Genomic DNA, 56622 nt, shown 5'->3' on the forward strand with positions numbered 1-56622 from the left:
TCCAGAGCGGTCAACGACTCGTGCGGAGCGGTCAACGACTCGTTCGGAGCGGTCAACGACTCGTCCAAAGCGATCAACGACTCGTCCAGAGCTATCAACGACTCGTTCGGAGCGATCAACGACTCGTTCGGAGCGATCAACGACTCGTCCAGAGCGGTCAACGACTCGTGCGGAGCGGTCAACGACTCGTTCGGAGCGATCAACGACTCGTCCAGAGCGGTCAACGACTCGTCCAGAGCGATCAACGACTCGTCCAGAGCTATCAACGACTCGTTCGGAGCGATCAACGACTCGTTCGGAGCGGTAAACGACTCGCCGAGCGCGGTAAGGGACTCGTCGGTAGCGATCAGTGACTTTCGGCCATCCCCCTCTCCCTCTGGGAGAGGGCGGGGTGAGGGCGTCGGCAGCAGCGATTCCCTTCGGGCAGCGCCCTCCCTCCCCTTCGCAGAGGATCCGCTAAGTGGCAGGCCCGGAATCTTCACATAGGTGGGGACGTAACGCCTCTCTTGGTCTGGGTTATAGATTCACTCGTTTACCCAAAATAGACAGGCTGTATTCCTTCCCGTCCATTTCCGCGATATTTGGCAGTTTACCCCACTCCTCAAAGCCGAATGACTTGAACAAGCGGATGCTGGGTTCGTTGTGTGAAAATATGAACCCGACAACGGTCTTGATCTGAAGTCCCTGCGTCATCTCCAATGCCTCTGCGAGCACCTGACGCCCGAGCCCTTTGCCTCTTTGTTCAGGCGAAATATAGATACTTATCTCGGCAGTGTGGTCATACGCTGGGCGGCCGTAGAAGGACTGAAAACTCACCCACGCAACTATTTGGCCGTCTCTTTCACAGACCAACAAGGGACGCTTGTGAGGCTCATGCCGCCGAAACCATTCCATTTTGGATGCGACACTAACCTCTGCGGTGTCGGCAGTGGATTGTCGCGTCGGTACCGTTGAGTTATAGATGGCTACGATTGCTTCAAGGTCATGCTCTGTTGCGATTCTCATGGCTGTGCTCTCCCCAAAGTCCTGTCATCGAGTCCCACAACCGGGCCAATGTTGCCCGCCCTCGGCATCGCGGAACCAAAGCATGAGTTCCTTGTGCTTGTCGTCCTCGGCGGAAGGCGACCAGGAGGCGAAGTCTTCCTCTTTGAAAGGAGCGTAAGGGCCGTGTTTGACTTCAAAGATGACACCACCGGTATCAAGAGAGAGGACCGCATGCCATGTCGCGGCCGGAATTTCAACCACGGAAGCACCTTCACCCAGTACTGCGCGATCGATGACGACGCCGTCATCATCAAAGGTCAAGACGACAAACCGGCCCCGCAGCGGGGTCAGAATCTCCCATGTCTTGAGATGGCGATGTGGGCGAATATAGGTATCCGGTTCCATTGCTATCGCTAAACGCTGGATAGGGTCGGACAGTTCGGAATGAAGGTTACGATTCATCCGCTTGCGTGGGGATTGTTCTGCTTGGCTGCTAAGGCTGGAGAGGTCGTCGATAGAGATGGTTTTCATAGAAGCTCCCGCAATGAGTTTTGCGGGCGAGCGTAGACCGAATCGTTTAACTTTGCAATTCCGATTTTAGTTACCGCGGCATCAGCGCGAATACGCCCCAGCCCAGGTATTCGCGCGTGTATGCGGCGTAGCGCTGCGGTTCCGAGGTCAGTTGCGCACGGACCTCTATCGCTAACTCATCGTCTGGATTTGTTTCAAGCCATCGGCGCATGGTGAGCCATTTGGCCGCCTCATATCTGTCCCAGCCGTCCTGATCGGCCAGCACCATTTCAACGACGTCATAGCCCAAGCGGCTAAAAGAAGCGAGCAGTTCCGGCAGCATGAGGAAATCGGAGATCAAATTGACCAGACACCCTTTGGCAACATCGTCCGTCAGAGGTAACTGTCTCCAGTAGGGCTCGCCGATGAGGATGATCCCTCCGGCACGCAGGCTCTGCGCCAAGAGCTCGATAGTGCCGGCGACTCCACCGCCGATCCAGGTGGCACCGACACACGCCGCCACACCGACCTTGTCGTCCGAGACATAGCCGGCAGCATCACCATGGATGAACTGGACTTGTTCGACGACGCCAAGTTCTTCGGCGCGGAGCTTTGCTTGCTCGCTGAATAATTGGCTCATGTCGATGCCGGTTCCGATGATTCCGTAATCGCGGGCCCAGGTGCACAGCATCTCCCCCGATCCGCTCCCTAGATCGAGCACCCGAGTCCCCTTTTCCATGCGCAGTGCCGCACCGAGAGTTGCGAGCTTTTCGGGAGTGAACGGGTTATGGATGCGGTGAGCACTTTCGGTGATGTTGAAGATCCGGGGTATGTCCATTTCGGAATTCCTTTATGGGTTACGAGTAGGTTCAGCCAATCACTGAAAGAGTGCTATTCCTACCACAAGTTGCCTAGTCTTCTCAAATAAACACATAATTCTGATGCATTACACCCGGTAATAAAGTATATCGTTCAAGCTATGAAAATTCACTTCTTGAAACCAATCGTTATCTGAAGAACCGGGTTGCCAGGAAAAAGGCGTTAGAGCGTAACATCGCTTCATCGTCTGCAATCGAAGGCATCCGAGTTACCCGTGATGCCAAAAGCGGTCGATTCGTGTCGCAGGAAAACCTGGAGTTACAGGCTAAGCAGCCTGTGACGGGGTCACTATAATACCTGCAAAAAGCTTCTGCATTGGTATGTAATCCCTGTCCAAACCGGCACGAACCGCTGCAAAATAAGGCTCCCGCGTTTCCCCATCCCAATCACTAAAATCCAGTATTGGCAATCCTGCCTGTAATGCCATGAGCGTCGCCAGCATGCGCCATAATCGTCCGCTCCCCTCCCTGAAAGGATGTATCAGCATCAATTCAACATGCACTTCTGCTGTTACAATGGTGGACGTCTGACGCAAACACCCTACAATTGGCAGAAGAGCCCTTGTGTCGGAGACCCTCTGAGGGCCGCCCCCTCTCTCTTTGAAAGAGCAGAAAACAACAAACACCAGTATCGGTCATGCCGGTCAGCCTGGTGGTGACCAGTTGGAACAAAAGCACGAAATCAACGGTTACCTTCGTTCTGTTTTAATCATGGTGTCCAATATGCGATTGCCAGTATCGTTAGTTTTGATCGTTTCCTTCGGATTAGCTTCCGGGTGCGCAACCCTGCCCAAAGCATCTGAAGTCATAGACAAGGTCCAGTCTGACGGTACCCCCCCGCGGATATCGTCGATTGCCGGAGTGTTGTCCCCAAAACAGAGCAGGAATATCATGGATCGTCTGAAAGCATCAGCCGGCCCGACGGAGGTTCTGGAGCGCCAGATCGCGGTAAACGAGGAGGTGAGCGGAAGCCCCCTCATCAAGGGGAACAGAGTAAGGCTCCTTGTCGACGGACCCGCCACGTTTGCTGCCATGTTCAAGGCGATAAAGAGCGCGAGGCACACGGTAAACATGGAAACGTTCATTTTTAAGGATGACGAAACGGGGCACAAGCTAGCGGATCTGCTCATCTGGAAACGGCAGGAAGGAGTCCGGGTGAATCTCATATACGACAGCGTTGGGAGTATGGCGACATCCGCTTCATTTTTCAAAAGGTTGCGGGACAAAGGCGTCAACGTCGTCGAATTTAATCCGATAAATCCGCTGAAAGCTTCGAAGAAGTGGCGGCTGGCTTTGCGGGATCACCGAAAGCTACTGGTCGTGGACGGCAAGATGGCGATAACCGGTGGGGTCAACATCAGCCAGGTCTATTCGAGCAAGTTCGTCGGTGAAGGAGAGGACACGACCAAAATTCCATGGCGCGATACGGACATCCTTATAGAAGGTCCGGCCGTGGCTGAATTACAGAAGGTATTTCTCCATGCATGGACGATGCAGAAGGGGCCGGTTCTGAATGACAGGGACTACTTCCCGGTACAGAAGGAGTACGGCAACAACCTGGTGCAGGTCGTAAAGAGCAGTCCCGGCGAAGCGGGCAGAACCACCTTCATCATGTATGTGTCCGCAGTCGCCTTCGCCGAGAAATCGATTCATTTGACGATCTCTTATTTCGTTCCTGACCGGCAGATGATAAAAGCTCTATGCGATGCCGCCCAAAACGGGGTGGACGTCAGGATCATCCTGCCGAAAACCAGCGATCAGAATCTGGCGCTATATGCAGGAAGGTACTATTATGACGAGCTGCTGGAGTCGGGTGTCAAACTTTATCAACGACGCAACGCCATCCTGCACGCCAAGACCGCAGTTATAGACGGCGTCTGGGCAACCGTCGGATCTACCAACCTTGACTTTTTAAGCTTTTCCCAAAATTTCGAGATAAATACGGTCATTTTAGGCGGAGATTTCGGCGCCAAAATGGAGAATATGTTCACTAAAGACCTCGCCGAATCCGATCCAATAAAGAATGAAGAATGGGAAAAGAGGCCATGGAGCTCAAGGATAAGGGAGTGGTTTTCGCACCTCTTCTCTCATATGCTGTAAAAAGCGGTCTCCTTTGCCATCGCTGAAAGAGTTGCTTTTCCGCTGACAAGACACTGCCGCCCGGCGTGTACTGCTAATCGCGAAGGACAGTATATTTACATTGATCTCGGCTAATCGCGCGTGCTAATAATCTGCGTCCCGTCCTGCTAGCGCCGGTCCGGACGAAGGGCTGGAATCTCAAAAGGTAGAGTTCAACGTTGGAGCAGGACCGTCTGAAGATCCTCGCCTACTTCGGGAGGGACTTCAAAAACGGCAGATAAGCGAAAGCCCCGGCCGCATGCGAAAGTTCATGCGAAAGCCGGGGCTTAAAGAGAAGAATCCGTAAGGATTACTTGTAGATAAATGGAGCGGGAAACGGGGTTCGAACCCGCGACTTCAACCTTGGCAAGGTTGCACTCTACCACTGAGTTATTCCCGCTCAGAAGAGATCCTGTTTATAGCAAACCGATGGCTCCCAGTCAACCCCTTTTTTTAATGACACGAAAAAATCCGGTACCCCCTCCTCCGCAAATGTCGTATCATATCGAGCGTCATCCGCTATACTCTCATCATGAGAAAGGACGACAAGATACGCAGCATGATCGCCAGCGAGGCGGCGCGGCTCATGTACGAGGACGGCGTCCGTGAGTATCGCGACGCGAAACGCAAGGCGGCGAAACGGTTCGGCCCCGAAAAGGCACTGTCGCTCGGCTCCCACCTCCCAACCAACGCGGAGATTCACGACGAACTCGCCAGTTTGATCGCGACCAGGGAAGAGAAAGTGCTTCCGGAACGGCTTTTGCGCCTGAGGCTCACCGCCCTCTCCTACCTGGAGTTCTTCGCCCCCTTTTCGCCGTACCTGGTAGGCTCGGTCCTCTCCGGGGCGGTCACCGAGCGCAGCGACATCGACATCCACCTATTTGCCGATGCTGTCGAGGATGTGGAGAAGATGCTTGCGGAGCACGGGATGGCCTTCCAGACCGAGACGGTCCCCATCAGGAAGGGGGGCGTGATCAGGGACTACACCCACATCTACCTCGAGAACGACGGAGTTGAGATCGAATGCTCCGTCTATCCGACCGAGGAGAGGCGCAACCGCACCATAAGCAGCATTACAGGTAAAGCGATGGAACGCGCCAACGCGGCACAACTGAAAAGAATCATCGCGGCCGGTATCAGGACGCAATGAAAAGGAGCTTTCATGGATAACAGGAAGGCGGAACTGATCGAGACCCTCCTCCCGAAGGATACGAACTCTTACGGCAACATCTTCGGCGGGGTCATCATGAGCATCATGGACAAGACAGCGGGGGTGGTCTGCTGGAGGTACGCGCGCAAGAGGGTCGTGACCGCCTGTGCGCAGCGCATCAACTTCCTCACCCCCATCAACGTTGGCGAGGTGATCTACTCGCGGGCCACCATCATCCACGTCGGGCGCTCGTCGATGGAGGTCGAGGTCGAGGTCGAGGCGGAGAACGTCACCGACGGCGAGAAGCGTCTCGCGGCGAGCGGCATATTCACCATGGTGGCGGTGGACGAGAACTGGCATCCATCTCCCGTCCCGCAGTGGCAACCGGTTACCGAGGCTGAGATTGAGAAGTGGCGCGCGGTGGAGAAAAGGAGAAAGGAAGCGTGAGGCCTTCAAGTTTCCTGCTGCTAGGCTTTCTCTTTCTCTCGGGATGCGAGACGCTGAACGAGGCGATGGTGCGGCACATGATGAAGGAACCGGGGATGAGCGGAGAGATGCTGGACCAAATCAGGGAAGGGTTGCAGAGACGGGAACAGGGTCCTCCGGAGAAGCGGGAATCGCTGCCGGCTTCACCATTTCTCGACCAGGGATGAATAAGGGTAGCACTGGGTTCAAAGGCAAATCCCCCCTATCCCCCCTTCGCGGAGCGCTACGGGGGGCAAGCTCCCCCTTCGCAAAGGGGGGGACACTTGGCCACGCTCACTATTTCGTGGCAACAACCCCTTTGCTCCCAGAATTTCCCGGGTTCGCAAAGGAGGGAACGTCAGGGCTCTTGCAGCGCTTCGTGGAGAGCTGTACGGAATTCTTCTGCTTTAAAGAAAGGGGGCCGGGGTGCGAGGAACGACGCCTGGCTCGAGGTGGGTGACTCCCCAGGCGAGCACTTCCGCGGGCGGGGCGTCCTGCAGTTCAGGCGGCGGGGCTTGGCCCAGAAAACGAAGTGCGGCACAGAGGAGCCTGCCGCCATCACGGTCGAGGTCGCGACCGGCAGCAAGAGAAACGGCGTTGTCGCGCTTGCTTAGTTTCGAGCCATCGGGCCCGGTGACCAGCGGCAGATGGTAGTAATCAGGCGTCGGGAATCCAAAGATGCGCTGCAGGTAGATCTGGCGCGGCGTGGAGGCCAGGAGGTCGCAACCGCGCACCACCTGATTCACCCCGGAGGCGGCATCGTCGACAACCACGGCGAGATGGTAGGCATAAGGGCCGTCGGCCCGGTGGATGACGAAATCGCCGCAGGACGCGGAGAGATGCTGGCTGTAGCGCCCCATGATGCCGTCCTCGAAGGAAATCACCTCATCGTAGACCTTAACCCGCAACGCCCTTTCCACCTTTTCCGGCGGCAATCCTTCCCTGCACACCCCGGGATAGACCAGCTCCCCTTCGTGCGGTGCGGAGGCGATCTCGGCGATTTCCTTTCTGGTACAGCCGCACGCGTAGGCAAGGCCCTTCTGCTGCAGCTCCCTCGCTGCGGCACGGTAATGCTCGGTCCGCCGGCTCTGGTAGAGCACCTCGCCGTCCCACTTAAAGCCCAGCTTCTCCAGCGTCGCCATCATGTCGTCAGCGATACCCGGGACCACGCGCGGCAGGTCCAGATCCTCCATGCGCAAAAGCCAGAGGCCTCCGGCGCGCTTCGCGAGCAGGTAACTCCCAAGCGCCGCCACCAGTGAACCGACGTGCAACGGTCCGGTAGGGGAAGGGGCGAAACGGCCTACGATGCTTTTTGTCTCGGATGGTTGGGAAATCAAGGTCACGCTCGTGCCCCTTGCCGGAGGATCAGCCTCGGCAAGGGGCGTCATGTCTTAGAGGTAGGAGCAGCAGTAGTCGGTGACGGCGGTTACCTTGAGCTCAAAGCTCGCATTCTCGGGGACCTCGAAGGCCTCCCCGCCCTTGATGGCGACCCAGTCAGGGGAACCGGGGAGCAGCACGGTCAGCTCACCCGCCATGATCTCCATCACCTCGGCGGAGCCGGTGTTGAAGCTGTACTCTCCCGGCATCATGATGCCCAGGGTCTTGCGGGACCCGTCAGGGAAGAATACGGTACGGCTGGTGACCGCCCCGTTGAAATAGACGTTGGCCTCTTTGACGACGGTTACATTGTTGAATTCAGACACGAAGAACCTCCAGTTTAGTTATGTTGATTACATTTAGTGACGGCGGTCCAGCGGGACCAGCCGTGGCTATTTTTCCCAGTCGCCGCTTTCCCAGCGCTCGAGCGCTGCCTGCGCCCTGAAACCTATCAACCCGGGCAGCGCCGCGATAGCGGTAAGGGCCACCACGCAGCGTCCTGGGGCCTCGCGCATGGCATAGACGGCTACCATCCCGACAACCGCCGGGTCTGGATGGCCGAGTCGAAGCAGAAGTTCATCAACTCCTCCCTCGCGCTTGAGTGCCGCATAGTAGCGATTAAGGTCCGCGACTTCAGCGGCAGCCGCCTCATCGTCCATGGCCTCCATGGCCGCGGCATGCCGCAACGCCCCTCTCACGAACCACTCGACCAGCTTTTTCACTTTTTCATGTTGCAGCAAAGGGTTCCCTCGGTGCGGCAGTAGGCAATATCGCAGCAGAAATTAGCAGCTTTTCCACCGTCCAGCAAGGAGAAAGACTCGTGACCGTAATACCTGCTGCGCCTTTTATAATGGTCTCGGTTCATCGAGTGATTGCGCCGGTTGCTGATTGTATTTGTTGACAGCTATTAACTCGAACTATATAGTGCCGACTAATTAGTCAACAAATATAAAAGGAGCACGGATAATGCTAAAGAAGGTAAGGACACAACTAGGAGCAGCACTGGCACTGTCTTTCGTCATGATGATGAATAGCGGATGCACTCACAACATGAGGCTGACAAATGCCGATGATTTCTTCACTCCTCCAGCAGCGGCACCTAAGCAGACCATAAAGCTCGGCGTCACATCCAGTAACATGAGCCAGCCGCAAAACAGCAGGTACATCGCCGCAGTTGTCGATGCCCTGCAGAGAAACAGCGCAGTGGAAAGGGTGATTTATCCCTACAACACCGCCAACAACAAGGACCAGGCCGACGCGGTCATCGACCTTTCGGTAAACCCGCGCTACGACGGCAAGGGGTCAAATTTCTTCGTAAACTGGCCCGGCTTCCTGATCTTCGCCCCCGCCATCTGGGGTTACGGATACACGGCTGACATCGGCACCGAGGCCACTATCACCAATCTGAAGAACGGGAAATCACAACAGTTGTCGATACCCGCGAAGTACGAGTTCAGGCAGGCGGAGATCGACAGGACCTGGACCGAGCTCGGCTGGTTCGAAGTCGGCATCATACCTCTCATCGGCGGCATCGCCTTCACCGGGTACGACGACGACCTGACCCCGGAGTTCATCAGAAACGTCGCGCCGAGCTACGGCCCCTATGTGGCGGCAAAGGCGACCCGCGCCGTGTTCGACAGCCTGGGCTACAACTAACCCGACAACCAAAGATCGAGATGCGAAAAAGGCGGGGGAAAAATCCCCCGCCTTTTTTGCTGCCCGTATGAGCAGATCTGCCTAGATGTCGAAGTACAGTGCGAACTCGAGCGGTACCGGACGCATACGGACCGGGTTGACTTCGGCTTCGGTTTTGTACTCGATCCACTTGTCGATGACGTCCGGGGTGAAGACGTCGCCTTTGTAGAGGAACTCGTTGTCTTCCTTGAGGGCGTTGAGAGCCTCCTCCAGGCTGCCCGGAGCGGACGGGATGGTGGAGAGCTCTTCCGGGGAAAGACCGTAGATGTCCTTGTCCAGCGGCTGGCCCGGATCGATCTTGTTCTCGATGCCATCAAGACCCGCCATCAACAGTGCCGCAAAGGCGAGGTAGCCGTTGCAGGACGGGTCCGGAGTACGGTACTCGATCCTCTTCGCCTTCGGATTGGAGGAGAACATCGGGATGCGCAGCGAAGCGGAACGGTTACGGCTGGAGTAAGCCATGTTCACCGGAGCCTCGAAGCCCGGCACCAGACGTTTGTAGGAGTTGGTGGTCGGGTTGGTGAAGGCGCAGAGGGCACGGGCGTGCTTGATGATGCCGCCGATATAGTACAGAGCCATCTGGGAAAGCCCGCCGTATTTGTCGCCGGCGAAAAGGTTGGTGCTGTCTTTCCAGAGGGACATGTGGCAGTGCATACCGGAGCCGTTGTCGCCGTAGAGCGGCTTCGGCATGAAGGTGACCGTCTTGCCGTTGCGGTTCGCGACGTTCTTGATGACGTACTTGAACCACTGGAGCTGGTCAGCCATGTCGACCAGCGAGGAGAAGCGCATGTCGATCTCGGCCTGGCCGCCGGTGGCGACCTCGTGGTGCTGACACTCAACGCGGATACCGACCTTCTGGAGTTCCATCACCATCTCGTTACGGAGGTCGTTCTGGGAGTCGGTCGGCGCTACCGGGAAGTAGCCTTCCTTGTGGCGCGGCTTGTAGCCGAGGTTCGGGAACTCTTCACGGCCGGTGTTCCAGGCGCCTTCGACAGAGTCAACGGCGTAGAAGGAGGAGTTGGAGGTGGAGTCGTAACGGACGTCGTCGAAGATGAAGAATTCGGCTTCCGGTCCGAAGTAAGCGGTGTCGGCGAGGCCGGTGGACTTCAGGTAGCTCTCAGCCTTTTTCGCGATGTTACGCGGGTCACGGGTGTAGCTCTCTTTGGTGATCGGATCGAAGATGTCGCAGATCAGGGAGAGTGTCGGAACAGCGGTGAACGGATCCATCTTTGCGGTGGTCGGATCCGGGAGGATGATCATATCGGAAGCGTGAATCGGCTGCCACCCACGGATGGAGGAGCCGTCGAAGCCCTGCCCTTCCTCGAAGGTGTCCTCGCCGAACTCGCTCATCGGCACGGTGAAGTGCTGCCAGATGCCGACGAAGTCCATGAATTTGAAATCGACCATCAGCACGCCGTTTTCTTTGGCAAACTCCACTACTTGTTTTGGTGTCATCTACTGTCTCCTTTCAAATTAAGTAAAGAATCAGCCGACTAGAGAGCGTCCTCGCCCCTCTCACCGGTCCTGATCCGGACTACTTCTTCTACGGGGGTGACAAAGATCTTGCCGTCGCCGATGCGACCTGTTTTCGCTGCCTGCTCGATGGCGTCTACCACCTTGCTTACCACTTCGTCGGACACGATGATTTCCATCTTGATCTTCGGGATGAAATCAACCACGTACTCGGCGCCGCGGTAAAGCTCGGTGTGCCCTTTTTGACGACCGAAACCTTTGACCTCACCGATGGTGATGCCCTGGATACCGATCTCATTGAGTGCTTCTTTCACTTCATCAAGCTTGAAAGGTTTTATGATTGCTTCGACTTTTTTCAAGGCAGTTATCCTCCGCTTGTTGTTCAGTGCGCCGCGAATTATAGATACCTTGCCATTGAATTGCAAGGTTTAATAAACCGCTGGCTGGTGCTTGGTGACCCTGCTGCAAGACTTTGGCCAATCGCCTGGAAGGTAAACACCCCTTCCTGATTCCGGGAACTTAGCCGGGGCGGCCCAGCCTCCGGCAATCAAGGCAACAAGACTGTTGCCTAAAACTTACGCAGGCCATTGTCTGCAATATGTCCAATCAGACAACGGTTTGATTAACTAGTTATTTATTAACACGTCCTAGCGGCAAAGCTGAAACAGGAGCCCCGTCAAGAGGCTCCTATTGTCAGGCAAGTAAAGATTCGGGGATTACAGAACGAAAAGCATTTCCCTGTAGGTCGGCAGCGGCCAGCACTTGGCAGAGATGATTTTCTCCAGCGCATCACCGGTGGAGCGCAGCTCGAGCATCTTGGTGAAGACGTTCGCCCTGAATGCGGCGGCCTGCTTGTCTGCATCGGCGATGCCGTTCGCCTCTTCAAGGGCCTTCTCAAGCGCCTTGGTGTTGGCGCTCATCGCGGCAAGCTTGTCGCTGAGCTCTTCCAGCAGTTCCTTCTGGGTGGAGACGTCCAGCTTGCTGGATACCGCGGTAACCGCATTGATGGACGCTGCCACCGTGGTCGCATACTCGATGGCGGTGGGGATGATGCTGTGGTTGGCCATGTCGATCATGGTCAGCGCTTCGATGTTCAGGGTCTTCACGTACTGCTCGACCATGATTTCGTAACGGGCATGCAGTTCCTTCTCGCTGAAGACGCTGTGAGCGGCAAACACTTCCTGCGCTTCCTTGGAGATCAGCTCCTTGAGTGCCTCGGGAGTGCTCGGGATGTTCGGCAGGCCGCGCTTGGCAGCTTCCTGGACCCACTCGTCGGAGTAGTTGTTGCCGTTGAAGATGACGCGCTGGTGTTTCTTCGCGGTTTCCTGCAGCAACCGGTCGAGGTCGGCGTCGAAGTTGGTGGATTTCTCCAGCACGTCGGCGAATTCCTTCAGGGCCTGGGCGATGATGGTGTTGATGATGATGTTCGGGCCCGAGATGGAGAAAGAGGAACCGAGCATCCTGAACTCGAACTTGTTGCCGGTGAAGGCGAACGGCGAGGTCCTGTTCCTGTCGGTGGCGTCTTTGGGCAGCGAAGGAAGGGTGCTGACGCCGATGTCCATGTGACCGCTCATCTCAGAGGATTTCGTTTTACCCGCTACGATCTGGTCGATGATGTCGGCAAGCTGCTCGCCGAGGAAGACCGAAATGATCGCCGGAGGTGCTTCGTTGGCGCCCAGGCGATACTCGTTGCCGGCGTTGGCGCAGGAGCAGCGCAGGAGCCCGGCAAAGGTGTCCACAGCCTTGATGGTTGCCATGAGGAAGGTAAGGAACTGGGCATTTTCATGGGGGGTGCGGCCCGGCTCGAGCAGGTTCTGCCCGTCGTTCGAGCTCATGGACCAGTTGTTGTGCTTGCCGGAACCGTTGACGCCTGCAAACGGTTTTTCGTGCAGCAGGCAGACCATGTCGTGCCTGAGGGCAACACGTTTGAGAACCTCCATGACCATCTGGTTGTGGTCGGTGGCGATGTTGGTGTTCTCGAAAATCGGGGCTATTTCGAACTGTCCCGGCGCCACCTCGTTGTGCTGGGTCTTGGCGGAAACACCGAGCTTCCACAGTTCTTCATTCACTTCCTTCATGTACGCCAGCACTCTTTCCTTGATGCTGCCGAAGTAGTGGTCTTCCATCTCCTGTCCTTTGGAGGACATAGCGCCGAAGAGGGTTCTCCCGGCCATCATCAGGTCGGGTCTTTGCAGGTAGAAGGACTTGTCGACCAGGAAGTATTCCTGCTCAGCTCCGACGGTCGAGGTAACCCTGGTTGCACTGGTGTTTCCGAACAGTTTAAGAACACGCACGGCCTGCGTGGAAAGCGCTTCCATGGAACGAAGCAGAGGAACCTTCTTGTCCAAGGCCTCACCGGTGTAGGAGCAGAAGGCGGTGGGGATGCAGAGGGTGACGACGTCGGCCTCTTCCCTCAGGAAGGCAGGCGAGGTGCAGTCCCAGGCGGTATAACCCCTCGCTTCGAAGGTCGCCCTCAGGCCGCCGCTCGGGAAAGAGGAGGCATCCGGCTCGCCCTTGACCAGCTCTTTACCGGAGAACTCAAGCAGAGCGCCGCCATCCGCCGGCGAAATGAAGGAGTCATGCTTCTCCGCGGTGATGCCGGTCATCGGCTGGAACCAATGGGTAAAATGTGTTGCACCTCTTTCAACTGCCCACTCTTTCATTGCCGAAGCGACAACATCTGCGATGGAGGGATCCAGCGGCAGACCTTCGTCTATGGTTTTCTTGAGGTTCTTGAAAACACTTTTCGGCAGCCTATCTCTCATTACGGACTGGTTAAATACATTTTGCCCAAACATCTCCACGGTGCAGCCTCCTTTTTGTGCAGCGGTGTCTAAAAAATAAGCAGAATGCTTATCGAAGATTTCAGAGTTCCAGGCATTTACAGTCAATCACGCCTGAGTTACGGTTATTAAGCAAGAGAAGTGCCCAGTCAGGCAACCCAATGATTAATATTCGCACACCCATCAGCCCCATCACTGGCACAAGCGCCGCCCGGTCCGTAGATACAAATAGCTGCCACTTGCAAAGCGCCGACAATACTAATATAGTACGACTGCCTCAAGCAGAGTGAGACGCTCCCCGAAGTCCGGACCAAGGATCAACAGTGAAGAAACATGCAATCACACGACGGTGGAACGGAACTTCACGGCTGGCGCTTGCACTGCTACCTGCCTTATTCTGCCTAATATCGAAGCAGAGTGCCTACGCTGACTTCTACCGATACACCGACGAAAACGGCGTAGAGGTCTTCACCAACACCCCTTCCAACAAAAGCGCGGTCCGTATCATCCGCGAAGCGCGGAAACCAAAACAGACGAACCTGCCGGCGAGAACCACAGCCAAGACGCCGTCCGCATCGTCCGAGCCTGCCGGCACAGAAGGGCTCCTCCCGGTCCAGGGGGTAATCACCTCCGGATACGGCATGCGCCATGACCCAATCGACGGAGGTCTGCGACATCATAACGGCCTGGACATTGCGGTGCCGACCGGCACTAAGGTGAAGGCGATTGCGGCGGGAACGGTGGTCGAAAGCGGCATGCATGGGGGGTACGGCAACTTGGTAACCATACGGCATGCCGACGGCATGGTCTCGATGTACGGGCACAACGCGCAGTTGGAGGTCAAGGTCGGGGACCAGGTGACGGCGGGGCAGACCGTGGCGCTGTCAGGCTCGACCGGGAGATCGACCGGCCCGCATGTGCATTTCGAACTCTGGAGGAACGGCGTGAACGTGACGCGTAACTATCTGGAGACAGGCGCAGGTATCCCTGAAGTTGCCGACAGCATCAGGAGCTACGTACACAAGGACGGGTCACTGGTCTTTACCAACATCAACTGAACCGGCAATCAACGCTTCCCTTCGTCCCCTCTCCCTCCGGGTCGCCGCACAGCACCACAATTACATTCTCTTCTTCACATGCCTTGTTGCGGGGGCGTTCCATGGGTCGTCAGGCCAGGGATGCCTAGGGTAGCGACCTTTCAATTCCTTGCACACCTCGCGGTAGGCACCGTTCCAGAAGCTTTTAAGGTCGGCCGTCACCTGGATGGGACGCCTCGCAGGCGACAGCAGGTGGATCAGTACCGGCACCCTCCCCCGCGCAAGCCTTGGTGTCTCAGTCAAGCCGAACATCTCCTGAAGCTTCACCGCCAGAAACGGATCCCCCTCTGCCGGATACTCAAGCGAAACGCGGGACCCGCTGGGGACCTGCAGGTGCGTGGGTGCCTCCCGCTCCACTAGCTGCTGCTGCCGATAGTCGAGAAGGGCCTTCAAAGGCTGCAGCAGATCCGCCTTGGCAAGCTGTGCGAGGCTCCGCACCCCCTGCAGGTAGGGGAGCAGCCACTGCCCGACGTTTTCGGTAAGCGCCTGGTCGGAGAGGTCGGGAAGCTCCTCCTCGGGGAGCACCCGTGCCAGGAAGCGCACCCGGTTGCGGTACTGCGCCGCCTGCTCGCTCCAGTTCAGCCCGCCGATGCCAGCCCCAGACAGTATCCCCTGCAGAAGCGCAGTAGCCACCTCCTCCTTCTCGGGGACCGCAGCCCGCTCGGAAAGTACAACCGCGCCAAGCCGCTCTTCATCCCGGGCTACCACCCTTCCCTCGCGCTCTTCCCAGAAAACCCTGCGCTCGCGCGTGATGGCGCCCGCGCATCCGGAGCGGACCGCCTCCAGGGAAACCGCGCTCGCCATGTGTATGTCCGCCTCGCCACCCCCCCCCTCGACTTCAACAGCGACGATGAAGGGCTGCGCCCTCAGGTTACTGCGCGTGGAGAGTTTGGCGCCGGTGCCGTTGGCCATCAGGTAGCGCCCGGAGCCGGGACTCCTCTCGCGCGCAACGCGGTCCGGATAGGCCATAAGGAGGAGCCGCCCCACGGTAGCCGCATCGGCATGGATCGGAGCGTCCGACACCCCGAGGGCGCCGCGGAAGTAGGCGGCGAGCCGTTCGACCGTGCGCGTCCCCTGTGGGTCACGGCGTTCGCCTAACGCGTCCAGACGGTCCAGCAGATCGCTATCGGAAATGCTGCCGCTGCCACGCGGCATGAGGTCACGTTCCGAGAGGATGGCGGCGAGTTTACAGGCGAGCGGCGCATGTCCCGCGGCGAGCGAACCCACCAGCATGGCGGCAAGGCGCGGGTGCATGGGAAGCGCCGCCATCCTCGCCCCCAGGTCGGTGAGGGTGCCGCGCGCATCGAGAGCGCCCAAGGCGCGCAAGAGCGCCCGACCTTCGGCGAGATGGGCGGCCGGGGGTGCGTCGAGAAAGCTAAGCGAAGCGGGATCGGCCACGCCCCACTGCGCCAGGTCCAGCGCCAGCGGAGCGAGGTCGGAAACCTTGATCTCGGGGGGGGTGAAGGGAAGCAGAGCGCTCTGGGTGTGCTCGGTCCAGAGGCGGTAGCAGGCGCCGGGGGCTACGCGGCCGGCGCGGCCGGCGCGCTGCTGGGCAGAGGCGGCCGAAATGCGCATGGTGTCGAGGCGGTTCAGGCCGGTCGAGGGATCGTAACGGAGCTGTCGGGAATAGCCGGTATCCACCACCACACGCACCCCCTCGATGGTGAGGCTTGTCTCGGCGATGTTGGTGGCGAGCACCACCTTGCGGCGCTCTCCCGGGAGGATGGCCCGCTCCTGTGCCGCAAAAGGAAGGTCCCCGTAAAGGACGGCGATCATCACCCGGGAGCCTACCTGCCCCTGCAGGATGTTCTCGCAGCGCCTGATGTCGCCCGCCCCCGGCAGGAAGACCAGAAGGTCCCCTTCGGTCTCGGCAAGCGCCTTCATGACCCCGGCGCAGGCGGTTTCGGCGAGCCTCGTCGCAGGCTCGGTCTTGAGATAACGGACGTCGACCGGGAACTGGCGCCCTTCGCTGGTGACGAGGGGCGCACCGCCAAGGAGTTTCGCTACCGGCTCCGCATCGAGCGTCGCCGACATGACCAGCAGGCGCAGGTCCTCGCGCAGCCCGAGCTGCACGTCGCGGCACAGGGCAAGGGAGAGATCGCAGGTGAGGCTCCGTTCGTGGAACTCGTCGAAGATAACCGCCGAGACCCCTTCGAGGAGCGGGTCGCTTTGCAGACGGCGCGCGAGGATCCCCTCGGTGACCACCTCGATCCGGGTCGCCCGGGAGACCTTGCGTTCGAAACGGATGGCGTAGCCTACCCGCTGACCCACCTCCTCGCCGAGGCACTGCGCCATGTAACGGGCGGCGTTGACCGCGGCAAGCCGGCGCGGCTCGAGCATGATGATTTTTCCGTCGCCGAGGAAAGGGGCGTCGAGGAGGGCAAGAGGGACGCGGGTGGTCTTGCCGGCGCCGGGTGGCGCCTGCAGCACGGCAACGTTCCTTTGCGTGAGGGCCGCGATCAGCTCGGGGAGGACCCCGTCGATGGTGGTGGCGTTCCGGCTTTGCATTGCGCTATACGAGGAGGCTCAGCCCCTCGATATCGACCCCGACCAAGGAGTTGACCACGCGGCTTGCGCCGGAGAGCTTCTCCCGCGGGTAGCTGTTGGTGACGGCAAGGACCTTAAGCCCCGCACCGGTGGCGGAGGTGATCCCCGCCGGGGTGTCTTCGACGGCGATCGAGGCCGCCGCGTCGACCTTGCCGGGAAAGCGCTCCTGCAGACGCTGCACCGCGAGACGGTAGCTCTCGGGATCGGGCTTGGAGGCGGCGACCTCGTCCGCGGTCACCTTGACGTCGAAGGCGTCGGTGAGTCCCAGCTGCTTGAGGATCGGCTCGATGTCGCTTTTGAGGGCGCCGCTGCACAGGGCGAGCGGGAGGGTGCCGGAGATGGAACGGATCAGCTCGACGACGCCGGGGTAAGCCGCCACGCCACCGGAAACGATGTCGAGGAAGGCAGCCGCCTTGCCGCGGATCAGCTCCTTCAGCTCGTCTTCCGAGAGCGCGCGCCCGTGCACGCGGAAGGCCTCGCGAAAGGCGTCGCGATCGTCGAAGCCGATGTAGAGCTCCATGTACTCCTCCCAGGAGTAGCCAAGGCCCAGGGGGACCAGCAGCTCCTGGAAGGCCTTGTAGTGCAGCGGTTCGGTATCCACGATGATACCATCGAAATCGAAGATGACTGCGTTCAGCATGGGAAGCTCCTTATATATAATTTGGCTCTTTTCAGAATTTGCCTACAACGGCGACGGCCGGGGTCCCCTCGATGGAGAGCGGGGCGATGGTGACGCCGCCGGGAGCGAGGGAGCGGTATCTGCCGACGGTGGCTCCGGCCAGCTCACCAATGGCGGCGGCAAGCACCACATCGCTCGCCCAGTGCCTGGTCTGGTACACGCGCGAGAAGGCGACAAGCCCTGCTCCGCCGTACCAGGCGAGTTTGCCGGCGACGCTGTCGGTCCTGGAAGAGAGGACGTGGGCAAGCGCGAAGGAACTTGCCGTGTGCATCGACGGAAGTGAGTCATAGCCACCCTTGTACTGCAACGGGCGATAGCTCGTGCTGCTCTCCACCTGGTACGGGCGACCGCGCCCGATGACGCCTTTAAGCACGAAGACCGTACCGTCGGCCAATAAAAGCGCCTCCCCCATCTCCTCACCCAGGCCCATCACCTTCGTGTTATCGGTCGCAGCCCCGGCGCCGTAGAAGACGGCGGCGACGCCTAGGTGCAGCAGCGGATCGCTTACCGCGTTCCCCACGTTGGTAATCCCTTTCATCACACCATGGTGGGGGCCGGCAAACTCGTCGCGGATCTTTTCATCGAAGACATAGGCAACCCCGAAGAGGGTGGCGGCCACTGCTGTCTCGGTGAGATAGGGATCGACCGGCCCCTTGAGGAATAGCTTCGTCTCTCCGGCGAGGCGCCCGGCCTCATCGGAGACGGCCTTGCCGCTGGTGAAGACGTTTTCCGCAGCGTGGAGCGGCGTGGTGAGAAGAAGGAATAGGAGGCTCAGGAAACCGATGAGGGACGGGATACGGGACGGTCGGGGCCCAGGGGCATGTTGCCTCAAAGGGAGGGTCGAGCCTACACCGTCCCCCCCTTTGCGAAGGGGGAGCCGCCCCCCCGTAGCTTCGTTGCGAAGGGGGGATTTCAAGTCAACGGCAAATCCCCTCTGTCCCCCCTTCGCAAAGGGGGGGACGCGAGTTCCCGTGCAGCGCTTCGTGGAGAGATCAATCCCACGCCCCGGATTTCGCGAAGAAACCTCAGCAAAAGCGGTAACACAACAGTCTCGCATGGTTCTTCGAGAGGACATAACCCTGGCTCCCTGGTGTTCCGGGGTTGGACAAAAAAAAACAGCGCCCTGCTTCTGGCGCTGTTTTTAAGGTGGTGATCCCAAGGGGACTTGAACCCCTGTTACCGACGTGAAAGGCCGGTGTCCTAACCACTAGACGATGGGACCTAACTATGTAGCAGCTTGCAATGAAGCTGGATTAGCTATGGCTGGGGTACAAGGATTCGAACCTTGGATGACGGAGTCAGAGAACACTATAACCGCTGACAATGCAGCAGTTTACGCAATCCACACCAGCTAGTGTTCAGCCGTCAACTATGTAGTAATAGTTCCTTATGACCCGAGAAGACCGCCAAAATAATATGATTTCGGACTTTTGTCAACATGTTTTTTCCCTTTTCAAAAAGGAGTTACTTAGGGGAAGGCAAGATCTCCTCGCGTTCGAGCACCTGTCTAATTTCTTCAAACTTTGCTGAGATGTTGCCTTTAGGAAACCGAATTTGACCAAGCCCCTGAATATTAGTGAATTCTTCGCACCCTTCCTCTAACAGGACAATCGCTTTTGTGAAACCCAGTCTGCCTTGGAATAGCCCCACCTCATGGATTACATTCATTCGGGCATGAAGACTGCCATCAGACTGCTCGTCCTCAGCTGTCATGATTACGAATGCACAGGCGGCAGCGTCAAGCATCTCGTTGAGCCTTGCGATATTAGTGATACCAGCAACAGGTACGCGGTTAAACTCCTCGTACGGCAGTTGGAGGCGGTCCTTGATAAAATCCTTTAGATCGCGCCACACAAATGACCGCCCGTGACCGATGAAGATTTTGGTACCAACGTGATCGACGTAGACTTCTTTGCCCCTAGCGCGGGCAATGTGGGCGGCAATTTTTTCAATGCGCCGCGCAAGCTCGCGGCAGTGCACTGATGGTTGATGCGCAGCCATCACTCTTGCCTGCACTTGGATATGCGGCGGCACCCATATCCCTTGCTGAGCTGCTCGTAGGTCCCTCGTTATCGTTTTCCTCCGGGGAGACATCTCATTGGCAATATCGGCAGCGTCAAAAACTTCAATTTTCTCGATCTCGTCAGATAGCTTTCGAACAAAGGAATCATCATGATTTGCGAGATACACGGCACTCACTGACAAGACATCATCCTTCACACTAGTTAGCAGCTTCAAACCTTCCTTCGCCTTCATTTCAGCCACACGGAGAGATACCGTGGATTCTTCATTAAGCAAAAGATTCAAAACATCATCATGTTTACACTCAACCCAATTGGGATTGGCAACACCAACGTATGAGGGACCTTTCCCCTGTTCAACATTGAAATGGTCTCCTGCAGGAGGAGTTTGGAAGTTTTTATAGTAAACATTTGCATGATAGCCAATCCAAGAGCCACTAAAACTTCCATCGAAGTGCTTAGCACGGAGCAACAAATCATTAACAACAGCGGTTTCAGGTGAGGTCTCATAGACATCAGAAAACTTAAGAAGCGACTGACTAGCCGCCAAAAGCTCAGATTCGGGATTGCTCATGTCTATAACTTCCTTTCCAGGCAGAACTTCAATTAGTTTTGTATTTGAACTTCCCGAGATAACGGGTAAACACGTAACCTGTTATATTCTCATCATTCAGGTCACTGACATAGATAATACGTGTCCAACTCTTTCGCTTCTGTAAAATACGCACGACCTTACCTGGATGTATCTCATCAACAACTGAATCAGCAATTGAAGGTCCTTTCCTGACCTTTAACGTTGAAGTTGCGAATCTGTAACTGTTAAGAACTTCCTGAGAAAATGCCTCATGCGGTGCTAGTTTAGCGACTTTAACCTTATTTTTTTTCTGATTTTTAGTTATACGATCCCACTGTTCTTCCAAATATGGTATGGTAAGCGTTGAAACTACATTCACTATATAGGGAATGACCACCAACACTATTACGGCAGCTAAAGGCTTTTTTAGCTTCTTAATATAGGCTTGCAAATTCTGCAACGTCGTAACGAGCGACACAGAGCTCTTTTGCGAAGCAAAGAAGTCGGCTAAAGCCAAATTTAGTTCGTCCGGTTTTACAATACCATTATCAAAATAGGCAGCGTCTGGCTGTAACTCGGAGATCCCTTCCGGCCTAGCTTCGCTAAGAATTGTTCCGACAAGTCTTTCAAGTTCAGAGACGTATTGGGCATAACCAGATGGTTTTACAGTCTGAGTCAGTAGCTGATGTTGAAACCCAAGCCACTTATCTATCTGCTCCTGCACCCCCCGATGAGGCTCCAACCATTTATCAACCTGCTTCTGCAAAAGCCTATGAGGTTCAAGCCACTTCTCGACTTGCTCCTGCAATCGCAGGTTAGACTCAACCAATCTGTCCACCTGTTCTTGCAGCCGTTGACGCTCCAGCAGTCTATATCCCTGCCACTTCTCAATTTCTTTTTGCACTTGCAGTTGAGGCGCAAGTAATCTGTCCACCTGCTCTTGCAGCCGTTGATGTTCCAGTTGTTGATATCCCAGCCACTTCTCAATATCTTTCTGCACTCGCAGCTGAGGCGCAAGTAACCTGTCCACCTGCTCTTGCAGCCGTTGATGTCCAAGGCACTTTTCTATTTGCTCCTGCATCCGGATCTGAGGCTCCAGTATTTTTTGAACCTGACTTTGCCACTGCGATTCATACCATTTGCTCATTCGCTGTCCCAATCGCCTTTTAGGCTCTAGTCTCTCTCCGGCATACATGGAGTGCGGGGAGGTTGATCCGTTGCCGCCGTTGTCCTAGCAAAGGCGCTCACAAGTCTTTAAACATATAAAATTCCAGGGCCTCTGTCAAAGGGTTAGGCTTTTCACGCAGTGCTCTTTAGTTCTTTGGCAAATTTGCCCATGGCTTTTTTGAGTTGTTCCATGCTTAAGGAAGCGTACTTCCGACTCTGGTTTATATCTGCATGATCGAGGAAATCTGCTACAACCCTGATGTCTCTGGTTGCAGCGTACATGTACGTTCCTGCTGTGTGCTTTGTATCGTGGAATCTTTTATTTTCGATGTGGCAACGCTTCAGGACCTTTTTGAAATGGGTGTCAAAAAACGAGAAGGAGATATGACGGGGTGACCGATCCCCACAAAACATCCACTCACTGGCTACCTCTTGGGGTGACAATTGGGCGAGGTATTTTTCGAAGAGTCGAGCAAGGGCAGGAATAATAATTACATAATGTATATATTCCCCACGCTTTCGTGAGCTTGCGGGCAGCGCTATTGTATTTTCCTTAAAGTTAAAATAACTTTTCTTAATAGTGCATATGGTTCTTCTCCTGAGACCAGCAAAGCATCCAAGGCCTATCATCGGCGGCAATCGTTTATCAATTTTTCCCGCCTCTTCCAGGATAAGTTTGATTTGTGCAGCAGCGAAAAATGAGGACTCCCTACTATCATTTTCCTGAAGAGCAGGAACGATAGCAAGCTGATTGTAGGATAGGTAACGGCTGCCATCGAGCGCGAGAATCCTCCCCCTGACGAAGCAGTTGAACATATTCAAAATGGTGGACCGCGCCCTGTTGATGGTGGAGTTGGTGTGCCGCCACTCTCTACGACAGTAGACCATGTAGGCGTCAAGATGTTGTGGTAAGAAGTCGTTAATGTGCTCTGGGAGACGCCGCGCCAGCTCTGGGGGTAGTTCAGCCTGCCCCTTGACACTGAAGCCATAAAAGAATGGGGTTAGGAAGGTGTCAATGCGTTGCTGGTAAAATCTTGCGGTAACAGTTTTTTTGGACTCTAAATAAACCTCATATAGCTTTACAGCCTCTGTCCAAGTGAGCCGCCTGTCCGATGGCATATATTTGTCTGTTTCCACCTCATGGATTTTTCTTAGGAGGTATGTGGTGGCAAATTCTTTGGTCGAGCTTACCGCTTTCATAACTTCTTTGCCGTCCGAAGCGTAGGTAACGTACCATTTATCGGAATAGTGCGTCGGACATCCGCAAAGAGGGCATGGCGGCGGATCCTTCGCTGGATGTTGTACACGTCTGCTCAGATGCCCACATGTGCAAAGCCACAATTTGAATACTGACCCACGTCCTCTCATGCCCACCCCCATCGACCCTTTCAGTTAATGAAGCGTAAGCCCATTCTTCACTTAATAAGAGAATAGCACGATCTGAAGGCACGTTGGAAAGCATTTACATATATGCGTTTTAGGTGACGGAGTTTGACCCCCAAGATGATCGGCTGACTTTATGCCGATAACACAACGTATTTTGTCATGTTTTGTTCTGCGTTGTTCTGCGTTCAAAAGGTTTAATCTTGCCGCGAAATTCATAACTATCTGAATTTACACAAAAACGTTATAGATCAATAGCTTGCAATCTATAAATGCATCAAAACCGGGCAAAAAGAAGAGGCTAACCGGTTTAAAATCAACATGTTAGCCTCTTTTGTGGCCAATTTCAGCCAACAAAAAAGGAGTTACGCTAATCGCGTAACTCCTTGATTTTGTTTGGCTGGGGTACAAGGATTCGAACCTTGGATGACGGAGTCAGAGTCCGTTGCCTTACCGCTTGGCGATACCCCATCGTTGAGAGACCAGATTAATACCAGAATCGTAGAACCAAAGTCAAGCTTCTTTTTTCGACTTTGCCACCTGCGCCCCGGTTTCTATCGCCTTCACGTTGGCGGGGATGAACTTGTGGTTGCGCTCCGGCAGCGCCTGGGCCAAGGCGCCGGAAAGCGACTCCATCTGCACCGCTCCGGTAAGCGCGACGTAGGCCCCCACCGCAACCATATTCACCATCCTCAGGTCGCCCAGGTCGGTGGCAATATCGTTCATGGGGACCGGGATGATGGTGATGTCGCTGCGGTTCAGCTCGGTGATGTCGACGAGCGACGAGTTGACGATCAAAAGGCCGCCGGGACGCACCTTGGCGCCGAAGCGCTCGAGCGACGCCTGGTTTAGGACCACGAGCACCGCCGGTTGCCCGAGCACGGGGGAGCCGACCGCGCCGTCGGCGATCACTACGGTGCAGGTGGCGGAGCCGCCACGCTTTTCCACGCCGTAGGCGGGGAAGTAGCTCACGTTCTTGCCTTCATCTATAGCCGCATAGGAAAGCAGGTTCCCGGCAAGGAGCACGCCCTGCCCGCCAAACCCGGCTATCAAAACTTCTGTACGCATCGTCCCTCCTCAAACTGCAGAACAGGTTCTACGTTCTGCGTTCTAGGTTCTACGTTAAAAGGGCCTTCCCTAGGCCTCTTCTTTCTTGAAGATGCCGAGCGGGAAATACGGAATCATCTCCTCGCCTACCCGCGCGTTCGCCTTGAGGGGATTCATCCCCCAGTTGGTCGGACAGGAGGAAAGCACCTCCACGAAAGAGAACCCTTTCCCCTCGGCCTGGTACCCGAACGCCTCGCGCATCACCTTCTTGGCCTCGAGAACATGCTTGGGCGAGTCCACTGCGACACGCGCCGAGTAGGCGACGCCGCCCAACTGCGCCATCAGCTCCGCCATCCGGATTGGGGAACCGTCCTTCGACTTGTCCCTGCCGTACGGCGAGGTGGAGGTCTTCTGGCCCACCAGGGTGGTGGGGGCCATCTGGCCGCCGGTCATGCCGTAGGTGGTGTTGTTCACGAAGACGACGGTGATGTCCTCGCCGCGGTTCGCGGCATGGATGATCTCCGCGGTGCCGATGGCGGCAAGGTCGCCGTCACCCTGGTAGGTGAAGACGAAGTTGTCGGGCTTCGCGCGCTTCACACCGGTGGCGACCGCGGGCGCCCTGCCGTGCGGGGCCTCCACTACGTCGATGTCGAAATAGCCGTAAAGGAACACGGAGCAGCCGACCGAGGCCACGCCGATGGTTTTATCCTGGACGCCGTACAGATCCATCGCGTCGGCCACCAGGCGGTGAATGGTGCCGTGATGACAGCCGGGACAGAAATGGGTCTGAACATCCTTCAAACTTTGCGGTCTTTTGAAAACCTGCTGCATATCTCCCCTCCCTGCCTAGCGCGCCGTGTCGTCGTACTGCTTCCTGATCACCTCGAGAAGTTCCTCTGGCGACGGCAGCGAGCCGGCTCCCGGCGGCCTGCCATAGAAGGAGACCTGCGCCGCGGCGCCAACGGAGAGGCGCACGTCCTCGACCATCTGTCCGGTGTTGAGTTCCACGACCAGCACCTTGCCGGCACGACCGGCAGCCTCGGCAAGGGCCTTCTCAGGGAACGGGAACAGGGTGACCGGACGGAAAAGACCGACCTTCATCCCCTCCTCACGGGCCATGGCGACGGCAGTATGGGCGATCCTGGCGACGGAGCCGAAGCCGGTGACGATGAGACGGGCGTCGGCAGTCTCGTACTCCTCGCTGATACACTCCTTCTCCTTCATCACCTGGTACTTCGCGTGCAGGCGCCAGTTGTGCGCCTCGAGCTCGCCGTCGCCCAGGAACAGCGATTTAACCACGCGCTGCTCGGCGCCGCTTTTGCCGCGCACCGCCCATCCCTTCTCCGGGAGTTCACGCACCGGACGTGCGTTCGGGACGAGCGCCTCCTTCATCTGCCCGATCACCGAGTCCCCCAGGAGCATGACCGGGGTGCGGTACAGGTCGGCGAGATCGAAGGCGTGCATGGTGAGGTCGTACATCTCCTGCACCGAGTTCGGGGCGAGGACGGGGATGTGGTAGCCACCGTGCCCGCCGCCCTTCACGGACTGAAAATAATCGGACTGGGAGGCGTCGATGCCGCCAAGGCCCGGTCCGGAACGCGAGATGTTGATGATCACGCCGGGGAGTTCCGCGCCGGCCATGTAGGAGATCCCTTCCTGCTTGAGCGAGATCCCCGGGCTCGAGGAGGAGGTCATGGCGCGCACGCCGCATGCGGAGGCGCCCAGGAGCATGTTGATCGCACCGATCTCGCTCTCAGCCTGGATGAACTCGCCGTTCAGCTTCGGAAGCTCACGCGAGAGATATTCCGGAATGTCGCTTTGCGGGGTGATCGGATAGCCGAAGTAGTAGCGGCAGCCGGCTTCGACAGCCCCCATGGCCGCGGCTTCATTTCCTTTAACAAACAGCCGTTTAGACAATTGACCCTCCCACGGTTCCTGCTCGCTCGGATGCACTTCGAGACACCGACATCGACACGGACCGGTCGATCCGCTGCGACATCTCTCAGTGCTGAACGAAAGGATTTACTTGAAGACGGTTATGGCAACGTCAGGACAGATTTCGGCGCAGAGAGCGCACCCGGTACACTGCTCCAGATTGGGAGCTTCAGCAGGTGCGTAACCCTGGATATTGACCTTCTCGCAGAGCCTGATCAGCTTCTTCGGGCAAGCAATCGTGCAGATACCGCAACCCTTGCAGCGCATCTCGTCTATTACAATTCTTCCCATACTAAGTATCCCTCATTGTCTTGCTGCCGTTGCCCGGCATGCAATCAGCGCAAAAACCTAGCAGAAATCTGTCAGGGCAGTCAACTTTTTTGTTTACACGAGTGATTTATCGCTTGCTTTTAAACAAGCGTGTAGTTTAATAATAAGCGACTCATGTACCACAACTAAGAATTTAAAAGGAGGAGCGAAACGATGGCATCATCACTGCTCGAGTTGACGGCCAGTATTGTCTCTTCACATGCCTCGGTTACAGAGATGTCAGGCGACGATCTGCTTCTTGAACTGCAGAAGGTGCATGGCGCACTGCAGAAACTCGAAGTGGAAACAGGCGAGGGAATGGAGGTGGGCGGCGAAAGGGGACCGGCGCTTACCCTGAAAAAGGCGTTCCAACCGGACCAGATAAGCTGCATGTTGTGCGGCAAGACCGGCATGAAGACGCTCGCGCGCCATCTTGCCCAGGTACATGGAGTAAAACCCGGAGAGTACAGAAAACAGTTCGGCATCCCGAGTAACCAGGCGCTGACCGCAAGGAACTTCTCCGAGGCACGCAGGCGTATGGCCCAGGAGAAGGGGCTCGCCGACAACTTGGCCAAGGCGCGCGCCGTCCGCGCCGCAAAGCTTGCCGCCAAGGGGGGCGCGGAAAAAAAGCCGGTGAAACAGCCCCGCGCCTCGAAACAGAAGCAGCAGATGAGCGCCTGACTCCTGATGTGATCCTCTTTGCAGCCTTTCAATATAAATGAAAAAGCCGCCCTTCAAGGGGCGGCTTTTGTTGTTTCACGCAAACACGTCACTTCCTGCAGCGCTGCAAACTAACGACGCGGCGCGATCTTTCTTCTCGCCACCACACCGGTCTTTTTCGGACCCCGGCCGGTACCGACCGCAACGATCTTCCTTTTCAGCTTGGTTACCTCTTCAGCAGTGAGCTCCCTGAACTCGCCCGGCTTCATCTCGCCGATCTCCAGGAAGTCGTAGCGCGCGCGCTTCAGGCGCACGACGTTCAGCCCCACCGCCTCGCACATGCGCCGCACCTGGCGGTAGCGCCCCTCGTGGATGGTGATGGAGATCCAGGAGTTGTTCTCGCTCTCGCTCACCTGCGCGACCTTCGCCGGAGCGGTCATGCCGTCCTCCAGCTTCACCCCCTCGGAGAGCTTTTTTATCTGTACCGCGGTGACGTGCCCGCTCACCCGGACCAGGTATCCCTTGTCCACCTCGTGGCTGGGGTGCATCAGCATGTTGGCGAAAGCACCGTCGTTGGTGAGCAGCAGGAGCCCTTCCGTGTTGTAATCGAGTCGACCGACGGGATACACCCGCTCCTGCACCCCTTTGAGAAGATCGGAGACGATGGGGCGCCCCTCGGGGTCCTTCATGGTGGTCATGTACCCTACCGGCTTGTACAGAAGCAGGTAGACTCGCTTTTCCTCAACGGCGATCGGCTTGCCGTCCACCGTGATGGTATCGGTTTCCAGGTCCGCCTTGGTGCCGAGCTCGGTGACCACCGTGCCATTCACGGCCACACGCCCCGAGGTGATGATGTTTTCCGACTCGCGCCGCGAGGCGATGCCCGCCTGCGACAGTATCTTTTGCAAACGCTCCTGCATATGTCTCTCCTTACCTGGGCTCTCGCCGGTGAATTTATGCGGATCAAGTCATATCACAGCAGCCGTGCAGGTAGCAACCAGTTATGCGGTAAACAGTGCGACCTACCAGCGAAGCTGTTGCCATGAGGTACGGAACCTGCTAAAAAGACAGGCTGCGCTGAAGCCGCAGTAAAGAGATATGTTCGCAAGGAGTAGATGTTCATGCAGATGACGGATGTAAGAACCGCAGCTTTGAAAAAGAACAAGACCGTAGCCGGTGCACTCCTTGTCGGGGCCGCCCTGCTCTTTGTCGTCGCACGCCTGCAGCACGGCAGCGGGGCCTGGGGGTGGGTTGCCGCCTTCGCCGAGGCCGCCATGGTCGGCGCTCTCGCGGACTGGTTTGCCGTAGTCGCCCTCTTCAGGCACCCGATGGGGCTTCCCATCCCCCACACCGCCATCGTTGCGGAGAAGAAGGAGACCATCGCCGACAACCTAGGCCAGTTCATCCAGGAGAAGTTTCTGGCCACCGAGGTGCTGGTCGAGAGGATGCGGGCCTTCGACCCGGCACGGCGCCTGTGCGATTACCTCGTCTCCCGGCAAAACGCCGAGGGACTTGCCACCGGGATCACCCGGGTCATCTCCGAGTCGATCGACTTCCTCGAAGACGAGAGGGTCAGCAAGGTGGTGAGTGCGGCGCTTAGCGACCGGGTGGAGAAGTTCGATGCCGCCTCTTCCGCGGGGACACTGCTGGAAAGCCTCAGGAGTGAGAGCCGGCACCAGGTGGTGCTGGACGAGCTGCTGCGCCGCCTCGGGGGATGGCTCGCGAAACCGGAAGCGCAGGAGAAGGTGGCCATCGCCCTAGACAACTGGGTGGATACCGAATATCCGCTGCTCAGCAAGTTCATCCCGAACCGTCCCCAGTTCGCCAGAAACGCCGGGGAGAAGATTGTGAGGAAGGTAAGCGGCTTCCTCGAGGCGGTGAACGCCGACCCGAGCCACGAGCTGCGCCACGAGTTCGACCGCGCGGTCGGGGATTTCATCGTGAAGCTGAAGCACGACACGGCGATGAGGGCAAGGGTCGAGGAGTTGAAGCAGGAGTTGGTGGGGAACGAGCAACTGGGGCACTACGCCCGGGGGCTGGTCGGCGACCTGAAGGCCTGGGTGGTTCAAGACCTGGAGCGGGAGCATTCCGCGATCAGGCACAAGGTTGCAGACGCAGCGGTTGCCCTCGGCAACACCCTCTCGAAGAGCGGCGAGCTTTCCGATTCCATCAACGAGCACCTGGAAGGGGTGGTGCGTAAATACGCCGACGGGCTTAGGACCGGGTTCGCGAAACACATCTCCGGGACGGTGAAGGAGTGGGACAACGAGGAGTTCATCAAGGAGATCGAGCTCAGCATCGGTTCGGACCTGCAGTTCATCAGGATGAACGGAACGCTGGTCGGCGGCATGATCGGCATCCTGCTGCACGCGGCGTCGCTTGTCATCGGGTAGAGCCCTTCGCAAAGGTGGATACTTTCCAACCAAGCGCCGCACGTGAACTCGGCGCTCCCCCCTTTGCGAAGGGGGGACGGGGGGGATTTGCTCTTTGTTGGCATAGACCGAACAGCTTTTACTCAGGATTTATTCTCTGCTTACGCAGTTTGTGGGGGGCCGGGGCTGCAAGGCCTTCAAGGCAAATCCCCCCTGCCCCCCCTTCGCAAAGGGGGGGACGCCAGGGTCCGTGCAGCGCTTCGTAGGAAGCTACACTCAGGTTCCACGAATTCTCTTAAGAAACTTATCTTCCACAATGAACCAAAGAAAAAGGGGGCATGGCTTTACGCCATGCCCCCTTCTTTTTATTGCTGTTGAATCCGCCGTGGACTACTCGGCGAAGCGGCTCATCTTGCGGAACTTCTGGTAGCGCTGCTCGATCAGCTCGTCGGCCGGAATCGCCTTCAGCTCCTTCAGATTCCTGGAAAGCGCCTCGTGCAGGTTCTTCGCCATCGCCTCGTGGTCGCGGTGCGCGCCGCCGGCGGGCTCGGGAACGATCTCGTCGATGACCTCAAGATCCTTGATGTCTTTCGCGGTGAGCTTGAGCGCCTCGGCGGCCTGGGCTCCCTTGGTGCCGTCCGACCAGAGGATCGCGGCGCAACCCTCGGGGGAGATGACCGCGTACACGGAGTGCTGCAGCATCAGGACGCGGTCACCAACGGCGATGGCAAGCGCGCCGCCGGAGCCACCCTCGCCGGTGATGACGACGATGATGGGGACGGTGAGACGGCTCATCTCGCGCAGGTTCCTCGCGATCGCCTCGGCCTGGCCGCGCTCCTCCGCGCCGATGCCGGGGAAGGCGCCCGGGGTGTCAACGAAGGTGATGATGGGGAGCTTGAAGCGCTCGGCCATCTCCATCAGGCGCAGCGCCTTCCGGTACCCTTCCGGGTTCGGCATGCCGAAGTTGCGGAACACCTTCTCCTTGGTGTCGCGCCCCTTCTGGTGACCGATCACCATGACCGGCTCGCCGTCAAGACGGGCAAGGCCGCCTACGATGGCGTGGTCGTCGCCGAAGTTGCGGTCACCGTGCAGTTCTACGAACTCGGTGAAGATCAGGCTCAGGTAATCGAGGGTGAAAGGACGATTGATATGGCGGGCAACCTGGGCCGTCTGCCAGCGGGAAAGATTTGCAAACATGTCTTCGCGCATCTTCTCTGCCTTCTCCTCAAGTTTGGCGACCTCAGCGGAGAGATCGACCCCCTCAGTGGAAAATGCCAGCAGTTCCTGGATCTTCTTGTCCAGTTCCGCCAGCGGCTTCTCAAAATCCAGATAGCTCTGCTGCAATGCCATATATTTCTATCTCCTTGCTTTCAAATAAAATAACCGCATGCGTCCTGAGTCTACTCGAAGGACACGGCATTATAGCCGAAGAGGTTACTCACTTCCACTGTTAATTCTTCACTAGCTGCCACTTTGTATACGTCGGAAAGTTTGATGGTTACGCGCGAGCTGTTCTCTATGTCCAGGTGAAGGAAGCTGCGACAGATCCCCTGATAGCGCGAAATGATATCCTTCAGCCTGTCGAGCTTGCCTGCATCGACTTCCTTCGCGTCTATGGTGAAGTTCACCCTGCGCGTATCACGCTCGACCAGGTCGCGCAACAGCATGATGTCGCTCGCCATGATCTTGGCCCCCTTCTCGCCTTGCTCGACCGTGCCGGTGATGTGAATGGGGTCGTCCCCCTTCAGGTGTTCGGAGCAGCGGGCGTAGACGTCGGAGAAGACGACGACCTCCAGGGAGCCGACCAGGTCCTCTAGGGTGATGAACCCCATCCGGTCCCCCTTCTTGGTCATGATCTCCTTGAGACTTGCGGGGACGCCGCAGATCTTCACCTCGCTCTTATCCTTTGCCTCGTTGATCGAGGAACAGTCGACATTAGAGAAGCGGCGCATGTCGGCCACGTAGCGGTCCAGCGGGTGCCCAGTGATGAAGAAGCCGATCGCCTCCTTCTCGCACCCGAGCCGGTATTTCTCGTCCCACTCAGGGATGTCCGGAAGGCGGTTCCCCGAGCCGTTCGCACTGCGCTGGATCTCGGCGATGCCGAATAGGGAGACCTGCGCGCTCTCGCGCTCCTGCTGCACGCGCTGTCCCTGGGCGGCGGCGTCGTCGAGTCCCGCCATCAGTTGCGCTCGTTTGGCGCCGGTGCAGTCGAAGGCGCCGCTTTTTATCAACGCCTCGATCACCCTCTTGTTGCAGCGACGCAGGTCGACGCGTTCGCAGAAGTCGAAGATGTCCTTGAACGGCTCGTCCCCGCGCGCCTCGAGGATCGCCTCGATGGCACCCTCCCCCACGTTCTTCACGGCACCGAGACCGAAGCGCATGGCGTTTTCGAGCACGCGGAAGGAGCGCAGCGACTCGTTGATGTCCGGCGGGAGCACCTCGATGCCCATCTCGCGGCAGTCGCCGATGCTCTTGATCACCTTGTCGGTGTTGCTCATATCCTCGGTGAGGAGGGCAGCCATGAACTCGACCGGGTAGTGGGCCTTCAGGTACGCGGTCTGGTAGGCGACGAGCGCGTAGGCGGCGGAGTGCGACTTGTTGAAGCCGTACTCGGCGAACTTCGCCATGAGGTCGAAGATGGCGGCGCACTTTTTGGAATCGAGCCCGAGCTTCTCGGACCCCTCCATGAACTTCAGGCGCTCCTTCGCCATCTGCTCGGCGTCCTTCTTACCCATGGCGCGACGCAGGAGGTCCGCGCCGCCGAGCGAGTAGCCGGCCAGGGAACGGGAGATCTGCATGACCTGTTCCTGGTAGACGATGACGCCGTAGGTGTCCTTGAGGACCGGCTCGAGCTGCGGCAGGTCGTAGACGGTCTGCTTGCGGCCGTGCTTTCGCTCGATGAAGTCGTCCACCATGCCGGAGCCGAGCGGACCCGGACGGTAGAGGGCGCACACCGCGATGATGTCCTCGAAGCAGGAGGGCTTCAGCTTGACGAGGAGCTCCTTCATGCCGCTCGACTCGAGCTGGAAGACGCCGGTCGTGTTGCCGGCCTGCAAAAGTTTGTAGGTTTCGGGATCGTCGTCGGTAAGGAGCGTGATGTCGAAGTTCGGGTCCTTGCCGTTGCGGATGTGCTTGCAGGCGTTGTCGATGACGGTGAGGTTCTTGAGGCCCAGGAAGTCGAACTTCACGAGGCCCACCTTCTCGACGTACTTCATCGAGTACTGCGTGGTCAGAGATCCGGTCTTCTGATCCTTGTAGACCGGGCAGAACTCCTCCATCTGCTTCGGCGCGACGACGAGTCCGGCGGCATGGGTCGAGATGTGGCGCGCAAGCCCCTCGAGGCGCAGCGCGACGGTCATGACCTCGTTCACCTTCGGGTCGGCGGCCATCAACTCCTTGAGTTTAGGCTCCTGCTCGATCGCCTTGTCGAGCGTGATCCCCAGTACCTCGGGAACGAGTTTGGCGATCTTGTCGACATCGGCAAAGGTGAGGTCTAGCGCGCGCCCGACGTCGCGGATGACGCCGCGGGCGGCCATGGTACCGAAGGCGGCGATCTGGCAGACCTTCTCCCTGCCGTAGCGGTCGACCATGTACTGGATCACCTCTTCGCGGCGGTCCTGGCAGAAGTCGACGTCGATATCCGGCATGGAGATACGTTCCGGGTTGAGGAATCGCTCGAACAGCAGGTTGTACGGCATGGGATCGATGTCGGTGATCCTGATGCAGAAGGCGACGAGGCTACCCGCAGCCGAGCCCCTGCCCGGTCCGACCGGGATGCCGTGGTCCTTGGCCCAGTTGATGAAGTCCGCAACGATGAGGAAGTAGCCCGGGAACCCCATCTGCCTGATGCAGTCAAGCTCGATGCGCAGTCGGTCGTGGTAGGACTGCTCCTGCTCCGGGGTCAGGTTCGGGTACTTGATCTTGATCTTCTGGAGGCGCAGCTTGAGGCCTTCGATGGACTCGCGCTCCAACTGGTCATCGAGGGTCTCACCCGGCGGGGCCTCGTAGGCCGGGAAGTGATAAGTCTTGAAGTCGAACTCGTAATTGCAGCGCTCGGCGATCTTGACGGTGTTGGTGAGCGCCTCCGGGCAGTAGTGGAAATCCTTCGCCATCTCCTCCGGGCTCTTCACGTAGAAAGCCTCGGTGGTAAAACGCATCCTGCTCGGGTCGCTCATGGTCTTCCCGGTCTGGATGCACAAAAGGATCTCGTGCGCCTTGGCGTCCTCTTTGTTCAGGTAATGGCAGTCATTGGTGGCGACAAGCGGGAGATTCAGCTCGCGCGCGATTTCCATCACCCTCTGGTTCGCGATGGTCTGCTCCGGGAGCCCGTTCTCCTGGATCTCCAGGTAGTAGGAATCCGGGAACATCTCCGCGTACCACTTTGCCGCGGCTCTCGCCTCGTCCATCTTGTTCCTGCCGGCCAAGTAGGCGATCTCGCCCTGGAGGCAGGCGGAGAGGCAGATGAGCCCTTCCCTGTGTTTCTCCAGCAGTTCCTTGTCGATGCGGGGGCGACGGTAGAAGCCGTCCTTGTAGCCTGCGGAGGTGAGGTAGCAGAGGTTCTTGAAGCCGACCATGTTCTCGGCCAGCAGGATGAGGTGATAGCTCGTGACCGGGTCGGCGCCGGTCGGCGCCTTCTTTTCCAGGCGGGAGCCCGGTGCGATGTACACCTCGCTCCCGAGGATCGGCTTGATCCCCTTGTCCTTCGCCTTGAGGTAGAACTCGAGGGAGCCGAACATGTTGCCGTGGTCGGTGACCGCCACCGCAGGCATGTGGTACTCCTTCGCCTTCTTGACCAGATCGCCGATACGGATGGCGCCGTCCAAGAGGGAGTACTGGGAGTGCAGATGGAGATGGACGAAGTTTGCTGAATCCATAACAGGAAAGCCCTAACCAAAAAACAGACAACAGACTGAATTAAAACAACAAAAGGAGCCCTTGGCTCTGCTGGCTCCAGTCACTGTTCGGATGAGAAAATAGCCGCCACATTCTGCACTAACCGGGAGTCTGTGTCAATGCACAGAAGCTCTCACGCCCAGATAATTTAAGTTGGTACGATGACGGCAGCCGAGTTGCATACGGCCGCGAATAAATCGTTGACAGCACCGTCAGAATAATTCAATATCAAATCATATCAAATCAAACGACTGAGGTCTGAGAGGAGAAAAACCATGATCACCATAAGAAGATCGGAAGACAGGGGTCACGCAGACCACGGCTGGCTCGACACCCATCACACCTTTTCCTTCGCCAACTACTACGACCCGCGCCACATGGGTTTCAGAACTCTGCGGGTCATTAACGAGGACCGGGTCAAGCCGGACATAGGGTTCCCTACGCACCCGCACCGGGACATGGAGATCATCTCGTATGTGCTGGAAGGGGAACTGGCCCATCGCGACAGCATGGGGAACGGGTCGGTGATCCGTCCCGGCGAGGTGCAGCGCATGAGCGCAGGTACCGGCATCACCCACAGCGAGTTCAACAACAGCAAGACCGACCCGCTGCATTTCTTCCAGATATGGATCCTGCCGGAGCGGGAAGGAGTCACGCCGAGTTACGAGCAGAAGTTCTTTCCGGATGAGGAGAAACGGGGCACCCTGCGCCTGGTCGCCTCGCCGGACGGGGAGAACGGCTCGGTTGTCATCAACCAGGATGCGAAGCTGTACGCGACGCTGCTGAAAGCCGGCGAAGAAATCATCCACCATCTTCCGGCGGAGCATCATGCGTGGGTACAGGTGGCGCGCGGCAAGGTGCTCGTGAACGGTCATGTCCTGGAAGCAGGCGACGGGGCGGCGGTCAGCAGCGAGGATGTGCTGCGTCTGACCGGGAAGGAAGCAAGCGAGCTGCTACTTTTCGAACTGCCGTAAGCGGTAGTAGTACTGATGTGACAACAAACGCGGCAGAGACAAAAGGGGACAGGCTACTTTACCTTAAAAAGTAGCCTGTCCCCTTTTCTTTTGTCTGTTTTTACCGCTCCTACGGATTTGATCGGAACAGCTAGGCCCCGGCGTTCATGGCGGCATGGATGCTTGCCGCGTCCAGCGCCACCTCGGCCTGGTTGCCGACGTCCATGTTCTTGAGGGGGGCGGTGCCGCGGGCGAGCTCGTCCCCGCCGATGATCAGCGTGAAGCGGGAGCTGAACTTGTCGGCGCGTCTCATCTGGCTCTTCAGGCTCTTCCCTTCGTAGTCGATCTCGACCGCAAGCCCCAGGCGCTGCAGGGCGCTCATCAGGCGGAAGGCTTCGGAATGCGCCTCCTCACCAAGCGCCGCGATGAAGAGGTCGGGACGGCGCGAGAAATCCTTTTCGGCCAGCAAAAGGGCGACGCGCTCGACGCCCATGGCAAAGCCGATGCCGGGGATCTGCGGCCCGCCGATCTCGGAGATGAGCCCGTCGTAGCGGCCGCCTGCAGCGACGGCGCTCTGGGCGCCCAGCATGGTGGTGACCATCTCGAAGGTGGTCCTGGTGTAGTAGTCGAGGCCGCGCACCATCCTCGAGTTTATGCTGTACGGGGTGCCGACCAGTTCGAGGTATTTCCTTGTCTTGTCGAAGTGGTCGCCGCACTCGGGGCAGAGGTGGTCGAGCATGGAGGGTGCGCCCTGGGTCGCCTCCTGGCAGCCGGCGGACTTGCAGTCGAGCGCGCGCAGCGGATTGGTGTCGTAACGGCGCTTGCAGTCGTCGCACAGCTTGTCGATGCGGTCGAGCAGGAACTTCTTGAGCGCCTCGCGGTAGGCAGGACGGCAGCAGGGGCACCCAAGGGAGTTGATCTGCAGGCTCGGCTCGGTGAGCCCCAGTTCCTGGAAGAAATGGGTCAGCATGGTGAGGACCTGGGCGTCGACGGTAGGTGCCGCAACCCCGGTGATCTCGGCGCCGATCTGGTGGAACTGGCGGTAACGCCCTTTCTGCGGGCGCTCGTAGCGGAACATCGGCCCCATGTAGTAAAGGCGCGCGACCGGGTCGAGGGCGTGCATCTTGTGCTCGACGTAGGCACGCATGACCGACGCGGTCCCTTCCGGGCGCAGGGTCACCTTGTTGCCGCCCTTGTCCTCGAAGGAGTACATCTCCTTCTCCACTATGTCAGTGGCGTCGCCGATGGAGCGGCAGAAAAGCTCGGTCTTCTCCATGATCGGGATCCTGATCTCGGAAAGTCCGTACAGCTCGAAAACCCGGCGCGCGGTCGCCTCGATGTGCTGCCACTTCTCGACCTCGCCCGGGAGGATGTCATTAAACCCCTTGATGCCGGTGATTGCCACGGTGATGCTCTCCTTGCTTGAAAAATGCACTGCGGACGACTTAAAGACCAAGGCTTTAACGCAAAGACGCAAAGCCGCCAAGACGCTAAGAGAAACTCAAACAGGGGAACAGCAAAACCCTTTATGTTGGTTTTACCTTCGCGCCTTCGCGCCTTCGCGTTAAGGCCTTAAAAATAAAAAAACCGGCATAGACTGCTTTCCGGTCCGCTGCACGTCCATTTGCCCCACCGCTTTCGTCAGGGAGGCGTGATCAGCCTTTCCGCATGGAACGCCCTGTTCTTGCCGGCGCTCTTGCCGCGGTACATCGCCTGGTCCGCCATCTCCAGAAGCTCCGCCTTGGTGCTGGCATCGTCCGGCGCGCACGCGTAGCCAAGGCTCACGGTGAGTCTGATGGCAAGCCCGTCGGCTTTCGCGAAGGTGTGCGACTCTATGGTCTTCCGGATACGTTCGGCGACGATGGCAGCGCCTTCCATACCGGTCTCCACGAGAACGATGGTGTACTCGTCGCCGCCGTAACGGATCACCGCGTCGACGTCACGCACGCTCTTTCGAACCAGGGCGCCGACCTCGCGCAGCACGCGGCTCCCGATCAGGTGGCCGAAGTTGTCGTTCACCGATTTGAAGAGGTCGATGTCGAGGAAGAGCACACCGAGGTTGGAGCCGTAGCGATCGCAGCGCTTCAGCTCGCGCTCCAGTACGACGTCGAGGTAGCGGTAGTTGTACAGGCCGGTCAGCTCGTCGATATAGAGGAGATCTTTCGCGATGTTGTAGCGGACGGCGTTGTCGAGCGCAAGCAGCCCCTGATCGAGCAGGAAGGAGATGTGCTTGCGGTTTATGTCCCTCGGGAGCATGGCGCCGGGATCGTTGAACAGGATGACCACGCCCTGGAGGTCCGACTTGTAACGCAGGTAGAGGCACATCGCCTCGGTGATCTCGCAGGCGTATTCGGCGCCTTCCGGCAGGAAGTTCCGCAGATAGACCAGATGCGAGGTGCCGTCGTCCCTCAGGTCGCTTTCACTGATGACCGCCTGCCCAAGAAGATGCGCGTTCAGCTCGTCGATCCCCTTCAGCTCGCACAGCTTCAGCTGCCCATTCTCGGCAAAATAGCCAAGAGCCCGGCGCACGCCGACTTCTTTCATAAGGGCGTCGGTGAGCATCTGGTAGAGGCGCTCAAGTTCCAGGCAGTTGGAGATGTTCTGACTCACCTGGAAAAGATTAACCAGCCCTTTAAGCTCGAGATTCTCGTCGAGCAGCCTGCGCTGTTCCATGCAGTGGCTGACGATGTGGCGGAATTCGTCCTGGTTGATGGGCTTTATGAGGTAATCGGTGGCGCCGTTTTTCAGGGCGTAGATGGCGGTCTCGACGTTGGCGTGGCCGGTGACCATGATCACGGCGGTTGCGGGGTCGAGCCGTTTCACTTCGGAGAGGATATCGAGGCCGCTCACGTCGCGCATCACCAGGTCGGTGACAACGAGGTGATAGCCGCCTCTCCCGATCATATCCAGCGCCTCTTCACCTGAGGCAGCCACCTCGACGTTATAGCCGTCCTCCTTAAGAAGGTCGGTATAGACCTCCCGGAAAAAGCTATCGTCTTCGACTAAAAGAATCCTTTGCATGCTACGGATCTCCTGGATCGTCGGGGTATACGTGAGAATGCCTGCCTAAACTAGCAGATAGGGCTCTAGAGTGTCAATTAAAATGCCCCAAAGGGGTCGTAATTGTAAGTGCGCCGTCCGCCTCGCATGCCGCGATTATCGTGCCGTCCTGATCGGTACGGTAGATGCGGATACCCTGTCGCTGCAATCTCAGAAGGGTCGCCGTTGCCGGGAGCCTGAAGGTGTTCCGGTATCCGGCGGAGATGACCGCTGCAGCGGGTCGCACTGCGGCAAGAAAGGAATCGGTCGAAGAATATCTGCTGCCGTGGTGCGCCACCTTAAGCAGGGAACAGGGCTCGACCGCCTGGCGCTCGAGGAGTCCGCGCTCCGCGTCGACTCCGATGTCACCGGTGAAAAGGACGGAACTTCGGCCATAAGAAAGGCGAAAGACGAGGGAGGTTTCGTTCGCGTCGGTGTAACTCTCTTCGGTATCGGCGAGGGGCCAAAGGGGCTGCAATAAGGCGCCGCCGAGCCGAAGCGGTGCTCTTTCCGGGTCGAGGAGCCTGACCGGCACGCCGCGTGCGGTCAGGATCCATTTCAATTGCTGTGTATCCGGTGACCTGAAGAGCAGCGGACTCGCAAGGAATTGACCGACCTCGAAGTATGCGGCCAAGTGCACGACGCCCTGCAGGTGGTCCGGATGCTCGTGGGGGAGCACCAGGTAGTCGATGCGCCGCACCGAAAGTGCCCTCAGCGCCGGCACGAGTATCCGGGGGCCGACACGCGCCTCGGTGTCCGTCGCGTTGCCGCCGCCGTCAACGAGCATCCACTTCCCTTCGGGAAGATGCACCAGGGCGGCGTCCCCTTGCCCTACGCTCAGAAAGTAGATGCGCATGGCGCTCTCCGGGGCGCTCGTCGCCGGCACTGCGCGCAGGATCAGTGCAAATAGCAATACGCCTGCAGCGGCCACACGCTGCGGAAGGGAGGAGACAAAGGTGATCACGAAAAGCGTGAGGCACGCGAGGAGCAGGTCGAGCCGTCCGGGGGCGTATCCCTCAAGGACCGGTGCCCGGGAAAGATATACAACGATCTGGTCCGCCCAGCGCACGAGCAGCGCGGCAAGATGCAGCAACAGACGGGCTGGTGCATCCCCCACACCGCTCGCGGCAAGGCCCAACAGACCGAAGACTACTGCACAGTACCCCATGAGCGGCACCACGAGGAGGTTCGCTACAAGACCAATGACGGAAACGCGCCGGAAGTAGTACGCCACGTGAACGAAAGTCGCGAGAATGGCAGCCGCGGACGCGGCAAAAAGAAGCAGCGTCCAACGCAGCGCCCTCCCCTTCGCGGCGACCATTCCGGAGAGTGGCGGAGCCAGGACGGCCAAGCCCCAGATGGCTAGAAAGGAGAGCTGGAAGGAGACGTCGAAGAGGGTCTCGGGAGCGGTGAAAAGGATGGCACAGGCCGCGAGCATGATGGTGTTCACCGGGTCCAGTTCGCGCTTCAGGTACAGTGCGACAACCGCGGCGAAGATCATCACCACGCTGCGCTGCGTGGCGGGGGCTGCACCGGAGAGAAAGAGGTAAAAGAGCACCACGGGGAGCGACGTGAACAGGACGGCCTGGCGCAACCTCACGTGCAGGGCGAGCCACTCGGAACGACGTGCCAGGAAGTAGAGTCCGTTGAACAGGGTCAGGAACAGGACCCCGACGTGGAAGCCGGATATGGAAAGGATGTGGTTCACGCCGCTGCGGGAAAACGATTCCTGCAACGGCTCCGACAGATCCCCCCGGTCGCCCAACAGCAGCGCCTTCAGGACGCCCCCCTCGGCTCCCGGTTCCGCGGACATGATGAAGTCACCCAACCTGTCGGCAAGGAGGTCGATGCCGTGCCGCCACCCGGTGCCCGCGCGCAGGAGCACCATGTCGTCGGCCTCCGGGAGGAAACCGGTTTCGAAGACGCCAAGGTAGGCGAGCCGCCGCGCGTAGTCGATCTCGCCGGGGATCCCGAGGCTGCGCGGCTTCCTGAGGCGGGTGGAAAGGCGGACCCGGTCTCCGGTAAAGAATTTAGGTCGTCCCGATTTCACGTAAACCAGCAGCCGTCCCCTCGCGGCGTACTCGCGGTCGTCTTCCTCGATCTTATCAACGATCAGGTAGATCCTGCTTCCCCCCAAAGCCGCTCCCTCGACGCGCGCATCTACGCATCCCTCAACCATAACCGGCCTGTCCCGGACGAAGGCGCTGAGCGCGTCGGCCGGACGCAGGAAGGGCTTCATAGACAGTACTCCCCAGACCATGAAGAAGGCGGCAATGGATAGGGTGAAAGGCAAACGGGATCTGACGAAGCAGGCGGCTAAGGTTGCGGCGAGCAGGGCCGCGGCAGGCCAGGACGGGATGGCGATGTCGAGAAGGTCAGCCAGCACGAGCCCGGCGACCAATGAGCTAAGAGGCACCAGAAGCGGTTTCTCCAGGTGACACCCCCTTGGGAACAGCACGCTGCGCCACGGGAACAATTAAATTCAACAAATGTTATAACATCCCCCCTCCCCTGCACAACGGCATCTGCTCAGCAAGTTCAAGCTGTTCACAGTTCGACATCCGCATAAGCGATTGAAATTTCAATACTTGCCCCCTTCAACAGTGAAACCTTGTGCAGCTTTAGTACAGACAGCCCGGTTTCGTTATTGCCGTAGGCTCCCGCGCGACCATTATAAAACCATGCGATAACAGTCACTTACGACGCAGGCAGAGCAACGTGCGAATTTGGTACGCCAGTTGAAACGTAAGGAGAAAAACGGCAACAAGGGGGGACATCATGGCATACAGAGATCGCAGCACGAGCGAGAGGTCCGGCTCCTACGCATATACCATCATGGAAGTTCGTTTGAGGAAGAAGGGTGCTCCGGAAGGGACCGAGGACGATATTCGCCTCATGACCGTGGACAGCCACTGGGACACGCTGCGCTTCGTGCAGGACAACATGGATCAGTGTGTGGGCAACGTGGTGCGCCTCAAGCGGACGGAATCGAAGCGCGTACAGGGCATGAATGAAAGCGCAGCGCTGTTCCAGAAGAACCTTGAGCCGCTCGTCTCGACCCTGACGGCAAACCAGGGACAAGGGGTGATGGACAAGCTCTCCATCTCGCTGAAGAAGGCCCTTTTGCTCATGGTGATGGAGCGTTACCAGAGCGACCGCGACAAGGCATGCAGGGTGCTCGGCATCTCCCAGGAGAAGCTGGAGAGCGAGCTGAAACTCTGCGGCGTCCCTGCCAGATAGATAATCTCTAGTAGTACTCCTCCTGATACGAAGGGATCTCCGCACACCAGCGGGGGTCCCTTTTTGCTTTTGCAAGGGCGGCGTCGACGGTGTCGATGAGGCGCTGCCGGTCTTTAGGGTAGCTCCCGGCAAGCTCAAGAAAATTGGAGACGTGGTTCGAGCGCAGGATGGTACCCTGCGGCTCCAGCCGCTCGAGAAGAGACCGGGTCTCGAGCAGGATCTCGCCATGGCTCAGAGGCTCGATCAGCCTTAGGAAGTCATCGTTGTGTCGCTGGAACATGGTGAGAAGAGAGAAGTACTCGGGCGAAAGCGCGGTGATCCATTGTGCCGTCGCCGCCGCGTGTTCGGCACTTCGCTTCTTCCCGGCAAGCCCAAGGATCGCGGTCACCGACAGTTTCATCCCGGCGGCCATGGCCTTTTTGCACTGCTCCAGCATCTCTTCCGGAGTGAAACCCTTGTCGACGAGGCGCAGCGTCTCGGCATCGCCGCTTTCCAGGCCGAAGTAGAGGATGCGGAGCTTCTTCGCGCGCAGCACCTGCAGGTCTTCCTTGCTCTTGCCGTTCAGGCTGTTTGGTGAGGCGTAGGCGCCGACCCGGGTGAGGGACGGGAAGACCTCGCTCAGCTCGTCCAGGATCCGCGCAAGTCCCTCCTGCGGGTAGATGAGGGCGTCGCCGTCGGCGAGGAATACGCGCCGGACCGCGTCACGGTAGCGCGGCGGTATCGAGCGGATCTCCGCCACGATCTCGTCGAGCGGACGCACCCGGAAGTGCTTCATCTTGTACATGCCGCAGAACTTGCAGCGGTTCTGGGAACAGCCGATGGTGATCTGGAAAATGAGGCTCCGCGCCTCGGAGGGTGGGCGAAAGAGGGGCTCGTCGTAATGGAAGAAGTACATGGGCTGCTCCGCCTGAAAGATGAAGTTCCCGGCACCGACCGGCCGCGTGACACTTTACCGGATAATGCCTGGGGGATTCCATAAAAAATTCGTGGATCCATTCAACCGATGGAACCAGCGTAAAAAGAAAATCCCCCCCGTCCCCCCTTCGCAAAGGGGAGAGCGTCGGTGCACCTACGGCGTACTGTAGGCCTGTACCTGCCTCCCCCGGGAGCCTCCAAAGAACCTAAAAAAAGGGGGGCGACTTGCGTCGCCCCCCTTCCCTTTTCCAATATGAAACCGAACGCGTTCTAGGCGAGACGGTCGGCGTACATCGGGAAGCGCTTCATCAGCGCGTTCACCTGGGTCTTCACCGCGGCAAGCTTCGCCTCGTCACCAACGTTGCCAAGCACTTCGGCGATGAACCCTGCCACCTGCTCCATCTCGGCTTCTTTCAGGCCGTGGCTGGTGGCCGCCGGGGTGCCGATGCGGATGCCGGAGGTGATGAACGGCGAGCGGGTGTCGAAGGGGATGCCGTTCTTGTTCACGGTGATGCCGGCGCGGTCGAGCGCCTCCTCGGCAACCTTGCCGGTCAGCTCGGTCTGGGAGAGGTCGACCAGCATGAGGTGGTTGTCGGTGCCGCCGGAGGTGAGCTTGAAGCCGCGGCTCATAAGCCCTGCGGCGAGCGCCTGGGCGTTCTTCACGATCTGCTGCTGGTACTGCTTGAACTCGGGGGTGAGCGCCTCTTTGAAGGCGACCGCCTTGGCAGCGATCACGTGCATGAGCGGGCCGCCCTGGATGCCGGGGAAGATGTTGGAGTTCAGGGTCTTCGCCCAGTCCTCGCGGCACATGATCATGCCGCCGCGCGGTCCGCGCAGCGTCTTATGGGTGGTGGTGGTCACGAACTCGGCGTAGGGAACCGGGCTCGGGTGGATGCCGGCGGCAACGAGACCCGCGATGTGGGCCATGTCGACCATGACCACGGCGCCCACCTTGTCGGCGATGCGACGGAAGGCCTCGAAGTCGATGATGCGCGGGTAGGCGGATGCACCGACCACGATCATCTTCGGCTTGTGCTCGATGGCGAGACGCTCGCACTCTTCATAGTCGATGGTCTGGGTCTCCTGGGAGACGCCGTAGGGGACGATGTTGAAGAGCTTGCCGGAGAAGTTAACCGGGGAGCCGTGGGTCAGGTGCCCGCCGTGGGCCAGGTTCATGCCGAGTACGGTGTCCCCCGGCTTCAGCACGGAGAAGTAGACCGCCATGTTGGCCTGGGAACCGGAGTGCGGCTGGACGTTGACGTGGTCCGCGCCGAAGAGCTCCTTGGCGCGCTCGATGGCGAGGTTCTCGACCTTGTCCACTTCGTGGCAGCCGCCGTAGTAACGCTTGCCGGGATACCCTTCCGCGTACTTGTTGGTGAGGACCGAGCCCTGCGCCTCGAGCACCGCCTGGGAGACGAAGTTCTCCGAGGCGATCAGTTCGAGGTTGTACTCCTGGCGCTCCGTCTCGTGCCTGATGACTTCCGCCACTGCCGGGTCGAATGTTTCCAGTACTGACATGTCTGATCTCTCCTAAAAAATGCTGGTGAAATAGGAAAACGGGACTCTGGGAGTCCCGTTCTTTGCTTCAGAATCGTTTGTCTTTCCAGTGTCGCCCTACCGAAAAACCTTTGTCGGAGCCCGACGCTTATCCCTTCAGTTCGCGCTCCAGGGCGGTGATCTTGTCCAGACGCTTCTGGTGCCTGCCTGCGGCGTACTCGGTGTCGAGCCAAGCCGCCACCATCTCGCGCGCCTTTTCGACTTCCAGGACACGGCCACCCAGTACCAGGATGTTGGCGTTGTTGTGCTCCTTGGCCATGGTGGCCATGAAGACGTCGGTGGCAAGTGCCGCACGGATGCCGGGGAACTTGTTGGCGACGATGGACATCCCGATGCCGGTACCGCAGACGAGGATCCCCTTCTCGGCGCTCCCCTCGGAGACGCGGCGCGCCACGGCCTCCCCGAAATCGGGGTAGTCGACGGAGTCGCCGTTGTGGGTCCCGAGGTCTTCGCAGGGAAGCCCGCGCTCTTCGAGGAGTTTCTTTATCTCGTTCTTCAGATCGAGGCCGCCGTGATCGCTTCCAAGAACTATCATCCGTTAGACCCTCTTGAAAAGAAGCGAGGCGTTGGTGCCGCCGAAGCCGAAGGAGTTGCTCATCGCGTACTCGATGGACGCCTCGCGTGCGGTGTTCGGCACGTAATCGAGATCGCACTCGGGGTCGGGCTCGTTGTAGTTGATGGTCGGGGGGACGATGGAGTTCTTCATCGCCATGAGCGAGAAGACCGCCTCGACGCCGCCGGCCGCACCGAGCAGGTGGCCGGTCATCGACTTGGTGGAGGAGACCATCAGTTTCGTGGCATGGTCACCGAAGACGGTGTGGATCGCCGTGGTCTCGCCGAGGTCGCCGTAGGGAGTCGAGGTGCCGTGGGCGTTGATGTAGTCGACCTGCTCCGGGTTGAGCCCGGCGGTACGCAGCGCCATCTTCATGCAGCGCGCCGCACCCTCACCGCCCGGGGCGGGAGAAGTCAGGTGATAGGCATCGCCGGAAAGGCCGTAGCCCACGATTTCGCCGTAGATCTTCGCGCCGCGCGCCTTGGCCGCCTCGTACTCCTCGAGCACCACGATGCCGGAGCCCTCGGACAGGACGAAGCCGTCCCTCCCCTTGTCGAACGGACGCGACGCACCGGCCGGGTTCTCGTTGTTGGTGGAGAGCGCTTTCATCACGGAGAACCCGCCGATCCCCAGAGGGGTAACGGTCGATTCGGTGCCGCCCGCGATCATGGCGTCGGCATCGCCGCGCTGGATCATGTGGTAGGCGTCGCCGATGGAATGGGTGCCGGTCGCACAGGCGGAAACGGAGGAAACGTTCGGGCCTTTTGCCCCGTACTTGATGGAGATGTGCCCCGGAGCCAGGTTGATGATCAGCATCGGGATGAAGAAGGGAGAAACCTTCTTGTACCCGCCTTCCAGCAGCGCGCTGTGGTAACGCTCGATGGCGGGAAGACCGCCAAGGCCTGCGCCCACAAGGACACCGACTCGCTCGGCATTCTCCTCGGTGATCTGCAGACCGGAGTCTTCCATGGCGAAGTGGGCCGCAGCGAGGGCGTACTGGATGAAGAGATCCATCTTCTTGATCTCTTTCTTGTCGATGAAATCCTCGGCGACGAAGTCCTTGACCTCGCCAGCGATCCTCACCGGCAGGTCGGAGGCATCAAAACGGGTGATGGGAGCAATGCCGGACGTACCGGCCACTAGGGCATCCCAGTTCTTTCCGTTACCGGTCCCCAGCGGGGAAACCACGCCTACCCCCGTGACAACAACTCTTCTCATACTCTGAACTCTCCTTGGTTGCTTTTGACTCACGCACGCCCGAAGGCGACATGAAAAAGGGGAAGCATAACTCCCCCCTCTCTACTAGGTGTGATCAGTGATGTAGTCGATTGCGTCCTGTACCGACTGGATCTTCTCGGCATCCTCGTCGGAGATCTCGATTTCGAACTCTTCCTCAAGTGCCATCACCAGTTCTACGGTATCCAGGGAGTCGGCGCCCAGGTCGTCCATGAAGGAGGACTCGTTGGTCACCTGAGCCTCGTCAACACCAAGCTGCTCAGCGACTATCTCTTTAATACGTTTCTCGATCGAAGCCATTCAATTACCTCCATTTGATTGTAACGTCAGACGTTTTTAGTTTTGCTTTGCCGAAAGACTGCTATTTCATAGCATGAAAAGCAGAATTTGCAAAAGGTATTTTTGGCGCTGAAAGTAAAAAAGAACGCCGTTTGCGACATCACATGTACATGCCGCCGTTCACCGAAAGTACGTGTCCGGTGACGTATGCCGCCGCGTCGGAAACGAGGAACAGTACGGCCCCCGCTATGTCATCGGAACTGCCAAGCCTTCCCATCGGGATCTGCTCCTGGAGCGCCTCCCTGGTCTTCTCGGAGAGTTCCGCGGTCATGTCGGTCTCGATGAAACCGGGGGTGACCGCGTTCACGGTGACGTTTCTCCTGGCGAGCTCTTTCGCCACCGACTTGGTGAGGCCGATCATGCCCGCCTTGGAGGCGCAGTAGTTGGCCTGGCCGGGGTTACCCATCTCGCCGACCACGGAGGAGACGTTGACGATCCTGCCGTAGCGCGCCTTGGACATGAGCTTCGCGGCCTCGCGGGTGCAGTTGAAGCAACCTTTCAGGTTCACGTCGAGAACCGCATCCCAGTCCTCTTCCTTCATGCGAAGGAGCAGCCCGTCCTTGGTGATGCCGGCGTTGTTGACCAGGATGTCGACCTTGCCGAAGGCCTCGACGGCCTGTTTGAAGAGACCCTCGACCTCGGCGACCACGGAAACGTCCACCTTGACGGCGAGCGCCTTGCCGCCTGCGGCGACGATCTCATCGGCGGTCTTGGTGGCACCCGCTTCGCTGGTCGCGGTGACGACCACGGCGGCCCCGTCTGCGGCGAGTTTCATGGCGATGGCGCGACCGATGCCGCGGGAGGCGCCGGTTACCACTGCTACCTGTCCGTTAAGACTCATTGTGCCACCTCCGTCAGCGCTTTTACCCCGGCTGCGTCCTGTACGTTGGTGCAGGAGGTTTCCTTGTCGATCCTCTTCACGAGACCTGCGAGCACTTTGCCCGGGCCGATCTCGACGAAGTTGGTGACGCCGGCGGCGACGATGTTCTGGATGATCTGTTCCCAAAGGACAGGCGCGCAGACCTGCTCGACGAGGAGCTGCTTCACGCGTGCCGCGTCGGCATTGGGCTTCGCCTCGACGTTGCTCACCACCGGGGCGGTCATGGCGCCGACGGCGACGGCCTCGAGGGTCCGGGCCAGACGGTCCGCAGCGGGCTTCATCAGGGAGCAGTGGAAGGGGGCGGATACCGGAAGGAGCATGGCCTTCCTGAACCCCCTCGCCTTCGCGATGTCGATGGCGCGGTTAACGGCGCCGGTGTGCCCTGCGACCACGATCTGGCCGGGAGAGTTGAAGTTGGCAGGGGAAACGACCTCGCCCTGGGCAGCCTCGGCGCAGATCTCCTTGAGGACCTCCGCCTCGGCACCGAGGATGGCGGCCATGGCGCCAACGCCGATGGGCACCGCGTCCTGCATGTAGCTGCCGCGGGCACGCACGGTCCTAAGCGCATCGGCGAAGTCGAGCGCGCCGGAAGCAACCAGTGCGGAGTACTCGCCCAGCGAGTGACCGGCGAGGAAGGAAGGCACAAGCGAGGATTCCTCCCTCAGCACCCTGAGCGCCGCAACGCTCGCCGCCAGGATGGCCGGCTGGGTGTTGGCGGTGAGCTTAAGCTCCTCCTCGGGCCCTTCGAAGCAGAGCTTGGAGAGGGAGAAGCCGAGTGCGTCGTCGGCCTCCTCGAAGGCGACCCGGGCGGTCTTGAAGTTATCGGCCAGGTCCTTCCCCATCCCGGCGTGCTGGGAGCCCTGCCCCGGGAAGATGAATGCATAGGATTGCATAGATGACCTCTTTTCTTTTTAGTGGATCCACCTTCGCTAAAGCTACGGTGGACTCGGCCAAGGGCCTCGGCCCTACCACCTGATGAGCGCGGAGCCCCAGGTGAGACCGCCGCCGAAGGCGTCAAGCAGCAGCAAGTCCCCTTCTTTGAGCCGGCCGGCACGCGCCGCCTCGTCCAATGCGATGGGAATGGACGCCGCGGATGTGTTGCCGTAGCGGTCCAGGTTTACAAAGACGCGCTCGCGGGTGATGCCCAGACGCTTGCCGACGGAGTCGACGATCCTCTGGTTTGCCTGGTGCGGGATGAAGAGCGTTACGTCGTCGGGGGTTAGACCGTTGGCCTCCAGGGCCTCTTGGGCAACCTCGCCCATGGCGCGTACCGCAAGCTTGAACACCTCGTTCCCCTGCATGGTCAGGTAGACCAGCTTGTCGTCCACGCTCTGATGCGTGGCCGGTTTGCGGCTTCCCGGGCCCTTCTGGTACAGGATCTCCCAGTAGTTGCCGTCGGAGTGCATGTGCGTGGAGAGGACACCGTGGTCACCCTCCTGGGCCTCGAGCACTACCGCACCGGCACCGTCGCCGAAGAGCAGGCAGGTGTTGCGGTCGGACCAGTCGACGATGCGGGAAAGCACCTCGGCGCCGATCACGAGCGCCTTTTTCACCTGTCCGGAGCGGATGAACTTGTCGGCGGTGGAAAGGGCGTAGATGAAACCGGAGCAGGCGGCGGAGAGGTCGAAGCAGAATGCGTTGGTGGCCTTGATGGCCTGCTGGATGATGCAGGCGGTGGCGGGGAACGGGAAGTCGGGGGTCAGGGTACCCACGACGATGAGGTCGATCTCCTCGGCCTTAACCCCGGCGGCGGCAAGCGCCTTCTCCGCGGCAGCGATGGCGAAGGTCGAGGTGTACTCCCCCTCCGCGGCGATGCGGCGTTCCCGGATACCGGTCCTAGTGACGATCCACTCGTCGCTGGTGTCCATCATTTTTTCAAGATCGAAGTTGGTCAGCACTTTCTCCGGAACGGCAGAGCCGGTTCCGGTGATTCTCGGTCTAATCATGAAGCTACCCTTTCTGTTGCGGCGTCCGGGTTCTGGGCGCCGGCTCGCTCGCGCGGCTCACCGGGGAAGCTCTCGTTGAGCTTTTCCGCCATGCGGCTGTTGACCCCTTTGAGCGCGTATTCATGGGCAAAGCGGATCGCGTTCTTGATCGCTTTGGTATTCGAACCGCCGTGGCAGATCATCCCCACGCCGTTGATCCCAAGCAGAGGCGCCCCGCCATACTCGGCGTAGTCTACGGTTTTCTTGAAGTTCTTGAAGGCCTTGCGGCTCAGGAAGTAGCCGATCTGGGACAAAAGGCTCGCCTTGATCTCGGCCCTAAGCATCTTACCCACGGCCTCGGCCAACCCCTCGGAAAGCTTCAAAGCCACGTTGCCGACGAAACCGTCGCAGACGACGACGTCGACGGAGCCGTTGAAGATGTCCCGGCCTTCCACGTAACCTATGTAGTTGATGGGCTTTTCGCGCAGAAGTGCGCTGGTTTCGCGGGTGAGCTCGTTCCCCTTGCTGTCCTCCTCACCGTTGGAGAGAAGACCGACGCGGGGTTTGTCGACACCCATGACGAATCTGGCGTACACCTCGCCCATGACGGCGAACTGAACCAGATGGATCGGCTTGCAGTCGACGTTGCCGCCGACGTCGAGAACGAGGGTTTTACCGGTTACGGTGGGGAAGAGCTGGGCGATCGCGGCGCGATCGATCCCCTTCATCCGCTTCAGCACGAACATGCCGGCCGCCATGGTGGCACCGGAGTTGCCGGCGCTGACGACGGCCACCGCCTCGCCACCTTTTACGAGCTCGAAGGCGACGCGGATGGAGGAATCCTTCTTCTTGCGTACCGCGTCGGAAGCGGAGTCGTGCATGCCCACAACTTCCGAGGCATGCCACACTTCGATATCGAGCCCTTTGCAGTCATGGCGGGCCAGTTCGGCCTGCACCTTTTCGACATCACCGACCAGAGTGACCGGGATGCCGAACTCTCTGGCAGCAGCTATTGCACCTTCAACTTCAACATGAGGGGCGTTGTCGCCCCCCATTACATCGACAGCAACTCTCATATTTCCCCTAGGGAGCGGATTTCGAACAGTCACGGCTGTGAAATCGAAATCCTAGAGCTCTTCAGCCTTCAGCACCTGGCGTCCCTTGTAAGTACCGCAGGACGGGCAGACGCAATGCGGCAGCTTCGGAGCCTTGCACTGGGGGCAGGTCGAGACGGTGGGAGCGGTCAGGAAGTCGTGTGCACGCCTCATGTTCTTGCGCGACTTGGAGGTTTTCTTCTTAGGTACAGCCATGATGTTCTCCTTTTTACTTTTCTATCTTGATCTTCTTCAGGGCGGCCATCTTCAGGTTTATCCCGCCGCGATCGCAGCCGCACTCTCCGGCGTTCAGGTCAGCACCGCACTCGGGGCAGAGCCCTTTGCACGATTCGCTGCATAGTGGCTTGTACGGCACCTCGAGCATCACCTGTTCGGCGATCTCGGGGTCCATGTCGATCTCGTCGCCGCTGTAAGTGGCGGAGATCAGCTCCTCGTCGGTGAGCTCGACTTCCTCCTCGGTACTATCCTCTTCACCCTTGGTGTAGAAGATGGTGAAGTCCGAGGTGAGCGGCAAGTCGTATTCGGCGAGGCAGCGGGAACAGGTGAGGTGGGCGGCACTCTCAACCCGCCCGGTCGCCCGCACGTGGTCGTATTCCCAGACTGCGGTGACCTCTGTGCTGACCGGGGCGGTAAAGGTGCACTCGCCGGCCGCTTCCATTGCCACCAGCACCGGATAGTGCGAAGCCGGCTCCACCTCCGAGAGGTCGAGCTGCTTCTTTTTCACCTTCTCTATATCTATCTTCAAAGGAAGCTCTCCCTCAATTTCAAAGTTTCTCAGTATAGAGATGGCGGTTTTTTTGTCAAGGTAAATCTAGTCACCACCCCATCCTGTAGTCCACACTGACGCCGCTGTCTGCGCCTGTGAGGACACCGAGCCTGCCTGCGGCTCCTTCAACCAGCATATCCACCAGCTTGCCCTTCTTCTTCGGGGTCCGGATCAGCCGCGGCTCCCCTTTGATGCCGCCCAGGCGTGCCGCCTCGTCGACGGCGTCCTGCATGGAACCGATGCGGTCCACAAGCTTCAGGGCGAGCGCCTGTTCTCCCGAAAAGATCCTGCCGTCGGCGATGGTGCGCACCGTCTCCTCGGGGAGCTTTCTCCCCTGTGCCACCGCCTTCACGAACTGGCTGTGGGTCGAGTCGATCACCCCCTGGAGCATGGCCCTCTCCTCGTCGGTCATGGCGCGGGCCGGCGAACCGGTGTCCTTGAACTTGCCGGTCTTGATGGTGTAGGCCTTCATGCCGACCTTGTCCATGAGCCCCTCGATGTTGGAGAACTTCATCAGGACGCCGATGCTACCGGTAATGGTGCCGGGATTAGCATAGATGAGGGTGGCCGGAGCGGAGACGTAGTACCCACCGGAGGCTGCGACACTCCCCATGGAGACCACCACCTTCTTCGTTTTGGTGAGATCCTTCACCGCCGCGTAGATCTCCTGCGAGGGGCCGACCACGCCGCCCGGAGAATCGACGCGGAAGACGACCGCCTTCACGTGCTCGTCCTTTTTCATGCTGCGCAGCTGCCGTATCACCTCCTGCCCGTCGATGATGGCACCCTTGAGTTCCACGACGCCGACCCCGTCGCCGCCGGCCAAGGTGTCGTCATCGCCTATGAGGGCGCTGACCACCGCGACACAGGCAGCGAAAAGCAAAGACAATCCAAGAACCAGGGCGAGGATCCATAACAGCCACTTCTTCATGACGCCTCCGTTAGTATCGGCAATACTCGATCACCCTTATCAAGTCAACTGTTTACAGCTTATTTTGCTTGTCATTTGCCGGGACAATGCCTATATCTGAACAAGGAAGAGCAAAGGCATGGCCCGATCAACGCCAACAACTGTACACCAAGCGCGATGCGGCGCAAAAACTTATTGTCGTGCGGCTCGGCCGGCGCCGATGTCTCTGAAGCGATAGATGTAAGAGGAATTATGAGAGTACTGGTGATTTCAGACAGTCACGGCAACTACGCCCACGCCTTCAAGGCGCACCAGCAGGCGGGTCCGGTGGATCATATCGTTCATCTTGGGGACGGGTGCGAGGACGCACGCCTGATGGAGGAGGTGCTTGCGGTGCCGGTGCACCGGGTGGCGGGCAACTGCGACATGGACCGGCGCGTCCCAGCCGAGCTCACCCTGGAATTCGGGGCGTGTCGCATCCTGGTGACGCACGGATACCGGCAGCAGGTGAAGAGCGGTCTGAAGCAGCTGATCGACCAAGGGACGAAGGTAGGCGCCTCGGTGGTGCTCTACGGCCACACGCATCAGGCGGCGGTGGAGTCGGCGCAAGGGATGCTCCTGGTCAACCCGGGGGCCCTGAAGGAGGGACTCCCCGGCAGCTACGCCATCGTCACGGTCGATGGTGCCACGGCACGCGCCGAGATTTTCCCTCTTTAGCAGCCGCAGCCGCAGTTGTGGCAGACCTTGCGGTTTTCGTCATCGGGAGGCACGGTCTCCGGCGCGAAGGCGATGCGGTTCACGGCGCGCTTTATATCCTCATGCAGGTCAAGGCGCGGGCTTTGGCCGATCACGTGCCCCACGCAGACGTTGCTGATGCCGTCGGAAGGCGAGGCGATGCGCACCGAGTTCAACAGGTCGCCGTAGCCGTTCACCTCGATCACCTGCCCGGGGTCGTCCCCAAGCTCCAGTGCGATGCCGAAGCGCTCTAGTTCCTGGGCCAGTTCCGCGAAAAATATGTCGAAGGTCACTCCCGAAAGCGGGGCTTCCCACTCGGGTTTGCTCTTGGTCCTTCCGTAACAAGTAAGTCTCATCTGTTTTGCCATGCTGTGTAGCTCCTGAAGGTTCTTCTAATTGGCCGCGGCCTTTCTGTGCATCGAGCTGAAGATCATGTCGAGCACCGCCTTCTGCTTCGCCTCGTACTTGTTCAGGACCGCGAGACAGGTCCCCATGGGGAACTGCTCGTGCAGGTAGTCCGAGTCGCGCCCGGACAGGATGACGATCCTGTTCTTGTCCATGCCGATGGAGACGGCGTACTTGAAGATCTTTGATCCGTCCAGGGTCGGCATCTCCAGGTCAACGAGCAAAAGATCCACCTGCTCTTTCTTGAGCACGGCGAGGGCCTGCAAGGGGTCGGTACACGTTATCACTTCGAGCAGCGGGTATAGCGCATGGATCTTGTCCTTGAGCGCCCCCACGAATGCCGCGTCGTCATCCACGATTACAATCTTTCCCATCAATACCTCTATGTATCTATTTAAGCACCCGGGTCGCGGCAGTGAGCACCGGGAAGGGAACGTTCAGGTCGAGCAGTCGGGCGGCCTTCAGGTTCACGATGAGATCGACCCGTTTAGGCGTGACGACGGGGAGATGCGATGCCTTCTTCCCGCTCAGGATGCGCGCCACGTAGTCGGCCGCGGCCTGCCCCTGTTCCGCGGGATCCGCCTCCAGGGAGATGAGGGCCCCTTTGTGGGCCGCCCCCGGCATCTGCGATATCACCGGGATCTTCAGCTCGTTGGCGCGATGCACGATCTTCTCGAAGAAGCGCCCCCCCGCCGTGCATTCCGTTACATAGATGCAGTCGACCCGCGTGGCCAAAAGTGTGGCGAGCGCGGCGTCGAGCCCGGCCGGTGAAGCTACGTTGGTTTCGACCAGCACCACGCCGGTCTGGGCGGCGATTTTGCGGGCCTCCTTCAACTGGGCCATCGCCCCCTCCTCACGGCTTGCGCAGACGACCCCGAGGGTCCTGATCGGCTTCACCTCCATGGCGGTCTTAATCAAAGTGACGAGCGGGACCTTGGAGCTCACCCCGGCGATGTTCCGGCCGCTGGAAGCCATGCTTTTGGCTACGCCGGTTTCCACCGGGCCGTACACGTCGGCGTAGACGATCGGGATGTCCTGCGCCTCGCGCAGCGCGGTCAGGGTGGCCGAGGTGCCATAGGCGACGATGACGTCGGCTCCAATGGCGTTGAACTTGCGGATACTGTTGGACCAGGAGATGAGATCCGGGTTGGGTGTCTGCGTGATGATCTCCACGTTGCTCTGGTCGTACCCCTTCTGCACCAGCGCCTTCATGAAGGCCCGGTGGGCCTCACGGTAGCGCGGCAGGTCGCACGTCAAGAGCGCCGCCACCAGTTTTCCGGCCGCGCGGGAGTCAGACGCGGGGAGAACCGAGCAGAACAGCAAAAGCAGGAGTATGGATCGGATGACAGTTTTGATACGCTACCCCTCGGTCACCACTTGGCCGCCAGGCCGGCCACGATGGCATGCACCATCCCGTTGTACGTCTGGTAGTTGATGTTCTGGCCGTTCTTCTCGTCGTAATCCCTGAGCGTGTACTCGAGGGTCGTCGACAGTACGCGCGAGAAGCGGTACTCCCCACGGGCCGAAAGCGCGCTGATCACCGTCTCCTGCGCCGATATATCGCTGATCCCGGCGGTACTGCTCCCCGGGTACGCAGCGGAACTGAAGTCGGCAGGCGAGAAGGAGGCCCTCGAGCGTGTCTGCTGGGCCATGAGCGACAGGTCGCACTGCTCGCCCAGGGCATAGGAAACGTTCACCGTGTAGACGTGAGAACTGCTGGAAAACTGGCTGTCTGCCTCGCTTCCGACGACGACGGTGGTGAAGAACACCGGCTGCTCCACCTCGCTGTGCAGGTAGGAGTAGTTGAGCCCCACGGTCAGTTTCGGCAGCGGCATCCACCATGCGCCCACGTTCGCGTTCTCGCTGTTGCCGTGGCGCGAGGTAAGCGGCATTGCGCTGTAGTCCAGCGGATCCAGGGTATTCAGCACGAAGTGGACCACCTCGTCGTTGCGGTCGTGGCGGATGAGGGCGTGGGTGGAGACTCCCCAACGGCCGCCGGTGTAGGTCAAAAGGAGCTTCCCCTCCTGGCGCTCTTTGAACGACGCGCCGTACGCCGGGTTGTCGGTGGAGGCGTAGCTGTATTGGGCGCTGCTGCGCAGCCCCTTGAAGGGGCGGTAGTAGACGGCGAGCGAGCCGGTATGGGTCGCGGAGTGGTCCGGCAGGGCCCAGGTGGCAGGCGAAGGGAGATCGCTCACGTTGTCACGGTTCACGAAGTCGCCGCGGTATTCCCCGACGAAGGAGAGGTCGTGCCGCGGCCGGTACCAGACGGTGCCGGTGACGAGGTTGCGGGTGGTCTCAAGGGGAGCTTTGACTTGCTGGAGCGGATCGGCGAAGTTCACGCTCAAAAGCGCGCCGCGGTTGCCGTTGTCGAGCTCCTGGCGACGGTATTTCAAGGCGAAGGTGTACTCCCGGCTCGGCGTATAGGTGATGTCCCCCGCTGCGTTTTGCAGGTAAACCTTCATGTGGCGCGCGCCGGTCACGTCGGACAAATCGGAGAGGTTCTCACGCTGGTCCACGCTGTAGGAAGCGGAGCCGACCAGACCGCCGGACAGGGAGGTATGCAGCTTGAGGGTGTGTGAGAAGAAACGGCTGTCGGGATTCTCGTTGTGCTGCTGCTCCCCACCCAGCCGCTCGAGGTTGCCGTGTATGTCGTTACGCGCGGTGTAGGTGGCGACCGGCGTAGGGAGGCGGTCCTCGAAGTACCGGATCTTGAAGTCGTAGACGAGGTCGACCGGGCCTAAATGGGCGTCGAGACCGAGGCGCCCCTCCTGGATCTGCTGGTCGATGCTGCGCGGGCGGGCGTAGACCGTGTTGGCCTCCCCCTCGAAGGAAGCGTCGGCGAAGCGCTGCTGGATGGTCCCTTCCTTCGTGTAGCGCCAGTAGCCCAGGTTCAGGTGCAGCGGGAAATTGTGCAGACGATAACGGAAGTCGGCCCGGTCCTGAACCACGCTCACCCCGTAGCGCGCCTGCGGGTCCTGCTGCTCGGCGCTGTAGGTGGCGGACCCGGGGGCGTCGGTCCTCGGCCCCTGGAAGTTGGGAGAGAAGAGGATCTCGCGGTCCAGGTTGTGGTAGAGCGACTCCGTCCTCAGGTGCAGCCGGTAGTCACCCCGGTAATCCATCAGCAGATCGCCGTGGTAATCGTTCTCGTTCAGATAGAAGCCTTCCAGCTCGAGGTTGGTGTCCTTCTCCATATGACGGTAGAAGAGCCCCCCGCTTCTGCTGGACTTAAGGAAGCCGTACTCGAGGGCGCGCCCGCGGTTGTCCTCGCCGAAGACGAAGTTGTAGCCGAGCGAGCCCCCCTTTCTTTCCAGCACTTCCACCTGGCGCTCGTCCTCCGGCACGTACGCCGGTTCGTCGGCCGCCTGGGAAACCGCTTCGTCCGCCGGCTCGGCTGCCGAGACGCCTGCCCCCTCCGGCGTACTTCCCGTCACATCCCCCCCCGGCTCCTCCGCCGCAGGGGTCTGCGCCGGCCCGACGGCGTCGGGCGCAGTCACCGACTTCGCAGACTCCGTCCCTTTCGCCGATACGGCTGCCTTCTCGAGGTCGCCCGACGGCAACGCGTCCAGTTCCGCCGCGGAGACGCCCCCCGCCGCCACGAGCAGCAAAAGCAGCGGTGATAGTACGGTTGATGCGAGATCAAGCGGTGTTTTCACCATCGGCTCCTTTCGCGCTTACTGCCGCAGGGTGCCCCGGCCCGTCACGGCCTGGGATGGGATGTCGCTGCCGTGTATCTGCGAATGGCAGTCGGTGCAACGGTTCGTGTAAAGCTTTTTGAGCCCACCGCCCGGGGTATCCGTAGCGAGATGCCCGGAGTGGCACTGCAGGCAGAGAAACGGCATCGCGGCATTTAGGAGGTTGTTGTTCACCGAGCCGTGCGGGGTGTGGCAGTTCATGCAGTTCTCGGTCACGTCACCATGCTCGAAGGCGAAGGGCCCCT

The 56622-nt window shown here is 59.1% G+C and carries 55 protein-coding genes and 3 tRNA genes (1 of these 58 only partly in view); 11 read left to right on the forward strand and 47 right to left on the reverse strand.

All coding sequences use genetic code 11. The features are described 5' to 3' along the window. The 5 genes from E8L22_RS21385 to E8L22_RS21960 all read right to left on the reverse strand — a co-directional run. On the reverse strand, positions 1-287 hold a 287-nt coding region (locus E8L22_RS21385), incomplete at its 3' end, for a hypothetical protein (RefSeq protein WP_198420138.1). A 229-nt stretch (positions 288-516) separates the two neighbouring features. Continuing rightward, the gene (locus E8L22_RS08835; protein ID WP_136524857.1) at positions 517-1005 is read right to left on the reverse strand and encodes a GNAT family N-acetyltransferase; all 489 of its coding nucleotides are present in this window, start codon (positions 1003-1005) and stop codon (positions 517-519) included. Between the two features lie 24 nt (positions 1006-1029). Further along, a complete protein-coding gene (locus E8L22_RS08840; protein WP_136524858.1) occupies positions 1030-1515 on the reverse strand; it encodes a WbuC family cupin fold metalloprotein in 486 nt (161 codons plus the stop codon). 70 nt (positions 1516-1585) lie between these two features. Beyond that, positions 1586-2332 (reverse strand): SAM-dependent methyltransferase, encoded by a 747-nt coding sequence (locus tag E8L22_RS08845; RefSeq protein ID WP_136524859.1) that lies wholly within the window; start codon positions 2330-2332, stop codon positions 1586-1588. A 306-nt stretch (positions 2333-2638) separates the two neighbouring features. Next, positions 2639-2998, reverse strand: a complete 360-nt coding sequence (locus E8L22_RS21960; protein ID WP_342792645.1) for a Fic family protein — start codon at positions 2996-2998, stop codon at positions 2639-2641. A 265-nt stretch (positions 2999-3263) separates the two neighbouring features. On the opposite strand from E8L22_RS21960, the gene cls reads away from it, so the two are divergent. Continuing rightward, the gene (gene cls, locus E8L22_RS08855; RefSeq protein ID WP_246044596.1) at positions 3264-4472 is read left to right on the forward strand and encodes a cardiolipin synthase; all 1209 of its coding nucleotides are present in this window, start codon (positions 3264-3266) and stop codon (positions 4470-4472) included. A gap of 343 nt (positions 4473-4815) precedes the next feature. Here the strand turns inward: cls and E8L22_RS08860 are convergent. Next, a tRNA-Gly gene (locus tag E8L22_RS08860) sits at positions 4816-4890 on the reverse strand. A gap of 132 nt (positions 4891-5022) precedes the next feature. On the opposite strand from E8L22_RS08860, the gene E8L22_RS08865 reads away from it, so the two are divergent. Genes E8L22_RS08865 through E8L22_RS08875 form a run of 3 tightly spaced genes read left to right on the forward strand, consistent with a single transcriptional unit; the run spans position 5023 to position 6293 of the window. After that, positions 5023-5640: a hypothetical protein gene (locus E8L22_RS08865; RefSeq protein WP_136524860.1), complete on the forward strand. Its 618-nt coding sequence runs from the start codon at positions 5023-5025 to the stop codon at positions 5638-5640. 12 nt (positions 5641-5652) lie between these two features. Next, the gene (locus E8L22_RS08870; protein ID WP_136524861.1) at positions 5653-6087 is read left to right on the forward strand and encodes an acyl-CoA thioesterase; all 435 of its coding nucleotides are present in this window, start codon (positions 5653-5655) and stop codon (positions 6085-6087) included. Beyond that, the gene (locus tag E8L22_RS08875; RefSeq protein ID WP_136524862.1) at positions 6084-6293 is read left to right on the forward strand and encodes a hypothetical protein; all 210 of its coding nucleotides are present in this window, start codon (positions 6084-6086) and stop codon (positions 6291-6293) included. Before E8L22_RS08870 ends, E8L22_RS08875 begins: the two co-directional genes overlap by 4 nt. Before the next feature lie 219 nt (positions 6294-6512). On the opposite strand, the gene gluQRS is transcribed toward E8L22_RS08875, so the two are convergent. The 3 genes from gluQRS to E8L22_RS08890 all read right to left on the reverse strand — a co-directional run bounded on the left by gluQRS (position 6513) and on the right by E8L22_RS08890 (position 8180). Next, entirely contained in the window at positions 6513-7442 is a 930-nt protein-coding gene (gene gluQRS / locus E8L22_RS08880) for a tRNA glutamyl-Q(34) synthetase GluQRS (RefSeq protein ID WP_246044672.1), read from the reverse strand. 54 nt (positions 7443-7496) lie between these two features. Next, positions 7497-7808 carry a pyrimidine/purine nucleoside phosphorylase gene (gene ppnP, locus E8L22_RS08885; protein ID WP_129126907.1) on the reverse strand — a complete coding sequence of 104 codons (312 nt, stop codon included), beginning with the start codon at positions 7806-7808 and terminating at the stop codon, positions 7497-7499. A gap of 66 nt (positions 7809-7874) precedes the next feature. Then, positions 7875-8180, reverse strand: a complete 306-nt coding sequence (locus E8L22_RS08890) for a hypothetical protein (RefSeq protein WP_246044597.1) — start codon at positions 8178-8180, stop codon at positions 7875-7877. 268 nt (positions 8181-8448) lie between these two features. Between E8L22_RS08890 and E8L22_RS08895 the strand changes: the two genes are divergently transcribed. Further along, entirely contained in the window at positions 8449-9138 is a 690-nt protein-coding gene (locus E8L22_RS08895) for a hypothetical protein (RefSeq protein ID WP_136524865.1), read from the forward strand. An 81-nt stretch (positions 9139-9219) separates the two neighbouring features. Here the strand turns inward: E8L22_RS08895 and glnA are convergent, their stop codons facing one another. The 3 genes from glnA to E8L22_RS08910 form a co-directional block, all read right to left on the reverse strand. Further along, on the reverse strand, positions 9220-10632 hold the full coding sequence (gene glnA, locus E8L22_RS08900) for a type I glutamate--ammonia ligase (protein ID WP_136524866.1): 1413 nt from the start codon (positions 10630-10632) through the stop codon (positions 9220-9222). Between the two features lie 38 nt (positions 10633-10670). Next, the gene (locus E8L22_RS08905) at positions 10671-11009 is read right to left on the reverse strand and encodes a P-II family nitrogen regulator (protein ID WP_129126904.1); all 339 of its coding nucleotides are present in this window, start codon (positions 11007-11009) and stop codon (positions 10671-10673) included. Between the two features lie 357 nt (positions 11010-11366). After that, positions 11367-13448, reverse strand: a complete 2082-nt coding sequence (locus E8L22_RS08910) for a glutamine synthetase III family protein (protein WP_281282984.1) — start codon at positions 13446-13448, stop codon at positions 11367-11369. Between the two features lie 308 nt (positions 13449-13756). On the opposite strand from E8L22_RS08910, the gene E8L22_RS08915 reads away from it, so the two are divergent. Beyond that, on the forward strand, positions 13757-14491 hold the full coding sequence (locus E8L22_RS08915; RefSeq protein ID WP_136524868.1) for a peptidoglycan DD-metalloendopeptidase family protein: 735 nt from the start codon (positions 13757-13759) through the stop codon (positions 14489-14491). Positions 14492-14551: 60 nt separating this feature from the next. Here the strand turns inward: E8L22_RS08915 and hrpB are convergent, their stop codons facing one another. From hrpB to E8L22_RS08975, 12 genes are all read right to left on the reverse strand, one after another. Continuing rightward, entirely contained in the window at positions 14552-17038 is a 2487-nt protein-coding gene (hrpB, locus tag E8L22_RS08920) for an ATP-dependent helicase HrpB (protein WP_136524869.1), read from the reverse strand. A 4-nt stretch (positions 17039-17042) separates the two neighbouring features. Further along, complete coding sequence (locus E8L22_RS08925; RefSeq protein ID WP_136514496.1) at positions 17043-17717, reverse strand: HAD family hydrolase; 675 nt, start codon at positions 17715-17717, stop codon at positions 17043-17045. A 31-nt stretch (positions 17718-17748) separates the two neighbouring features. Beyond that, positions 17749-18672, reverse strand: coding sequence for a phosphatase PAP2 family protein (locus tag E8L22_RS08930; protein WP_246044599.1), 924 nt, complete (start codon positions 18670-18672; stop codon positions 17749-17751). Between the two features lie 231 nt (positions 18673-18903). Then, a tRNA-Glu gene (locus E8L22_RS08935) sits at positions 18904-18978 on the reverse strand. A gap of 242 nt (positions 18979-19220) precedes the next feature. Continuing rightward, a complete protein-coding gene (locus E8L22_RS08940) occupies positions 19221-20351 on the reverse strand; it encodes a TIR domain-containing protein (protein WP_198420140.1) in 1131 nt (376 codons plus the stop codon). Positions 20352-20379: 28 nt separating this feature from the next. Continuing rightward, entirely contained in the window at positions 20380-21498 is a 1119-nt protein-coding gene (locus E8L22_RS08945; protein WP_162604811.1) for an SH3 domain-containing protein, read from the reverse strand. Positions 21499-21650: 152 nt separating this feature from the next. Further along, entirely contained in the window at positions 21651-22718 is a 1068-nt protein-coding gene (locus E8L22_RS08950) for a tyrosine-type recombinase/integrase (protein WP_162604812.1), read from the reverse strand. Positions 22719-23298: 580 nt separating this feature from the next. Continuing rightward, positions 23299-23372, reverse strand: a tRNA-Gln gene (locus E8L22_RS08955). 42 nt (positions 23373-23414) lie between these two features. Further along, on the reverse strand, positions 23415-23969 hold the full coding sequence (locus E8L22_RS08960) for a 2-oxoacid:acceptor oxidoreductase family protein (RefSeq protein WP_136524872.1): 555 nt from the start codon (positions 23967-23969) through the stop codon (positions 23415-23417). Positions 23970-24038: 69 nt separating this feature from the next. Beyond that, a complete protein-coding gene (locus tag E8L22_RS08965; RefSeq protein WP_136524873.1) occupies positions 24039-24779 on the reverse strand; it encodes a thiamine pyrophosphate-dependent enzyme in 741 nt (246 codons plus the stop codon). Positions 24780-24794: 15 nt separating this feature from the next. Then, positions 24795-25865, reverse strand: coding sequence for a 3-methyl-2-oxobutanoate dehydrogenase subunit VorB (locus E8L22_RS08970; RefSeq protein WP_136524874.1), 1071 nt, complete (start codon positions 25863-25865; stop codon positions 24795-24797). Positions 25866-25970: 105 nt separating this feature from the next. After that, a complete protein-coding gene (locus tag E8L22_RS08975) occupies positions 25971-26174 on the reverse strand; it encodes a 4Fe-4S binding protein (protein WP_136524875.1) in 204 nt (67 codons plus the stop codon). Between the two features lie 192 nt (positions 26175-26366). On the opposite strand from E8L22_RS08975, the gene E8L22_RS08980 reads away from it, so the two are divergent. Further along, positions 26367-26873, forward strand: coding sequence for a MucR family transcriptional regulator (locus tag E8L22_RS08980; RefSeq protein WP_136524876.1), 507 nt, complete (start codon positions 26367-26369; stop codon positions 26871-26873). Between the two features lie 110 nt (positions 26874-26983). On the opposite strand, the gene E8L22_RS08985 is transcribed toward E8L22_RS08980, so the two are convergent. Next, positions 26984-27772, reverse strand: a complete 789-nt coding sequence (locus E8L22_RS08985) for a pseudouridine synthase (protein ID WP_136524877.1) — start codon at positions 27770-27772, stop codon at positions 26984-26986. A gap of 201 nt (positions 27773-27973) precedes the next feature. On the opposite strand from E8L22_RS08985, the gene E8L22_RS08990 reads away from it, so the two are divergent. Continuing rightward, positions 27974-29245, forward strand: coding sequence for a DUF445 domain-containing protein (locus E8L22_RS08990; RefSeq protein WP_136524878.1), 1272 nt, complete (start codon positions 27974-27976; stop codon positions 29243-29245). 369 nt (positions 29246-29614) lie between these two features. On the opposite strand, the gene E8L22_RS08995 is transcribed toward E8L22_RS08990, so the two are convergent. Further along, the gene (locus E8L22_RS08995; RefSeq protein ID WP_135870848.1) at positions 29615-30574 is read right to left on the reverse strand and encodes an acetyl-CoA carboxylase carboxyltransferase subunit alpha; all 960 of its coding nucleotides are present in this window, start codon (positions 30572-30574) and stop codon (positions 29615-29617) included. A gap of 50 nt (positions 30575-30624) precedes the next feature. Beyond that, complete coding sequence (dnaE, locus tag E8L22_RS09000; RefSeq protein ID WP_136524879.1) at positions 30625-34098, reverse strand: DNA polymerase III subunit alpha; 3474 nt, start codon at positions 34096-34098, stop codon at positions 30625-30627. 294 nt (positions 34099-34392) lie between these two features. Between dnaE and E8L22_RS09005 the strand changes: the two genes are divergently transcribed. After that, positions 34393-35091, forward strand: a complete 699-nt coding sequence (locus tag E8L22_RS09005; protein ID WP_136524880.1) for a pirin family protein — start codon at positions 34393-34395, stop codon at positions 35089-35091. Between the two features lie 130 nt (positions 35092-35221). On the opposite strand, the gene hisS is transcribed toward E8L22_RS09005, so the two are convergent. The 3 genes from hisS to E8L22_RS09020 form a co-directional block, all read right to left on the reverse strand. Then, positions 35222-36475, reverse strand: a complete 1254-nt coding sequence (hisS, locus tag E8L22_RS09010; protein ID WP_136524881.1) for a histidine--tRNA ligase — start codon at positions 36473-36475, stop codon at positions 35222-35224. Positions 36476-36711: 236 nt separating this feature from the next. Beyond that, positions 36712-38091, reverse strand: coding sequence for a GGDEF domain-containing response regulator (locus E8L22_RS09015; protein WP_136524882.1), 1380 nt, complete (start codon positions 38089-38091; stop codon positions 36712-36714). A 73-nt stretch (positions 38092-38164) separates the two neighbouring features. Beyond that, positions 38165-40525, reverse strand: coding sequence for a DNA internalization-related competence protein ComEC/Rec2 (locus E8L22_RS09020; protein ID WP_136524883.1), 2361 nt, complete (start codon positions 40523-40525; stop codon positions 38165-38167). Between the two features lie 362 nt (positions 40526-40887). Here E8L22_RS09020 and E8L22_RS09025 point away from each other — a divergent pair, with 362 nt between their 5' ends. Beyond that, the gene (locus E8L22_RS09025; RefSeq protein WP_136524884.1) at positions 40888-41349 is read left to right on the forward strand and encodes a hypothetical protein; all 462 of its coding nucleotides are present in this window, start codon (positions 40888-40890) and stop codon (positions 41347-41349) included. 7 nt (positions 41350-41356) lie between these two features. On the opposite strand, the gene E8L22_RS09030 is transcribed toward E8L22_RS09025, so the two are convergent. The 12 genes from E8L22_RS09030 to sppA all read right to left on the reverse strand — a co-directional run bounded on the left by E8L22_RS09030 (position 41357) and on the right by sppA (position 51566). Further along, on the reverse strand, positions 41357-42244 hold the full coding sequence (locus tag E8L22_RS09030) for a radical SAM protein (protein WP_136524885.1): 888 nt from the start codon (positions 42242-42244) through the stop codon (positions 41357-41359). A gap of 290 nt (positions 42245-42534) precedes the next feature. Next, entirely contained in the window at positions 42535-43782 is a 1248-nt protein-coding gene (gene glyA, locus E8L22_RS09035; protein ID WP_136524886.1) for a serine hydroxymethyltransferase, read from the reverse strand. A gap of 127 nt (positions 43783-43909) precedes the next feature. Further along, positions 43910-44356, reverse strand: coding sequence for a ribose 5-phosphate isomerase B (rpiB, locus tag E8L22_RS09040; RefSeq protein ID WP_136524887.1), 447 nt, complete (start codon positions 44354-44356; stop codon positions 43910-43912). A 3-nt stretch (positions 44357-44359) separates the two neighbouring features. Then, a complete protein-coding gene (fabF, locus tag E8L22_RS09045) occupies positions 44360-45592 on the reverse strand; it encodes a beta-ketoacyl-ACP synthase II (protein ID WP_136524888.1) in 1233 nt (410 codons plus the stop codon). Between the two features lie 84 nt (positions 45593-45676). Then, positions 45677-45910 carry an acyl carrier protein gene (acpP, locus tag E8L22_RS09050; protein WP_012531540.1) on the reverse strand — a complete coding sequence of 78 codons (234 nt, stop codon included), beginning with the start codon at positions 45908-45910 and terminating at the stop codon, positions 45677-45679. A gap of 139 nt (positions 45911-46049) precedes the next feature. Continuing rightward, on the reverse strand, positions 46050-46790 hold the full coding sequence (gene fabG / locus E8L22_RS09055; RefSeq protein ID WP_136524889.1) for a 3-oxoacyl-[acyl-carrier-protein] reductase: 741 nt from the start codon (positions 46788-46790) through the stop codon (positions 46050-46052). Then, positions 46787-47722 carry an ACP S-malonyltransferase gene (gene fabD, locus E8L22_RS09060; RefSeq protein WP_136524890.1) on the reverse strand — a complete coding sequence of 312 codons (936 nt, stop codon included), beginning with the start codon at positions 47720-47722 and terminating at the stop codon, positions 46787-46789. The genes fabG and fabD overlap by 4 nt, the downstream gene beginning before the upstream one ends. Before the next feature lie 72 nt (positions 47723-47794). Then, on the reverse strand, positions 47795-48775 hold the full coding sequence (locus E8L22_RS09065) for a beta-ketoacyl-ACP synthase III (protein ID WP_136524891.1): 981 nt from the start codon (positions 48773-48775) through the stop codon (positions 47795-47797). Continuing rightward, a complete protein-coding gene (gene plsX / locus E8L22_RS09070; protein WP_136524892.1) occupies positions 48772-49830 on the reverse strand; it encodes a phosphate acyltransferase PlsX in 1059 nt (352 codons plus the stop codon). Before plsX ends, E8L22_RS09065 begins: the two co-directional genes overlap by 4 nt. Before the next feature lie 51 nt (positions 49831-49881). Then, complete coding sequence (gene rpmF / locus E8L22_RS09075; protein ID WP_015721360.1) at positions 49882-50064, reverse strand: 50S ribosomal protein L32; 183 nt, start codon at positions 50062-50064, stop codon at positions 49882-49884. 13 nt (positions 50065-50077) lie between these two features. Then, complete coding sequence (locus E8L22_RS09080) at positions 50078-50614, reverse strand: YceD family protein (RefSeq protein ID WP_136524893.1); 537 nt, start codon at positions 50612-50614, stop codon at positions 50078-50080. A gap of 70 nt (positions 50615-50684) precedes the next feature. Next, positions 50685-51566, reverse strand: a complete 882-nt coding sequence (gene sppA / locus E8L22_RS09085; protein WP_136524894.1) for a signal peptide peptidase SppA — start codon at positions 51564-51566, stop codon at positions 50685-50687. Positions 51567-51797: 231 nt separating this feature from the next. On the opposite strand from sppA, the gene E8L22_RS09090 reads away from it, so the two are divergent. Beyond that, the gene (locus E8L22_RS09090) at positions 51798-52262 is read left to right on the forward strand and encodes a metallophosphoesterase family protein (RefSeq protein ID WP_136514513.1); all 465 of its coding nucleotides are present in this window, start codon (positions 51798-51800) and stop codon (positions 52260-52262) included. On the opposite strand, the gene E8L22_RS09095 is transcribed toward E8L22_RS09090, so the two are convergent. The 5 genes from E8L22_RS09095 to E8L22_RS09115 form a co-directional block, all read right to left on the reverse strand. After that, positions 52259-52648 (reverse strand): hypothetical protein, encoded by a 390-nt coding sequence (locus E8L22_RS09095; RefSeq protein WP_136524895.1) that lies wholly within the window; start codon positions 52646-52648, stop codon positions 52259-52261. The two genes, E8L22_RS09090 and E8L22_RS09095, sit on opposite strands and share 4 nt — an antisense overlap. Positions 52649-52672: 24 nt before the next feature. Beyond that, entirely contained in the window at positions 52673-53059 is a 387-nt protein-coding gene (locus E8L22_RS09100; protein WP_136514515.1) for a response regulator transcription factor, read from the reverse strand. 16 nt (positions 53060-53075) lie between these two features. Then, positions 53076-53954 carry an ABC transporter substrate-binding protein gene (locus tag E8L22_RS09105; protein WP_246044600.1) on the reverse strand — a complete coding sequence of 293 codons (879 nt, stop codon included), beginning with the start codon at positions 53952-53954 and terminating at the stop codon, positions 53076-53078. Between the two features lie 101 nt (positions 53955-54055). Then, positions 54056-56341: a hypothetical protein gene (locus tag E8L22_RS09110; protein WP_136524897.1), complete on the reverse strand. Its 2286-nt coding sequence runs from the start codon at positions 56339-56341 to the stop codon at positions 54056-54058. A 15-nt stretch (positions 56342-56356) separates the two neighbouring features. After that, positions 56357-56622 carry the final stretch of a DmsE family decaheme c-type cytochrome gene (locus E8L22_RS09115; protein ID WP_136524898.1) on the reverse strand. 742 nt of this gene lie beyond the right edge of the window, so only the last 266 of its 1008 coding nucleotides appear in the window; its start codon lies beyond the right edge, outside the window; it ends in the stop codon at positions 56357-56359.

This window comes from Geomonas ferrireducens, assembly GCF_004917065.1.
Classification (GTDB): Bacteria; Desulfobacterota; Desulfuromonadia; order Geobacterales; family Geobacteraceae; genus Geomonas; species Geomonas ferrireducens.

Excerpts from the sequence above, each read along its gene's own strand:
- E8L22_RS08835 (WP_136524857.1), bottom strand. The coding sequence starts at position 1,005 with ATGAGAATCGCAACAGAGCATGACCTTGAAGCAATCGTAGCCATCTAT.
- E8L22_RS08840 (WP_136524858.1), bottom strand. The coding sequence starts at position 1,515 with ATGAAAACCATCTCTATCGACGACCTCTCCAGCCTTAGCAGCCAAGCA.
- E8L22_RS08845 (WP_136524859.1), bottom strand. The coding sequence starts at position 2,332 with ATGGACATACCCCGGATCTTCAACATCACCGAAAGTGCTCACCGCATC.
- cls (WP_246044596.1), top strand. The coding sequence starts at position 3,264 with ATGGATCGTCTGAAAGCATCAGCCGGCCCGACGGAGGTTCTGGAGCGC.
- E8L22_RS08865 (WP_136524860.1), top strand. The coding sequence starts at position 5,023 with ATGAGAAAGGACGACAAGATACGCAGCATGATCGCCAGCGAGGCGGCG.
- E8L22_RS08870 (WP_136524861.1), top strand. The coding sequence starts at position 5,653 with ATGGATAACAGGAAGGCGGAACTGATCGAGACCCTCCTCCCGAAGGAT.
- E8L22_RS08895 (WP_136524865.1), top strand. The coding sequence starts at position 8,449 with ATGCTAAAGAAGGTAAGGACACAACTAGGAGCAGCACTGGCACTGTCT.
- glnA (WP_136524866.1), bottom strand. The coding sequence starts at position 10,632 with ATGACACCAAAACAAGTAGTGGAGTTTGCCAAAGAAAACGGCGTGCTG.
- E8L22_RS08910 (WP_281282984.1), bottom strand. The coding sequence starts at position 13,448 with ATGTTTGGGCAAAATGTATTTAACCAGTCCGTAATGAGAGATAGGCTG.
- hrpB (WP_136524869.1), bottom strand. The coding sequence starts at position 17,038 with ATGCAAAGCCGGAACGCCACCACCATCGACGGGGTCCTCCCCGAGCTG.
- E8L22_RS08925 (WP_136514496.1), bottom strand. The coding sequence starts at position 17,717 with ATGCTGAACGCAGTCATCTTCGATTTCGATGGTATCATCGTGGATACC.
- E8L22_RS08940 (WP_198420140.1), bottom strand. The coding sequence starts at position 20,351 with ATGAGCAATCCCGAATCTGAGCTTTTGGCGGCTAGTCAGTCGCTTCTT.
- E8L22_RS08945 (WP_162604811.1), bottom strand. The coding sequence starts at position 21,498 with ATGAGCAAATGGTATGAATCGCAGTGGCAAAGTCAGGTTCAAAAAATA.
- E8L22_RS08950 (WP_162604812.1), bottom strand. The coding sequence starts at position 22,718 with ATGAAAGCGGTAAGCTCGACCAAAGAATTTGCCACCACATACCTCCTA.
- E8L22_RS08960 (WP_136524872.1), bottom strand. The coding sequence starts at position 23,969 with ATGCGTACAGAAGTTTTGATAGCCGGGTTTGGCGGGCAGGGCGTGCTC.
- E8L22_RS08965 (WP_136524873.1), bottom strand. The coding sequence starts at position 24,779 with ATGCAGCAGGTTTTCAAAAGACCGCAAAGTTTGAAGGATGTTCAGACC.
- E8L22_RS08975 (WP_136524875.1), bottom strand. The coding sequence starts at position 26,174 with ATGGGAAGAATTGTAATAGACGAGATGCGCTGCAAGGGTTGCGGTATC.
- E8L22_RS08980 (WP_136524876.1), top strand. The coding sequence starts at position 26,367 with ATGGCATCATCACTGCTCGAGTTGACGGCCAGTATTGTCTCTTCACAT.
- E8L22_RS08985 (WP_136524877.1), bottom strand. The coding sequence starts at position 27,772 with ATGCAGGAGCGTTTGCAAAAGATACTGTCGCAGGCGGGCATCGCCTCG.
- E8L22_RS08990 (WP_136524878.1), top strand. The coding sequence starts at position 27,974 with ATGCAGATGACGGATGTAAGAACCGCAGCTTTGAAAAAGAACAAGACC.
- E8L22_RS08995 (WP_135870848.1), bottom strand. The coding sequence starts at position 30,574 with ATGGCATTGCAGCAGAGCTATCTGGATTTTGAGAAGCCGCTGGCGGAA.
- dnaE (WP_136524879.1), bottom strand. The coding sequence starts at position 34,098 with ATGGATTCAGCAAACTTCGTCCATCTCCATCTGCACTCCCAGTACTCC.
- E8L22_RS09005 (WP_136524880.1), top strand. The coding sequence starts at position 34,393 with ATGATCACCATAAGAAGATCGGAAGACAGGGGTCACGCAGACCACGGC.
- E8L22_RS09015 (WP_136524882.1), bottom strand. The coding sequence starts at position 38,091 with ATGCAAAGGATTCTTTTAGTCGAAGACGATAGCTTTTTCCGGGAGGTC.
- E8L22_RS09025 (WP_136524884.1), top strand. The coding sequence starts at position 40,888 with ATGGCATACAGAGATCGCAGCACGAGCGAGAGGTCCGGCTCCTACGCA.
- E8L22_RS09030 (WP_136524885.1), bottom strand. The coding sequence starts at position 42,244 with ATGTACTTCTTCCATTACGACGAGCCCCTCTTTCGCCCACCCTCCGAG.
- glyA (WP_136524886.1), bottom strand. The coding sequence starts at position 43,782 with ATGTCAGTACTGGAAACATTCGACCCGGCAGTGGCGGAAGTCATCAGG.
- rpiB (WP_136524887.1), bottom strand. The coding sequence starts at position 44,356 with ATGATAGTTCTTGGAAGCGATCACGGCGGCCTCGATCTGAAGAACGAG.
- fabF (WP_136524888.1), bottom strand. The coding sequence starts at position 45,592 with ATGAGAAGAGTTGTTGTCACGGGGGTAGGCGTGGTTTCCCCGCTGGGG.
- acpP (WP_012531540.1), bottom strand. The coding sequence starts at position 45,910 with ATGGCTTCGATCGAGAAACGTATTAAAGAGATAGTCGCTGAGCAGCTT.
- fabG (WP_136524889.1), bottom strand. The coding sequence starts at position 46,790 with ATGAGTCTTAACGGACAGGTAGCAGTGGTAACCGGCGCCTCCCGCGGC.
- fabD (WP_136524890.1), bottom strand. The coding sequence starts at position 47,722 with ATGCAATCCTATGCATTCATCTTCCCGGGGCAGGGCTCCCAGCACGCC.
- E8L22_RS09065 (WP_136524891.1), bottom strand. The coding sequence starts at position 48,775 with ATGATTAGACCGAGAATCACCGGAACCGGCTCTGCCGTTCCGGAGAAA.
- plsX (WP_136524892.1), bottom strand. The coding sequence starts at position 49,830 with ATGAGAGTTGCTGTCGATGTAATGGGGGGCGACAACGCCCCTCATGTT.
- rpmF (WP_015721360.1), bottom strand. The coding sequence starts at position 50,064 with ATGGCTGTACCTAAGAAGAAAACCTCCAAGTCGCGCAAGAACATGAGG.
- sppA (WP_136524894.1), bottom strand. The coding sequence starts at position 51,566 with ATGAAGAAGTGGCTGTTATGGATCCTCGCCCTGGTTCTTGGATTGTCT.
- E8L22_RS09090 (WP_136514513.1), top strand. The coding sequence starts at position 51,798 with ATGAGAGTACTGGTGATTTCAGACAGTCACGGCAACTACGCCCACGCC.
- E8L22_RS09095 (WP_136524895.1), bottom strand. The coding sequence starts at position 52,648 with ATGGCAAAACAGATGAGACTTACTTGTTACGGAAGGACCAAGAGCAAA.
- E8L22_RS09100 (WP_136514515.1), bottom strand. The coding sequence starts at position 53,059 with ATGGGAAAGATTGTAATCGTGGATGACGACGCGGCATTCGTGGGGGCG.
- E8L22_RS09110 (WP_136524897.1), bottom strand. The coding sequence starts at position 56,341 with ATGGTGAAAACACCGCTTGATCTCGCATCAACCGTACTATCACCGCTG.